Annotated in this window: 58 protein-coding genes and 1 pseudogene; 14 read left to right on the plus strand and 45 right to left on the minus strand. The window is 49.3% G+C overall.

Translation table 11 applies throughout. The annotated features are described in order from the left end of the window. Nucleotides 1-294: 294 nt before the first annotated feature. Entirely contained in the window at nt 295-768 is a 474-nt protein-coding gene (locus TW77_RS21580) for an RNA recognition motif domain-containing protein (protein WP_046007030.1), read from the plus strand. Nucleotides 769-908: 140 nt separating this feature from the next. Here TW77_RS21580 and murI read toward each other — a convergent pair whose 3' ends face one another. Further along, nucleotides 909-1712: a glutamate racemase gene (gene murI, locus TW77_RS21585; RefSeq protein WP_046007031.1), complete on the minus strand. Its 804-nt coding sequence runs from the start codon at nt 1710-1712 to the stop codon at nt 909-911. Between the two features lie 97 nt (nt 1713-1809). Further along, nucleotides 1810-2922 (minus strand): DUF5610 domain-containing protein, encoded by a 1113-nt coding sequence (locus tag TW77_RS21590; RefSeq protein ID WP_046007032.1) that lies wholly within the window; start codon nt 2920-2922, stop codon nt 1810-1812. A gap of 159 nt (nt 2923-3081) precedes the next feature. On the opposite strand from TW77_RS21590, the gene trmA reads away from it, so the two are divergent. Beyond that, nucleotides 3082-4179 (plus strand): tRNA (uridine(54)-C5)-methyltransferase TrmA, encoded by a 1098-nt coding sequence (gene trmA / locus TW77_RS21595; protein ID WP_046007033.1) that lies wholly within the window; start codon nt 3082-3084, stop codon nt 4177-4179. Nucleotides 4180-4240: 61 nt separating this feature from the next. Here trmA and TW77_RS21600 read toward each other — a convergent pair whose 3' ends face one another. From TW77_RS21600 to ccoG, 4 genes are all read right to left on the minus strand, one after another. After that, entirely contained in the window at nt 4241-4876 is a 636-nt protein-coding gene (locus tag TW77_RS21600) for a thiol:disulfide interchange protein DsbA/DsbL (RefSeq protein WP_046007034.1), read from the minus strand. A gap of 11 nt (nt 4877-4887) precedes the next feature. Beyond that, nucleotides 4888-5511 carry a thiol:disulfide interchange protein DsbA/DsbL gene (locus TW77_RS21605; RefSeq protein ID WP_046007035.1) on the minus strand — a complete coding sequence of 208 codons (624 nt, stop codon included), beginning with the start codon at nt 5509-5511 and terminating at the stop codon, nt 4888-4890. A gap of 19 nt (nt 5512-5530) precedes the next feature. After that, nucleotides 5531-6505, minus strand: coding sequence for a serine/threonine protein kinase (locus tag TW77_RS21610; RefSeq protein WP_046007036.1), 975 nt, complete (start codon nt 6503-6505; stop codon nt 5531-5533). Nucleotides 6506-6617: 112 nt separating this feature from the next. Continuing rightward, nucleotides 6618-8045 carry a cytochrome c oxidase accessory protein CcoG gene (ccoG, locus tag TW77_RS21615; protein WP_046007037.1) on the minus strand — a complete coding sequence of 476 codons (1428 nt, stop codon included), beginning with the start codon at nt 8043-8045 and terminating at the stop codon, nt 6618-6620. 233 nt (nt 8046-8278) lie between these two features. Here ccoG and TW77_RS21620 point away from each other — a divergent pair, with 233 nt between their 5' ends. Together TW77_RS21620 and TW77_RS21625 are read left to right on the plus strand one after the other, a co-directional pair. Then, entirely contained in the window at nt 8279-8635 is a 357-nt protein-coding gene (locus TW77_RS21620) for a hypothetical protein (RefSeq protein WP_046007038.1), read from the plus strand. Then, entirely contained in the window at nt 8635-8838 is a 204-nt protein-coding gene (locus TW77_RS21625; RefSeq protein WP_046007039.1) for a hypothetical protein, read from the plus strand. Before TW77_RS21620 ends, TW77_RS21625 begins: the two co-directional genes overlap by 1 nt. 9 nt (nt 8839-8847) lie before the next feature. On the opposite strand, the gene TW77_RS21630 is transcribed toward TW77_RS21625, so the two are convergent. The 13 genes from TW77_RS21630 to gspC form a co-directional block, all read right to left on the minus strand. After that, a complete protein-coding gene (locus TW77_RS21630; RefSeq protein ID WP_046007040.1) occupies nt 8848-9423 on the minus strand; it encodes a UPF0149 family protein in 576 nt (191 codons plus the stop codon). Nucleotides 9424-9426: 3 nt separating this feature from the next. Next, entirely contained in the window at nt 9427-10185 is a 759-nt protein-coding gene (locus tag TW77_RS21635) for a type II secretion system protein N (protein WP_046007041.1), read from the minus strand. A gap of 2 nt (nt 10186-10187) precedes the next feature. Further along, nucleotides 10188-10664, minus strand: coding sequence for a type II secretion system protein GspM (gene gspM / locus TW77_RS21640; protein ID WP_046007042.1), 477 nt, complete (start codon nt 10662-10664; stop codon nt 10188-10190). Continuing rightward, nucleotides 10661-11869, minus strand: a complete 1209-nt coding sequence (gspL, locus tag TW77_RS21645; protein ID WP_046007043.1) for a type II secretion system protein GspL — start codon at nt 11867-11869, stop codon at nt 10661-10663. The genes gspM and gspL overlap by 4 nt, the downstream gene beginning before the upstream one ends. Continuing rightward, complete coding sequence (gene gspK / locus TW77_RS21650) at nt 11869-12870, minus strand: type II secretion system minor pseudopilin GspK (protein WP_046007044.1); 1002 nt, start codon at nt 12868-12870, stop codon at nt 11869-11871. The genes gspL and gspK overlap by 1 nt, the downstream gene beginning before the upstream one ends. Further along, nucleotides 12851-13570: a type II secretion system minor pseudopilin GspJ gene (gene gspJ / locus TW77_RS21655; RefSeq protein WP_046007045.1), complete on the minus strand. Its 720-nt coding sequence runs from the start codon at nt 13568-13570 to the stop codon at nt 12851-12853. The genes gspK and gspJ overlap by 20 nt, the downstream gene beginning before the upstream one ends. Next, on the minus strand, nt 13570-13965 hold the full coding sequence (gene gspI, locus TW77_RS21660) for a type II secretion system minor pseudopilin GspI (protein WP_156158728.1): 396 nt from the start codon (nt 13963-13965) through the stop codon (nt 13570-13572). Before gspI ends, gspJ begins: the two co-directional genes overlap by 1 nt. After that, nucleotides 13962-14585: a prepilin-type N-terminal cleavage/methylation domain-containing protein gene (locus TW77_RS21665; RefSeq protein ID WP_275041940.1), complete on the minus strand. Its 624-nt coding sequence runs from the start codon at nt 14583-14585 to the stop codon at nt 13962-13964. The genes gspI and TW77_RS21665 overlap by 4 nt, the downstream gene beginning before the upstream one ends. A gap of 5 nt (nt 14586-14590) precedes the next feature. After that, complete coding sequence (gspG, locus tag TW77_RS21670; RefSeq protein ID WP_046007086.1) at nt 14591-15016, minus strand: type II secretion system major pseudopilin GspG; 426 nt, start codon at nt 15014-15016, stop codon at nt 14591-14593. A 72-nt stretch (nt 15017-15088) separates the two neighbouring features. Further along, nucleotides 15089-16315, minus strand: a complete 1227-nt coding sequence (gspF, locus tag TW77_RS21675) for a type II secretion system inner membrane protein GspF (protein WP_046007046.1) — start codon at nt 16313-16315, stop codon at nt 15089-15091. Continuing rightward, entirely contained in the window at nt 16315-17868 is a 1554-nt protein-coding gene (gene gspE, locus TW77_RS21680; RefSeq protein ID WP_046007047.1) for a type II secretion system ATPase GspE, read from the minus strand. The genes gspF and gspE overlap by 1 nt, the downstream gene beginning before the upstream one ends. Then, the gene (gene gspD / locus TW77_RS21685; RefSeq protein WP_046007048.1) at nt 17861-19921 is read right to left on the minus strand and encodes a type II secretion system secretin GspD; all 2061 of its coding nucleotides are present in this window, start codon (nt 19919-19921) and stop codon (nt 17861-17863) included. Before gspD ends, gspE begins: the two co-directional genes overlap by 8 nt. Nucleotides 19922-19949: 28 nt before the next feature. Beyond that, nucleotides 19950-20843, minus strand: a complete 894-nt coding sequence (gspC, locus tag TW77_RS21690; RefSeq protein WP_046007049.1) for a type II secretion system protein GspC — start codon at nt 20841-20843, stop codon at nt 19950-19952. Nucleotides 20844-21084: 241 nt separating this feature from the next. On the opposite strand from gspC, the gene hslR reads away from it, so the two are divergent. The 3 genes from hslR (at nt 21085) to TW77_RS21705 (ending at nt 24150) form a co-directional block, all read left to right on the plus strand. Then, on the plus strand, nt 21085-21495 hold the full coding sequence (gene hslR, locus TW77_RS21695) for a ribosome-associated heat shock protein Hsp15 (RefSeq protein WP_046007050.1): 411 nt from the start codon (nt 21085-21087) through the stop codon (nt 21493-21495). A gap of 11 nt (nt 21496-21506) precedes the next feature. Then, nucleotides 21507-22352, plus strand: a complete 846-nt coding sequence (gene hslO, locus TW77_RS21700) for an Hsp33 family molecular chaperone HslO (protein ID WP_046007051.1) — start codon at nt 21507-21509, stop codon at nt 22350-22352. A 259-nt stretch (nt 22353-22611) separates the two neighbouring features. Then, nucleotides 22612-24150: a phosphoenolpyruvate carboxykinase gene (locus TW77_RS21705; protein WP_046007052.1), complete on the plus strand. Its 1539-nt coding sequence runs from the start codon at nt 22612-22614 to the stop codon at nt 24148-24150. 84 nt (nt 24151-24234) lie between these two features. Here the strand turns inward: TW77_RS21705 and TW77_RS21710 are convergent, their stop codons facing one another. From TW77_RS21710 to ompR, 3 genes are read right to left on the minus strand one after another with little or no spacing between them, the layout of a single operon-like run. Further along, on the minus strand, nt 24235-24939 hold the full coding sequence (locus tag TW77_RS21710; RefSeq protein WP_046007053.1) for a hypothetical protein: 705 nt from the start codon (nt 24937-24939) through the stop codon (nt 24235-24237). Further along, nucleotides 24932-26278 (minus strand): two-component system sensor histidine kinase EnvZ, encoded by a 1347-nt coding sequence (envZ, locus tag TW77_RS21715; protein WP_046007054.1) that lies wholly within the window; start codon nt 26276-26278, stop codon nt 24932-24934. The genes TW77_RS21710 and envZ overlap by 8 nt, the downstream gene beginning before the upstream one ends. After that, nucleotides 26279-26998, minus strand: a complete 720-nt coding sequence (gene ompR / locus TW77_RS21720; protein WP_046007055.1) for a two-component system response regulator OmpR — start codon at nt 26996-26998, stop codon at nt 26279-26281. A 221-nt stretch (nt 26999-27219) separates the two neighbouring features. Between ompR and greB the strand changes: the two genes are divergently transcribed. Then, nucleotides 27220-27693, plus strand: a complete 474-nt coding sequence (gene greB, locus TW77_RS21725; protein ID WP_046007056.1) for a transcription elongation factor GreB — start codon at nt 27220-27222, stop codon at nt 27691-27693. A gap of 85 nt (nt 27694-27778) precedes the next feature. Continuing rightward, complete coding sequence (locus TW77_RS21730; RefSeq protein WP_046007057.1) at nt 27779-30115, plus strand: Tex family protein; 2337 nt, start codon at nt 27779-27781, stop codon at nt 30113-30115. A gap of 80 nt (nt 30116-30195) precedes the next feature. Here the strand turns inward: TW77_RS21730 and TW77_RS21735 are convergent, their stop codons facing one another. The 3 genes from TW77_RS21735 to bioH form a co-directional block, all read right to left on the minus strand. Further along, nucleotides 30196-31098, minus strand: a complete 903-nt coding sequence (locus TW77_RS21735) for a putative metalloprotease CJM1_0395 family protein (RefSeq protein WP_046007058.1) — start codon at nt 31096-31098, stop codon at nt 30196-30198. Further along, nucleotides 31098-31406 carry a hypothetical protein gene (locus TW77_RS21740; protein ID WP_046007059.1) on the minus strand — a complete coding sequence of 103 codons (309 nt, stop codon included), beginning with the start codon at nt 31404-31406 and terminating at the stop codon, nt 31098-31100. The genes TW77_RS21735 and TW77_RS21740 overlap by 1 nt, the downstream gene beginning before the upstream one ends. Before the next feature lie 102 nt (nt 31407-31508). After that, nucleotides 31509-32246, minus strand: coding sequence for a pimeloyl-ACP methyl ester esterase BioH (bioH, locus tag TW77_RS21745; protein ID WP_046007060.1), 738 nt, complete (start codon nt 32244-32246; stop codon nt 31509-31511). Nucleotides 32247-32303: 57 nt separating this feature from the next. Here bioH and TW77_RS21750 point away from each other — a divergent pair, with 57 nt between their 5' ends. Beyond that, complete coding sequence (locus tag TW77_RS21750) at nt 32304-32978, plus strand: ComF family protein (protein WP_046007061.1); 675 nt, start codon at nt 32304-32306, stop codon at nt 32976-32978. On the opposite strand, the gene TW77_RS21755 is transcribed toward TW77_RS21750, so the two are convergent. Beyond that, entirely contained in the window at nt 32975-35506 is a 2532-nt protein-coding gene (locus TW77_RS21755) for a M14 metallopeptidase family protein (protein ID WP_046007062.1), read from the minus strand. The genes TW77_RS21750 and TW77_RS21755 overlap by 4 nt on opposite strands. Before the next feature lie 155 nt (nt 35507-35661). Here TW77_RS21755 and nfuA point away from each other — a divergent pair, with 155 nt between their 5' ends. After that, nucleotides 35662-36237 carry a Fe-S biogenesis protein NfuA gene (gene nfuA, locus TW77_RS21760; RefSeq protein WP_046007063.1) on the plus strand — a complete coding sequence of 192 codons (576 nt, stop codon included), beginning with the start codon at nt 35662-35664 and terminating at the stop codon, nt 36235-36237. Between the two features lie 6 nt (nt 36238-36243). Beyond that, the gene (locus tag TW77_RS21765; RefSeq protein WP_046007064.1) at nt 36244-36522 is read left to right on the plus strand and encodes a hypothetical protein; all 279 of its coding nucleotides are present in this window, start codon (nt 36244-36246) and stop codon (nt 36520-36522) included. Nucleotides 36523-36558: 36 nt separating this feature from the next. Here TW77_RS21765 and dinF read toward each other — a convergent pair whose 3' ends face one another. Beyond that, a complete protein-coding gene (dinF, locus tag TW77_RS21770; protein ID WP_156158729.1) occupies nt 36559-37890 on the minus strand; it encodes an MATE family efflux transporter DinF in 1332 nt (443 codons plus the stop codon). On the opposite strand from dinF, the gene TW77_RS21775 reads away from it, so the two are divergent. Continuing rightward, nucleotides 37867-38913: a polysaccharide deacetylase family protein gene (locus tag TW77_RS21775; protein ID WP_156158730.1), complete on the plus strand. Its 1047-nt coding sequence runs from the start codon at nt 37867-37869 to the stop codon at nt 38911-38913. The two genes, dinF and TW77_RS21775, sit on opposite strands and share 24 nt — an antisense overlap. Here TW77_RS21775 and TW77_RS21780 read toward each other — a convergent pair. From TW77_RS21780 to TW77_RS21840, 13 genes are all read right to left on the minus strand, one after another. Continuing rightward, nucleotides 38891-39922, minus strand: coding sequence for a protein-glutamate methylesterase/protein-glutamine glutaminase (locus TW77_RS21780; RefSeq protein ID WP_046007066.1), 1032 nt, complete (start codon nt 39920-39922; stop codon nt 38891-38893). The genes TW77_RS21775 and TW77_RS21780 overlap by 23 nt on opposite strands. A gap of 9 nt (nt 39923-39931) precedes the next feature. Further along, nucleotides 39932-40546 carry a chemoreceptor glutamine deamidase CheD gene (gene cheD / locus TW77_RS21785; RefSeq protein ID WP_046007067.1) on the minus strand — a complete coding sequence of 205 codons (615 nt, stop codon included), beginning with the start codon at nt 40544-40546 and terminating at the stop codon, nt 39932-39934. After that, on the minus strand, nt 40543-41364 hold the full coding sequence (locus TW77_RS21790) for a CheR family methyltransferase (RefSeq protein ID WP_046007068.1): 822 nt from the start codon (nt 41362-41364) through the stop codon (nt 40543-40545). The genes cheD and TW77_RS21790 overlap by 4 nt, the downstream gene beginning before the upstream one ends. Before the next feature lie 161 nt (nt 41365-41525). Then, nucleotides 41526-44213 (minus strand): methyl-accepting chemotaxis protein, encoded by a 2688-nt coding sequence (locus TW77_RS21795; RefSeq protein ID WP_046007069.1) that lies wholly within the window; start codon nt 44211-44213, stop codon nt 41526-41528. Between the two features lies 1 nt (nt 44214). Continuing rightward, nucleotides 44215-44730 (minus strand): chemotaxis protein CheW, encoded by a 516-nt coding sequence (locus TW77_RS21800; RefSeq protein WP_046007070.1) that lies wholly within the window; start codon nt 44728-44730, stop codon nt 44215-44217. Then, nucleotides 44727-46850 (minus strand): chemotaxis protein CheA, encoded by a 2124-nt coding sequence (locus tag TW77_RS21805; RefSeq protein WP_046007071.1) that lies wholly within the window; start codon nt 46848-46850, stop codon nt 44727-44729. Before TW77_RS21805 ends, TW77_RS21800 begins: the two co-directional genes overlap by 4 nt. Before the next feature lie 18 nt (nt 46851-46868). Continuing rightward, entirely contained in the window at nt 46869-47231 is a 363-nt protein-coding gene (locus TW77_RS21810) for a response regulator (protein WP_046007072.1), read from the minus strand. Nucleotides 47232-47240: 9 nt separating this feature from the next. Continuing rightward, nucleotides 47241-47513: an STAS domain-containing protein gene (locus TW77_RS21815; protein ID WP_046007073.1), complete on the minus strand. Its 273-nt coding sequence runs from the start codon at nt 47511-47513 to the stop codon at nt 47241-47243. Nucleotides 47514-47637: 124 nt separating this feature from the next. Continuing rightward, on the minus strand, nt 47638-48240 hold the full coding sequence (locus TW77_RS21820) for an SCO family protein (protein WP_046007074.1): 603 nt from the start codon (nt 48238-48240) through the stop codon (nt 47638-47640). Next, the gene (cyoE, locus tag TW77_RS21825) at nt 48237-49142 is read right to left on the minus strand and encodes a heme o synthase (protein WP_046007075.1); all 906 of its coding nucleotides are present in this window, start codon (nt 49140-49142) and stop codon (nt 48237-48239) included. The genes TW77_RS21820 and cyoE overlap by 4 nt, the downstream gene beginning before the upstream one ends. Before the next feature lie 3 nt (nt 49143-49145). Next, entirely contained in the window at nt 49146-50138 is a 993-nt protein-coding gene (locus TW77_RS21830; protein WP_046007076.1) for a COX15/CtaA family protein, read from the minus strand. Beyond that, nucleotides 50135-50635 carry a hypothetical protein gene (locus tag TW77_RS21835; protein WP_046007077.1) on the minus strand — a complete coding sequence of 167 codons (501 nt, stop codon included), beginning with the start codon at nt 50633-50635 and terminating at the stop codon, nt 50135-50137. The genes TW77_RS21830 and TW77_RS21835 overlap by 4 nt, the downstream gene beginning before the upstream one ends. Next, nucleotides 50625-51299 carry an SURF1 family protein gene (locus TW77_RS21840; protein ID WP_046007078.1) on the minus strand — a complete coding sequence of 225 codons (675 nt, stop codon included), beginning with the start codon at nt 51297-51299 and terminating at the stop codon, nt 50625-50627. Before TW77_RS21840 ends, TW77_RS21835 begins: the two co-directional genes overlap by 11 nt. Before the next feature lie 62 nt (nt 51300-51361). Between TW77_RS21840 and TW77_RS24920 the strand changes: the two genes are divergently transcribed. Next, the gene (locus tag TW77_RS24920) at nt 51362-51670 is read left to right on the plus strand and encodes a DUF2909 domain-containing protein (RefSeq protein WP_082079009.1); all 309 of its coding nucleotides are present in this window, start codon (nt 51362-51364) and stop codon (nt 51668-51670) included. Here TW77_RS24920 and TW77_RS21845 read toward each other — a convergent pair. The 5 genes and pseudogenes from TW77_RS21845 to lexA all read right to left on the minus strand — a co-directional run bounded on the left by TW77_RS21845 (nt 51570) and on the right by lexA (nt 56712). After that, nucleotides 51570-52433, minus strand: coding sequence for a cytochrome c oxidase subunit 3 (locus TW77_RS21845; protein ID WP_046007079.1), 864 nt, complete (start codon nt 52431-52433; stop codon nt 51570-51572). The two genes, TW77_RS24920 and TW77_RS21845, sit on opposite strands and share 101 nt — an antisense overlap. A 124-nt stretch (nt 52434-52557) precedes the next feature. After that, a pseudogene (locus TW77_RS21850) lies at nt 52558-53073 on the minus strand (cytochrome c oxidase assembly protein); the annotation flags it as partial. Next, complete coding sequence (ctaD, locus tag TW77_RS21855; protein ID WP_046007081.1) at nt 53073-54665, minus strand: cytochrome c oxidase subunit I; 1593 nt, start codon at nt 54663-54665, stop codon at nt 53073-53075. The pseudogene TW77_RS21850 and the gene ctaD, both read right to left, overlap by 1 nt. Beyond that, nucleotides 54662-55774: a cytochrome c oxidase subunit II gene (gene coxB, locus TW77_RS21860; RefSeq protein ID WP_240479531.1), complete on the minus strand. Its 1113-nt coding sequence runs from the start codon at nt 55772-55774 to the stop codon at nt 54662-54664. Before coxB ends, ctaD begins: the two co-directional genes overlap by 4 nt. Nucleotides 55775-56103: 329 nt before the next feature. Further along, complete coding sequence (lexA, locus tag TW77_RS21865; RefSeq protein ID WP_046007083.1) at nt 56104-56712, minus strand: transcriptional repressor LexA; 609 nt, start codon at nt 56710-56712, stop codon at nt 56104-56106. Between the last annotated feature and the right edge of the window lie 160 nt (nt 56713-56872).

Raw genomic sequence — 56872 nt, forward strand, 5'->3', positions numbered from 1 at the left:
AGCTTTCCGTTTGGCTTTCCCGTCACTTGGTTCGTTGCTTTTCAGCGTTGTGCCCCGTGTCGGTGGATGCGCATTATAGGGAAATCGAAAAACGATGCAACCCCTTTTTTTCATTTTTTTGGATCTTTTTGATCTTTTATCTTTAAACCTTCAATACTGACGGGAAATCCAACGAGAAGGTGCAATCTTTTCAACAGGTTCTATATTTAATTATTGCGATATTTGATTAAGTCGTTAATATAGCAACCTTTCTTGTTAAATTAATGTGTATTCAACGTTTTTTGGTAGATCCTTATGAATATTCTCGATCGTAAGACACTGATTACTGTACTTCTCCTGGCCATATTGAGTTATGCGCTCGGCCACTTTGTGCTCGTAAACAGTCAAATTGATCCCGCCTTATTACTGGCACTGGGCATCGTAATCGGAGGCGTGGCATCTGCTTTTGCTTCCTCAACAGGAAATACAGGTAGTGACATCAGTACCTCAGTGGAAACAACCACACTGTATGTTGGCAATTTACCTTACAGAGCAAATGAACAAGTCGTCCGGGATTTGTTCGAAAAAAAGGGACGTGTTTTTTCAGTCCGTTTGCTGAAAGATAAGAACACAGGTAAACGCCGGGGATTTGGTTTTGTCGAAATGCCGGAGCCAGATGCCCTCAAGGCCATCAACGAACTCAATGAATCTGAATTTCAGCAACGTACGTTAAAAGTCAGAGAGGCGAAACAAAAACAAGAATCGCTGACTGCTAACGATCAGGACTGATCTTAAATTTTATAGCAGCTCGTTGTACACACAAACAGGGGTGGTGCCAATCTGGTTACCACCCCTTTTTTATTACCGCGTTTATTTGCTGATCTTGGATCAGAGTATGCGCAAATGCGTCCGCCAGCCAAATGCTATAGTTATTCATGATCAAGATTGATCAGTTTGATTTCAGGCCGTTCAACCGTATGTACCTGTTGTGCCGTTGCATACCAGTTCATTGTCCCTTGTTTTATCGCTAAGCAATGAGCCTGACCTTTATCTTCCTTAACAGCACTATCTTGTGCAAGTAAGGTGCACACTCGCCTCGCAATCGCTGTACCTGAATCAATCAGAGTTACCGACTCAGGGATAGACTCACTCAGAGGTTTCGCAATGATGGGAAAGTGCGTGCAACCCAGTACCAAATGATCTAACTCAGGTGAGAGTTTAAGCTGGTTGATCTCAGCAACAAGCTGTTTATGGTCAATGTCACCAGACCAGTAAAATTGCTCGGCCAGTTCGACCAATTTAGTCGACTGATAAAGATCAACCCGGCATTCATTGGCGAATTGCTGGATCAGTTGCTGCGTATAAATATTCCGGGAGGTGGCTGGTGTCGCCAGTAAGCCAATGTGCTTTGCGCGACTGGCTAATGCCGCGGGCTTAATTGCAGGGACTACTCCGACAATCGGAATTGAGGTTAACTGGCGAGTTGCCCCCAGCGCATAGGTTGAGGCGGTATTACATGCAATCACTATCATATCGACAGGACGCTGCTCACAGTCAATCCACTTGATCAGCCCAGCCAAACGCTGCTGGATCGTCTGCTGGGACTGCAAGCCATAAGGCAACAGCTGATTATCCATCACATAACTGTAATCGGCATGCGGCAAAGCGTTACGAATGTGCGTGAGTACACTGGTTCCGCCAATACCAGAATCAAAAACAAGAATGTGTGGCACATGCGCTCCTTATTTACAGTTCGCGCGCAGTGTGCCACGGTCAGGATATAAAATAAATACTTACCTGGGCCTGCAATTCATGCAGACCTTGTTATAACTAAGCCTGTTGATCTTGCTTATCTGCCTGACGTGATTCTAGTGCAGCAAAAAAACCTTCGGCATAGTCGAGAAACTCATTCAAGCGAGCCTGGCCTTGGTTGATCCACGCCATAATATCCGGCAATTGTGCCTCTATCCCTAGTCCCTTCGCTTCATCGTGGATCCCTTCCAGACGCTGATCCAGTGGCTGTAGTGCTTTTTCCAGATCTTTCATCGGATTGCTCTGCTGATACTGAGCAATTGCAGCCGACGTTTTGGTCTGACGTAGATCCATGGTGAAATTGACGATTTGCTCGCTGTCGATCCCCAGCTCCTGGACTTTGGCAAAGGCATCATCGTAATCACCGGCAAAAAAGGTGTCGCTCACATCGCGGATGTCTTTCATCATGTCATTAATAGCGGCCTGCTCATCTTCGTTGAGGTCGCCATTCACACTGATGGAAAAATTAAGCTCATGACTGCTTTGCTCGCCATACGCAAACCCTTCACCGTCGCCATTACGCGCATAGCTTGCCGCTTTCGACTGACTCATCGCATCACTGAAAGAAATCACCACTTCGTCGCCTTCAGCTGTGGTAAAGGCATACTCGGCTTGATTAGATAAACTGGCGAATTGCGCCGCACTCACTGATACTTGCTGCGGCTTAGGATCAAACAGCTCTTTTTCAAACTCATCCAATCCTTTAAAAATCCCTTCGCGGGATTTCTCTATGCCTTCCTCAATTTCATCATTAAACAGGCCTGTGCCTTTTAAGTCTTCAGATGCTTCATCAATTCCCATCTGCACGCCTTTGCGTGCTTGATCAAGCATACTTTTGAGTGTGTCATCGTCTTCTCCGGCGGCCTTGGCTTTTTTCACCGCCCCCTGAACAAACCCCAGGACATTTTTGACTATTTCTTCAAAATCAAACAGGGGCTTGTCTTTTTCTTCTTTTTTCTCGATCCCCAACGCCTGTGCCAGTTTGTCATCGAGGATCTTTGCCGCTGCCTGAGATTTGTTTCCGTGGTAACTATCCGTATTAATTGACATATTAGGGATAAGCGATTTGGCTTTACCCGCGTTATGCTGCATCGCCGGATTCAACAGCTGATTCAACTGTCCGATTTTCATGTCTGCTCTCCGCTTTACTTGATAGTTGGTTATCGGCCAAAACACCTTAAGCTTAAGTCTATTGTACAATAAAAGAGCAAAATATTTTGCTCTTTGCTGGACAAATCAAAAGTGCATCCTAAAATAGCGCCTCTTTGCATTAACTATGGTGGTTTTAATATGGCGGTGATCACGATTGACACTTCGACCTACGAGCAACAGTTGAAAGAAAAACAACAGCGGATCAGTGCGCAATTTGCCCGCTTCGATGCGCCACAACTGGAAGTGTACGACTCCCCCAAAAGCCACTATCGCCAGCGTTGCGAGTTCCGCGTCTGGCATGATGGGGACGATCTGTTCCACATCATGTTCGATCAACAAACCAAGGAGAAGATCCGCGTTGATCAATTCGATCCGGGCGCACCGCTGGTAAACGAGATGATGCAGGTCATGATGGATAAGCTGCGCCATAACGAGCTCCTGCGTCGTAAGCTATTCCAGATTGATTATCTCACCACCCTTAGCGGTGAAGTGCTGATCAGCCTGCTTTATCACAAAGCACTGGACGACGCCTGGCAAGAGGCTATGCAGGTTTTGCGTCAGGAGCTACAACAAAGTTATAAAGTTGACTTTATAGGTCGTGCCAGAAAACAAAAAGTGGTGTTTGGCGATGACTTTGTGACAGAGCAACTCAGCGTTAATGGTAAACAGTACACTTACCAGCAGGTTGAAAACAGTTTCACTCAGCCTAATGCGGCAGTAAATGAAAAGATGTTGGCCTGGGCACAAGACCTGTGCGCACCGCTGCAAAATGATTTGCTGGAGCTGTACTGTGGTAATGGTAACTTTTCTATTGCCCTGGCCGGGCAATTTAACCGAGTACTCGCCACTGAGATCTCTAAATCGTCTGTTCATTCGGCACAATATAATATTGCGGCCAATAAGGTGAATAACCTGGATATCATTCGTATGTCGAGTGAAGAATTCACGGCAGCCATGAAAGGCGAAAAGCAGTTCTCCCGCCTTAAAGGCATAGATCTGCAAAGTTACAACTGCCAGACCATTTTGGTCGATCCGCCCCGTGCTGGTATGGACGAGCTGACCTGTAAGCTGGTCAGTCAGTACGACAACATCATTTATATTTCCTGCAATCCGGATACGCTGGAGCGCGACTTAGACATGCTGTGCGACACACACCAGGTTTCACGTATCGCTATCTTCGATCAGTTCCCCTACACCCACCATGTGGAGTCAGGTGTCTTTCTGACCAGAAAATAATAGCTCGCTACAGGCATAAAAAAACCCGCGTTCATCGCGGGTTTTTTTATCATCTTACAAATTACGACTTTTTCGCAAGGTAGTTGATCAAAGCGGCAATATCGTCCGGTGAAGTCACACCAGATTCACGCGATAAGATCAGCTTGTATTTACCATTAACGATAAACGTAGGGACGCCAGTCAGGGCACCTTTATCTTGCATTTGCTCTTGTGAACGCTTCATTTTCTTCGCTTTAGTGCGTACAGAGAAGCTCTTGTATAGCTTATCAAATTTCTCTGCTGGTACGCCCTGCGCAACAAACAAGTCTTTGATGTCAGCCACTTCATTGAAGTTACCGCGCTTAGCATGCAAGTGAGCAAACATTGCCGCAACAAGCTTGTCTTTTTGCGGCAGTACCGACGCCGTAGCAAGCGCATTACTCATCATCTGCTGAATTTCCGGGTTGCGCACGCCAACAAAGTCAACGTGGCTTTTTTTGAATTTCACGCCCTGATCCAGCTTAGGCTTAAACTCACCGATCAACGACTCAAAGTTGTTACAAGCCGGGCAGTAAAAAGAGAAATACTCTGTGACTTCTGGTTTTTTAGTACCGCGCTCTGCGACTACCTCGTAGTGCTTGCCTTCCTGAAAGTTGGCAGCCTCGGCCATCACAGGCAGTAACAGCACCAACGCGGCGGCATAAATTGATTTGAACATAGACTGCTCCCTTATTTTTCTAGTAAGTGTTTAACCAGCTCATCCAGCTCAGCCTGGCTGCTCAGCTCTCTCAGGTTAATTTTGTATTTGTCGTTCACAATAAAAGTCGGCACGCCAGTCAGTGCACCCGCTTTACTGAACGTATCTTGCTTTTCAACCATCGCTTTCTCAGCGCTGATCACTGGCATGCTGGCCATGGCAGCATCAAACTGTTCACCACTGATCCCATTGGCTTCTAGCAGCTTTTTGATGTCTTTGAGGTCTTTAAGCTGTACTTGCTGGACATGAATGGTGTTGAAGATCTGATCGCTCACCTGTTGCGCTTTGCCATGGTGCTTAGCAATGATGTAGGCATAACTCAGATAGCTCTGTACTTGCGGTGACAAGCCACCCAGGAAGTTAACGTGGCTTTTTTCAAACACAGCACCCGCTGGCAGGTTTTTTTCTAGCGCTTTGGCCACAGGTTCAAACTGGAAGCAATGCGGGCAGTAATAGGAAAAAAACTCAGTGACTTTGGCCGAGTCGCTCTTTGCAGTCGTTAATGTCTGATAGTGTTTACCATCCGTGAAGTCGGCTGCCATCGCTAACACAGGCATACACAACGCAATTAGCGCAACCTTAATCGATTTTAACATTACTATTCTCTCTAAATTTTTATGGATAAAGACTGATCGCCGCTTCATCCAGTGCGGCAAGTTGTTCTTTTAATGCCAGGATCTGCTGTTCCCAGTATTTGTCTGTTGCAAACCACGAAAAGTTCCGGGGAAACGCCGGATCATGCCAACGCTTGGCCAGCCATCCCATGTAATGCACCATACGCATGGCCCTGAGTGGCTCTATCAGAGCAAGCTCTCGGGTATCAAATGCTGCAAACTCTTCATAGCCGGATAACAGGGTATCAAGTTGCATCACCTGATTTTGCCTGTCTCCACTTAGCATCATCCAGAGATCCTGAACAGCGGGGCCCCGACGACAATCATCAAGGTCCACAATCATTAACTGTTCCTGAGACCATAGAATATTGCCAGCATGGCAATCACCATGCAAACGGATCTGCTGGAATGGTGTAAATTTTTCTTCTGCCTTGTTAATTACCTGATCAAGCACGGTACTAAACGCCAACCGCAATGTATCCGGCAGACAGTCACAGGCAAGAATATCCGTACGCGGCTGATGCAAATAGCTGGCTGTATCAATGGCCGGACGATGCGCAAACTCCTCCTGCATGGCAACACTGTGCAAGCGCCCAATATAACGCCCGAGCATTTCCAGATGATCCAGGTTGTCCATTTCAAACTGGCGACCACCAACGCTTGGAAACAAGCAGAAGCGATAGCCCTGATGCTCGAACAAGCTTTGCCCGTCAACACGTAAAGGCGCGACAACGGGCACTTCGGCTTGCTGCAAGGCGAGAGTGAAATCATGCTCTTCCTGGATCTGCTCAGAGTGCCAGCGCTCCGGACGATAAAACTTAGCCACGTAGCGGCGATTATCGTCGGCACGAAACTGGTAAACCCGGTTCTCATAGCTATTGAGCGGGAGTAACCCGGACTCAGGATAAACCCCTACGCTTTCAATGGCATCGAGGATCAGATCCGGGGTTAAATTCTGAAAGCTGAAATCAGTCATAGTTTTTACCTTTCACAGCCCGGCACCTCAATGGCGGTGGGCCAAGTAACAAAAAAGCGGGCTAACCCGCTTTTGTGATGTATATGAGTTGCCTCATTGTACCCTATCTCTGCTAACGACCTTTAAAAAAGTTCGTCGGCTGTGCAATAAACTCCGAGGGCTCATCTTTCACAGTGATGACAAACTCAAACTCGGTCACGGGCAGTGTCAGATCATATGGGTCAATGACCACAGACAGTGGCTGATCGACCGTCGAACCAGCCGCTAGCTCAATTTCCTGTTTACCGATAATGGTAAAGTCAGATAAACCTCGGATACTGATCATAAAGGTCTGAGACACCTGTGCCTTGTTGATCATCTTCAGCGTATAGGTGTTTTCGACCAGTCCTTCTACATTCACCCGGTAAAGCTGGTTTCTGTCTCGAATAATATCCAGATCCAAAGTCTTGCGCATCGCAACATTAGCAATCAGCGCACCACTGAGCACGATCAGGATCAGTAAGTAACCAATGAGCTTACCGCGCACCGCTTTGGTTTTTTCGCTGCCACTTTCCAGGTTGCGCTCAGTTGTATAGGAAATTAAGCCTCTGGGGTAATTCATTTTATCCATCACGCCATCGCAGGCATCAATACAGGCGCCACAATTAATACACTCGTATTGCAGGCCGTTACGGATATCGATGCCGGTCGGGCAAACCTGCACACACAACTTACAGTCGATACAATCCCCCAGTCCCAGGGCTTTTGGATCTTCCTTACGTCCGCGTGGTCCGCGGCTCTCACCGCGCTCGTTATCATAGCTCACCGTAAAGGTATCTTTGTCGAACATCGCTGACTGGAAACGTGAGTAAGGACAAATATGCAGACACATGATCTCCCGCATCCAGCCGGCATTTCCATAAGTACATAAGGTGAAGACCAGCACACTCAACGCCGCATAACCAGACGCCGAGAACATCAGCAGATCAGGGAGTAACTCGCGGATGGGCGTAAAATAGCCCACAAACGAAATGGCCGTGTACAGAGAAAACAGTATCCAGCTGAGGTGCTTGGCGGATTTGCGCCAGAACTTATCAAAGTCCATTGGCCGCTGGTCAAGCTTTTTACGCTGATTGGCTGTGCCCTCTAACTTTTCTTCAAACCAGATAAAAATAAAAGTCCAGACCGTTTGCGGGCAGGTATAACCGCACCACACCCGGCCATAGAAGGTGGTCACCAAAAACAGCGCGAAGGCCGCAATCATCAATATAAAGGCCAGAATGGTGAGATCCTGTGGCCACAAGGTGAGACCAAAAATATTGAATTTTTGCTCAAAGATATCGAACAGCACCGCCTGTTCGCCATTGAAGTTAATCCAGGGCAACAGCATGAATGCCAGCATACCGATAAAGCCAATCTGCTTTCGGAGTTTCTGATGCAACCCGGTGACGGCCCTGACATAGATGCGGTTGCGGGGATTAAACCTGTCAGGTTGTAAATCGTCGGGTTTGTGGATTTTGACATCGACGGGGATGTTCTTGACCTTAATTTGTTTGTCCATCACAGCTCCTTACGCGCCTGGGACAGGTACTTGCTACAGTGACCTCTATTTCATATGTCTAGTATATCAATCTGGATTAGATCTTGCTCATTTTAAAGGGAAAAGCCGACATAAAACAGCATTGAGATAAAACCAGGTAATAAAAAATTCTGAGCGCTAAACTTGCTTTTAATTCCGTCATTTTATTACACTGGCGACATCTTTTGGCTGTTTAGATCAAAGTAGTTGCAGTTATGAAAAAGTATCTGATTTTAGTGGTGGTGATCCTCGCGTTGTTCACCATAGATCATCCGAAGATCAAAGAACCACGCGAGCAAATGATCCAGTACGGCGTTGACCTGCTTGGCGACACCAGTAAAGCCCAGTACAGCCTGGCGGCCAAACTGGCACGCCAGCAGATCAATAAGGAGCTGACGCTGACCGAGTCGGAGCAGGATTACATTATGTCGGCTCTGTCGACCAATGAAAAAATGAAGGTGTTTCATCTGAAGTTTTGTGAAGGTAACGAGCTCAATATGTATTTCTATGGCCCAAAACTACTCACGGTGTGTGAAATTGCGGCCGGCTCGCTGCGTGAGGCGGGACTGTAATGGACTTTTCACACCTGAACAAAGCCAGTGCAAAATCTTTTAATGAACAAAAGGCACTGCTCAAGAAACTGAGTAAAGGCCAGACGGTGTTATGTAAGCACTGTAACCAGCCTGTTCAGCTTGATCTGAAGGTTGCCGAAGGTACCAAGGGCAGTGCACATTGTGCAAAAGGCTGCACCCACATCGAACTGGATCTGATGTAACTAACTACGTTACTCGTTATACAGGCCGCTCGCCAGGGCGACCTGCTCTATCAAGGCGGCATACCCTTGCGCAAAGTCATTGGCTAACGCCAGCTGCTCAGCACAAAATGCCGCCATATCCTGACCTGACTGCTGACAAAACTGCGCAACCTGCTGCTCCTGCAGACTGAAAAACGCCAACTGCTCTGTGGCCATTTGCAGCGCTTGATGTAATTCTTGCGATACACTGGCAGCGCTCATCAGGCGCTCATAGTAATGCTGGCTGGCCAGCAAAAAGCCCTGACTCCACTGCTGCTTTTCAGCCCAGACAGAGTCCGCCTGCACAGGCAAAGAGAATTGACCAGAGAACACCTGCTCGCTGATGTGATGATGCAGCGCCAAAAAGGCAAACACAGTGTGCTCTTCAAGCGCCTCATCGTTAACAGTGAGCTCACTCAGCCATTGCTCTGGCTCGATGCCATCCGGGCTGCAAATAAGTGCAAACAGGTAGCCTTCTACACCACGCAAGCTCAATGTCCCCGGCCGTTGTGCCAGGTAATCAGTCAGCGCCTGTTGGTGCTGCGTTTCGTAATTGAAGTTCATCATAGCTTATAAATTGACCGGGTAACGCCCTTCACTGTCCGGACGTCCTAAGAACTTAACCGCATCGTGTACTTCTTTTGGCAAAGAAGCCTCTGGCTTAATATTACCTGCAACGCGGAATTGCATATTGGCCGCCAAAGTCGCATCGGCCCGCAGCCCGAGTCGGTTTTCCGGGTCGACGGTCACGGCAATATCGCCGGATTTACAGCTCAAGGTGCCACTCATGTCCCCGATACTAAACCAGCCTGTCAGGCCTTTAATATCAATATTAGGGCTGCTTATCTCACCACTCAGCGCATCGCAATAAGGCAGTCCGGTATGGTACTTATCAATGTTCAGGATGACCCGACCTTTGGCATCTACAGGCAGAGGCAGGGTCACCTGCTGCATTGCCTGTTCAACGCTAAAACGTAGCACCGCGTCGTCCAGCTTTGCCGCTTGATCCAGCAAAGACACTGAGAAATTGCTGTTGCCAGAGATTTCGTCAAGCGCTCTGGGAGAGCCAAACCGTACTTTACCCTGTAACTGTCCGGTCAGCAGTCCCCAGCCATTCAGCTGCCAGGTGACATCATTAAGCTGGACATTTTCGTAACGAACTTCACTGATCCGTCCTTCCCAAACAGAACCCGACACAGCACCAATGGCCAGCGCTCTGGGCAGGGAGCCCTGTGATAGCTGCAAAACGATGCTCGCTGGCATACTAATGGCTGTAAATACGCCAAAGGCCAGCAAAAAAACCAGCGTTAAACTGATGATCTTCTTCATACTTAATTCTCTAATACCAGGCGGCTAACGCGAACATATCCGGGGGCATCTTCCTTCCCCAGATCCAGATTAGCCACTTTAACACCATGCTGATTGGTCAGCTCGTCCAGCCAGGCAATCAACTGGTTAAACTCCACATTGTCGATATTTACACGCAGTGAATTATCGCTTGGCTGCATTTTGCTGATGGCAATTTTATATTTACCACGCGTGCGGTTGACCAGTTGCGTCAGGTTCACATTAGCCGCGGCAGCACGGCCTGCCCCCTGGCTCTTTAATTGCGTCACACTTTTGCCCACCCAGGACACCAGCGCCTGTTGTTTATCGACTTCGTTGGCGGCTTTTTCCACCGCGCTGTTAAGCGGTCGGATCACGCCCATCACCAGCACAAAAATACAGAAGACAACGCCCGCAACGATCAGCAGCTTTTGCTCCTGCTCTTTCAGAGATTGCCAATAGTTAATCACTTGCTGTTTCATGCTGCACCTCGAATGCGGATCTCACCGATCACGTAGTCGCCGTCATTGTTGAGTGCGCCTTGCTGCACCGTCATACCGCGTTGTTCCAGAATACTCTTCACCTGACCAAAGACCTGGAAGCCATTGGCTTTGGCTCGGATCCGCAGCTCATTACGGCGTTGATCATAACGCAGTGTCTCCGGCTCGAAGTCCTTTACCTCATCGAACACAGTGACAAAATGGTTGGTCAGCTCCAAAAACCCGCCTTGCTGATCGCCCGACAAACTGTTCAGTTCGTTCTGGATCTGTTTTTTCAGCAAGTGAGGACGTACCACCTTGTTCGGAAACGCTTGCTTGTAGCTGGCAATTGCCTGAGCACTGAGTTCGTCTGCCTGATTTTGCAGCAACAACAGCTGTGTGGACTTGACCGCAATAAAGCATACCAGTGCCACTGATGCGGCAATCAAGCCACTTTGCCAGTCGCGCCACCACTGAGGCTGCTTTTTCTTGGCGGCAAATTTACCCTGACGCAGGTTAAAGCTCTGCTGCTCCAGCTGCTTTGCGAACAGTGCCAGTGGTAAGTCGTACTCACTTTCCATCGCTTCCAGTGATTTAGCCGATCCCAAGGTCTCGCCCGGGCTGTAATGCTGAATACGCTCAGCTGGCAACAAGCTCAGATAACCTGCCAACCAGTCCGGTTCGACACCACTCACCTGCCAGTCAGCCGTACGGAACAACCACTGGGTGCCCAGCTCGATGGCACTGATGGCATTTTGTGCAGGTTCGGGTAGCAATAAGGCATCCGGCAACAAGCGCTGAACGCTGATATCAAAATCATCGAATAACGCCATCCAGCCGGTGAGCCAGGCTTTATCACACAGCGCAACATCTATGGTGTGCTGCTCATCACGCTGTCCTGCTTTGCCAACCGCGATAAACGCCTTATCAATGTCGCAGGCAATCTGCTCTTCCAACATAAATGGCAAAGCCTGTTCCAGCTTGCGGTTCCACTTTGCCGGCAAATCAATCGTTTTTAACTGCACACTAGAGGCAGGCAGCAACACGGCTACCGAGCGGCTTTGTGCTTTTTCACTAAGCTCACCGAGTAGTCCGGCATGCTCCAGCTCACCACTGGCAATGATCTGCGCGTCTTGCGCCGACCAGACTAACCAGTGCACCGGCTCTTGTTGTGAGTGACCCACACGGATCATCAATTTTTCTGACACTAAACGCCTCCAAATTTACGCGCTAGGATGCTCGCCCGACCATCTTTTATTTCGATTATTGAGGTCAGGCGAAACAAACGCTCATCGAACTGAGCCTTTGCTCGTAACTTAAAATAATTGCTTGAAATAGTAAAAATTTTATCGTTTTTTTGCTTATCAGAGGCGCCCTGATTTGCTGCCTCTGCGTAAAAATCCTGCACTGAGTCGAAACCCTTTTCCGGTCTGGCCGAAATAATCGCTTCAGCACCCGACTGGCTCAACCCCTCCATTAATGCGCTCAGTAGCAACGCCTGCTCGGGTTGAATGGTATTAACATTGATAGCCAGCTCAGTGCTGCCCGGGATAACACACACGTAAGGCAAAAGTTTTTCCATTACCAGTGGGTTAAACCCCTTGATGATCCTCAGCTCACTCACCGAGGCAAACAAGTTGTTTGCCGTCAGGTATGGGGTTCTGAGCGACATATATTCGTCTTCTTCTGCACCAGAGCGAAAAGTGATGCTGTCGTCATCCAGCCAGTCATAGACGCTGTCTGCCATGGCCTCTTCGCTTTCCTCACTGGGCAAGTCTTCGATGTTCTTTAACAGCTCAAGCAGCGCTTTGTGTGCCGGGTTTGTATTATTTCGGCCACCGCTATTTTGTTGCGGTTTATTGCGTAGCGCATTGAGGTTTAAACATGCCTGCAAATCGGTGATCTGGCCGCTCAGTGTGCCATGATCAACCGGGTAAGGCACTTCTTCCAGCGCCCAGGGCTGGCCAAGGTGAACTTTATCTGGCTCGTCTTTACGGCTATCGAGCAGCACCTTTTTAACCAATTCCTCCGCCCCATAGCTGTACCACTTGGCCTGCTGATGAGTCTGCAGATTGGTGGCCTTTTGTACCTGTACCATCAGACTCATGGTCATTTCAGTTGCGATAGTCGCAGCCAGGGCCACAATAAACAAAACGATGACTAACGCAGCACCACGTTGAGATTTCACGCTAGCCCCTCCTTTGTCCATCATTGTTACCCTGACCTGTGTTGTTGTTATTGTTGTTATTGTTGTTATTGTTGCTATTGCCATTGCTGCTGGCCTGTTTCACTTTGCCATCGCCCGGAGTCAAAAATATCCGACGGATGGGGTCAGCCTCTTTTTGCTGGATCGTGACCGCAACCGCCAGAGGCAATGCTTTAATATCCCAGCTATTTTGCCATTTCTGTTTGTCGTCCAGGAACTCAAATTTGAGCTCTTCAACGTTTTCCAGGATCACCTGGCTGCGGGGTTCCGTGCCATCCAGCTGATCAACATAAATTCGGTATATACGCTCCAGATTGTCATCTATTACCCGGTATCCGACTGCCTGCAACTCAGAGCGCGGCAGCAAGCTGATCGGGTTGGTCCAGCCGTCGCGCACAAACGCAATGCCGTCGTACTGGCTGCTGAGGTTATAGCGACCGTGGATGATATAAGTCGGGCTGAAGTCTCCCGCCTCATTACGCACTTCCCGCTTGGTCATCTGGTTGAAATCCTGATCCATCAGACGAAACATGGTTTGCAATGATTCCAGCTCTGCCACCGTTTCTTCAGATGCCTCCTTGGCTCTGAGGGTGGTATCCAGGATCTGGTGGGTTGCAGTCACCACCATGGCCAGAATAGCCAGTGCCAGCAATACTTCAATCAGGGTAAAACCACCCTGGCGGGAGGAAATATGCGTACGCATTATCGCTTCCCTTTCTTGTAGATAAAGGTGGTCAGGTCATACACTGAGTGTTCACGTTTCTCATCGGAAAACACTTCTATTGTCACCTTCACAAAAGTGGGGTCGGCCGTTGCCAGGGTCGACTGGGACCAATACCAGGTTACCCCGCCCATTTCCTCATCGCCCTTCAGACCATTTTTTACGGCACCTTCTTTGGCGCCCGCACGCATCATAACAAGGCGATTTTCGGCCACCCAGGAGGCATAAGCTTGCTGCTCCAAAGTACTGATGTGATTGATGTGCTCGCCGGTTGCCTGCATCGCGGCTATACCTGCCACGGCACAGATACTGAGCGCTACCATGACTTCAAGGAGCGTAAAACCAGCTTGTTTTGTCCGTGCAATCAGGCCACTCATGAATCTTCCGGCTCCTTGCGCAAATTCACCGGCGCCATAAACTCGCCTTCAATAAAATACACAGGCTCGCTTTGCTCTTCGAGTTCCAGGCTGAGTTGAAAAGCGCTCACTTCACCCGATGACAGCAACAAAACCTGGGGAATTTTCAGCTTTTTCAGTTCCAGCAAGCTCTCTTCATCACCGCTGCCCATCAACTCACGCCAATTTGCCTGCTCCAGCATATTGTCCTGTGCCCAAGCCAAATCCTCTGTGCTGAGTTCAATTTTATACTCATCAGAGTACTCTACCGCCTGGTAGAGCTCTTCTGCATCGAAGGTCGTCCATTTCTCACCATCAAAGACCAGGAATTCCAGCTTCTTTTTATCCAGATGAAAACCCAATTCGATTTGATTGAGAATGGCGAACTCAGAGGCCATGTTGATCACACTGTGCAGTCGGAGCGCCTCACGCTCCAGCTCTTCTTCCATATCGTCAGACAGCGTATAAGTGACCAGGTTGACAGAAAAGCCAATGATCACCAGCACCATCAGGATTTCGATAAGGCTAAAGCCGCTCTGGCGAGTGGATTTAGGCAGGCGTGCCTGATGCACGCCCGGCTGAACATTGACTGCTGTATGCATAAGGATTAACGGTCTTGTTCGCTGTCCCAGTTGCCCAGGTCATCTTCGGTGCCTACTTCGCCATCAGGACCCATAGAAAAGATGTCGATTTTACCCATTTCACCCGGGCTCACCAGCTGGTAAGGGTTACCCCAAGGATCTTCCGGAAGCTTTGAAATGAAGCCGCCATCAGGGAAGCGCTTAGGTACTGGATCTATGGTGGTTTGTGTTACCAAAGCTTCCAGACCTTGCTCTGTGGTTGGGTACTTTTTGTTTTTAAGCTTATACATTTTCATTGCGTCTTCAATCTGACGAATGTCCAGCATCGCTTTTTCTTTTGCTGCTTCTTCTTGTTGACCCATAATGTTGGGTGCCACGATAGACATGATCATACCGATGATCACCAGAACGACCATTACTTCTAATAATGAAAAGCCGGATTGTTTTTTCACGTTGATTACCTCAATGCTATTAGCGTGCGGCGTCAGACCGACACGCTGATGTTGTACATGCAATTAATTTGACTACAGACCAATTGCTTTGTTCATCGCCATGATTGGCTGTAGGATAGCCATTACGATAAACAGCACGATCACGGCCATGCTTGCAATCATGGCAGGTTCGAGCAGTTTTAACGAAACGCTGACCATACTTTCGAATTCCCTGTCCTGGTTGTTGGCAGCACGCTCAAGCATCTGTTCCAGCTCACCGGACTTTTCACCACTTGCAATCATATGAAGCATCATGGGCGGAAATAACTTTGTTTGTGCCAGTGCAGCACGCAGGCTTGCACCTTCACTGACACGGGTTGCCGCTTCTGTCACGGCCGCTTTTATCTTCTCATTTTCCAGTACCTGACCGGAAATTTTCATTCCTTCCAGCAAAGGAACTGAACTGGAGGACAAAATACTCAAAGTACGAGCAAAGCGCGCGGTATTAATCCCCCGGCTGATTTTACCTATCCCCGGAAGCTGCAATAGCTTCCCATCGTACCAAAAACGGACTTTAGGCCGTTTCAGCGCTTGTTTGATCAAAAAAACACCACCGAATATCACAACCAACGAAATCATCCAGTATGCCTGCACAAAATTACTGGCCGCCATAACCCATTCCGTTGTCCAGGGCAGAACCTGTTTAGATTTCTCAAACGTTTTTAATATTTTAGGCACCACGGTACCGAGCAGAACCGACACAATCGCGATGGCAAATATCACCAATATGGTCGGATACACCATCGCCTGGGTGATCTGACTGCGCATGTGCTGTCGTTGTTCGGTGTAATCCGCCAGACGATTTAATACTTGATCCAAATGACCCGACTTTTCACCAGCTGCCACCATGGCTCGATACAAGTTATCGAACACGTGCGGAAACTCTGACATACCATCGGCCAGGGTGTAGCCTTCCACCACTTTCGAGCGCACCGCCATCAGCATGCGCTTAAGGCGCGGCTTTTCGCACTGCTCTGCAACGGCCATCACCGCTGCCTCTACCGGTAAAGAAGATTGGATCAAGGTCGCAAGCTGACGCGTGATCAGGGCAATATCAGAGACTGAGGGCTTATAACCTCGCGTCAGACTGAAACCACCCGAGCTGGCGGATTTTTCTTTTTCCGCAGCGGGCGAGACTTCCAGCGGCATCATGGCTTTTTCGCGCAGCATCTGGCGAACCTGTTTGGCGGTATCCGCCTCCAGTATGCCTTTTTTCTCTTTTCCCTTGCCGTCTAAAGCACGATACTCAAACGCAGCCATTAGCCTTCCTCACGGGTGACCCGCATCACCTCTTCCAGCGTTGTCAGGCCTTTCAGCACCCGGGCACAACCGTCCTGGCGAATACTGGGGCTAAAGGTACGAATGTACTTTTCAACCGACTGCTCACCTTTACCATTGTGGATCAGTTCACGAATGTGCTCGTCTACAATCAGTAATTCATGAATACCGGTTCGACCCTTATAGCCATTGAAGTTACATTCTTCACAGCCAACGGCGCGATAAATCGTCGTTTGCGAACCTTTTTCAACACCCAGCAACTCGCATTCTCGATCGTCCGCCAGGTGGGCTTCTTTACAGTTCGGGCATAAGGTTCGTACCAGTCGCTGTGACAATACACCTAGCAAAGAAGATGACAATAAGAAAGGCTCAACCCCCATGTCTTCCATCCGGGTGATCGCACCGGAAGCCGTATTGGTGTGCAGCGTTGACATCACCAAGTGACCGGTCAATGACGCCTGTACGCCAATCTGTGCGGTTTCGAGATCCCGGATCTCACCGACCATCACCACATCCGGATCCTGACGCAAGATTGCGCGCAGGCCACGGGCGAAGGTCATATCCACTTTCGGGTTAACCTGAGTCTGACCAATGCCCGGAATTTCATATTCAATCGGGTCTTCAACCGTCAGTATGTTGCGGTCTCTGGAGTTTATCTGCGTCATACCTGCATATAAGGTGGTACTTTTACCAGAACCCGTTGGGCCGGTGACCAGAATAATACCGTGAGGTTTGGCAATGATCTCGGCAAACAGCTCGCGGTTGCGCTCTGTCATACCCAAATCTTCGAGGTTCAGTCGCGCGTTGTTCTTATCCAACAGACGCAGTACGACTCGCTCACCAAAGCTTGATGGCATGGTCGATACCCGCACATCAACGGCGCGACCGGCGATCCGCAAACTGATGCGGCCATCCTGTGGCACCCGCTTTTCTGCGATGTCCAGTTTAGCCATAACCTTGATCCGCGACACCAGCAGCGAGGCTAATTTACGATTTGGCTTAAGTACTTCTTTTAGCACGCCGTCGACCCGGAACCGGATCACCAGCTCCTGCTCGAAGGTCTCGATGTGAATATCCGAGGCCCCTTCTTTGATTGCTTCACTGAGCATGGCATTGATCAGTTTAATGATCGGTGCATCGTCATCGGCAGCAAGCAAGTCTTCGGTTTGCGGCATTTCTTCGGCCAGCGAGAATAGGTCGACCTCGTTGCCGATGTCTTCCATCATTTGCTGTGTTTCTGAGCTGTCACGCTGATACGAGGCTTCCAGCAGCAACTCAAACTTGTCGTCGTCCAGTTGCTCCAGGGTAAAGCCATCCTGAGCAATGCGCCGCACTTCAAGCAAGGCATCCAGAGAAGGCTGACCTTTGTAGTACACCTTAAGCCCGTCCGGCTGCTGACTTAACAACAAGCTCTGACGTCTGGCATAAGCAAAGGGCAGACGCACATGGGGTGCGGGCTCTGCTTCCATTTGCTCGTCCAGCGCTAGCGCCGTCTCGTCATGACCGTCAATCAGTTCCTGTATTGCTTCAGTCATCTTTCTTCTCGTTTTGCTCGCTCAGAAACTCTTCGTACGTTGGTGGCAACACCATCGCATCATCCCACTGAGGCAGAATAGGTGCATCTTCCAGTGGCATCAGATCAATACCATCTTCACGCTGCTTGGACTGCTCACCACGGATAAACTTGTATTTAGCATGGCTCAGTTCGTTCATACTGCGGCTGTCACGAACAATCGTCGGGCGAATGAAGACAAGCAGGTTACGCTTACGCTTAGTCGTGTTCGTTGACTTAAACAAGTGCCCTAAGATTGGAATATCACCCAGCAGAGGCACTCTAGACACACTTTCCTGCACGTCTTCGTCAATCAGACCACCCAGGATCACCATGCCGCCATCGTCGGCAATGACGGTTGTGTTAATCGCACGCTTGTTCACTGAGATATCGACCGCGGTTGCACCACTGACGCTGGACACTTCCTGCTCTATGGTCAGCTGTACCGCAGTGCCATCATTAATTTGAGGCGTGACTTTTAATTTCACACCCACTTCCTGACGATCGACCGTCTGGAACGGGTTCGAGTTATTTTCACTGGCCGTGGAGCCTGTGATAATAGGGACTTCCTGACCGACAATCATGGACGCTTCTTCGTTATCCATGGTGGTGATCGACGGTGTCGCCAGAATGTTTGAATTGGTATCGGTCGAAACTGCCTGAATGATCGCGCCCCAGTCGTTTTTCACAACCCCCATCGCCAGACCATTGATGCCACCCAGCAAGGATCCCAGTGCACCTAAATCACCTTCAACGGTTTCGTTGTATTCTGTTATCTTGGTCGGATCTTCAGTACCTGCCTGAGTTCGAACCACGGTTTTATCACGGGCCTGTTCGGCTGCCACAGCCAATGCACCCACAGGTACGGTTGTCCCATTATTAAACTGCAACATGCCGCCTTTTTCGGTGATCCATTGCAAGCCAAAGTTGATGCCGTCACCTTCCTGTACTTCTACCACAATGGCCTCAACCAGTACCTGAGCACGACGAACATCGAGCTTTTCGATGACGCTGGCCAGTGAACGCATGGTATCTGGCTGTGCGGTGATAACCAAAGAGTTCGAGTCTTCGTGTGCTTCAATGCTGGTTTCATTCTTGTTGCTGCGGGTACGTGTCTTGCTACCGCCCTGCGCTTCTTCTTGCAGCGACTTGCTCACACCTTGTAATACTTTAACCAGCTCCTCGGCCTTAGCATAATTCAGGTAGAACACCTGAGTATTGCCCTGATTTTCGAGCTCTTCATCCAAACGCTTGATCAATTCAATAGCGCGGGTACGCGCTTGTACTTCACCGCTGACCACAACGCTGTTGGTACGATTATCCGAGACAATTTTGGGGATTAAAAACTCCGGGACCTGGTTCTTACCGCCGTCTTTATAGATTTTCTCAACCACCTGGACGACATCATCGGCCGTCGCATGTTTCAGACGCACGATATCAACGCGCTGGTCACCCGCCTGGTCCACTGACTGAATAATATTCACCAAACGGTTTACCGACGCAGCATGACCTGTCAGCATCATCACGTTGGCTGAGTTGAAGTTGGTTACGTGGCCACCGTCTTTTTGGTCACTGAACTGGCGGATCAACGGGCCCAGTTCCTGTACGCTGACGTTTTTAACTTCCACAACGCGGGTGATCATCACATCCCCGTTGTTGTCGCTTCCATCTCCGACCAAAGGTACATTGGCTTTTTTACCATCCGAGCTGCGAACAACCTTCAAAACCCCGGTTTCCATTTCAACGACCGCGTAGCCGTAGACTTCGAGGACATTGAGGAAAAACTGATAATAGAGCGCCTCATCCATTAACTCATAGCTGCGGACGTTGATGTTACCGCGCACATTCGGGTCAATGATGATGGTTTTGTTGAGGTTTTTACTGATGATATTAATGAACTCGTTAATATCAGTGCCTTTAAAGTTGGCCGCATACTCAACCGCAGAAACAGACAAGGACAATCCAGCCGCTATTAACAGAGCTGCATACTTAGCTAACCCTTTTTTGATTTTTGTGAGGTGTAGCTTTCTACCCATGATTTTTATAACTCCAAAATTATTGTCTTTACAGGCTAAATTGCACATCGACAGTTTGGCCGTCACGTTCAATCGTGATACTGGCGTCAGTGCTATTTCTCAGCTCGTTCATCGCTGACATAGCCTGTTTCATATCCGTGAGTTGGAAGCCATTAATAGCAATGGCGAGATCGTTATTTTTAAGACCCATTTTTTTAAACAGCTCAGGGTCTTTGCCCGGACGCAAACGATAGCCAACCAGCTGACCGTTGCGCCTTTCAGGCGAAATACGAATGTAATCGAACAGTTTACCCGGCTCAGCCAGCAACTCATCACGGCGTTGCTTAAGTTCTTCACGGGCTTTATCACTCATTCTGTTTGGTTTAGCGGCTGTGGTACGGCGCGACTGCACAGGCGTAGCAACCTGGCGGCTAAATTCAATACCGTCGAGCATCAAGGTTTCAAAGCGGCCACTGACATCGAGGATCACCCGATCTGGCAGTACCTGAGCCAATTTAGCGCGTGTACCCTTAATGGCATCCTGGACCAGATAGGTTTCCTGACGGCCCTGAGATTCGATAATTGCCAGTCCGGCAGCATCATCTTGGCTGACCGCGACAATGCCCGTCAGGCGCACATTTAACTGGGTTTCAGGCGCATCGGAAATAACCGGCTTAGGGGCTTCAACCACAGGCTTTTCATTGGCTTTGCCAAAGACATTATGACCTAAGATAGAGCGGCTACTGACGGCTGCTGAATTCTGTGCATAAACTTGAGATTGGGTTGGCAAAGGCTGGGTCTGAGGTACTGGCCAAAGCAGCCAAAATAACTTAGCAAAAAGAAACGCGATATACACAACAGCCAAATACACCACCAGGCGGCTAAGCTTCGCATGGGGTAAGTTATGTAATAATTTTTGCAACTGTTGTAGCTGTAATTCCATATGTCATATTCTTATTCTGTTGAGCGCCTCAGTGTACCGCCTCGAATTCGATTCAACAAGCACGCGTATATGAAACTTTAAAGTAAATAGGTACAACTTAGAATACCTAACTGAACACAGTATTAACAAGACCTGTGGCTGAGATATAACCACAGCAGCGCGTGTTCAGATGCTTTTTTTGCCTCATCAAATGTGTTAAATTTCACCGATTAAATTAGCTTTGGGCATTAGTTAACGAATTGTGACAAAAGTCAATCAAGAAAACAACCTAAGCGAAGTGAAAGTACGCCTGGACAAATGGCTCTGGGCGGCACGCTTTTATAAAACCCGTACCATTGCCCGTGAGATGATCCAAGGTGGCAAGGTACACTACAACGGCCAGCGCTGTAAACCCAGCCGAATGGTTGAGGTAGGCGCAACCATCAAACTGGCACAAGGCTTTGATGAAAAGGAAGTCACCGTGCTGCAAATTATGGAAAAGCGTCAAAGTGCCCCCATTGCTCAGACTCTCTACGAGGAGTCCGCTGCCAGCCTTGAAAAACGGGCGCAAAATGCCATTGCGCGCAAAAACAACAGCTTTTTTGCCCCGCGGCCGGAGCATAAACCAGATAAGAAGCAGCGTCGCGAACTGCTTAAATTGAAATCTAGCTAGGATCTGAATTGATGCAACAAGATTTACTTCATCGATATATTTTCGATCAACTTGATGTACGTGGTGAGCTCGTACAAATTGAACACACTTTTAATGACATTATCAGCGGCCATGACTATCCGAAGGAAGTACAAACTTTATTGGGTGAGCTGCTACTTGCGTCCAGCCTGCTGACTGCCACATTAAAGTTTGAAGGCGACATCACGGTACAATTACAAGGTGATGGGCCGGTTAAATACGCCGCCATCAATGGCGATCATAAGCAGAATATGCGCGGCATCGCTCGAGTGCAAGGTGAAGTCACGGGCAGCAGTGTTCAGGATCTGATGGGCAAAGGCTATATGGTTATCACCATTACCCCAGATAAGGGAGAACGCTATCAGGGCGTTGTACCACTCAGTGGCGAAACCCTGGCAGCCTGCCTGGAAGACTATTTTGTTCAGTCTGAACAATTAAAAACTCGCCTGTGGTTTGCCACGGATGTCAGTGGCGAGCGTGCTAAGGCAGCCGGCCTGTTTTTGCAGGTACTGCCAGTAGACAAGGCCAAATCGGAAGAAGACTTTGCGCATTTAGAAGCACTCAGCAACACCATTAAAGATGAAGAGCTGCTCGAACTTGACGCACAAACCGTTCTGACACGCTTATATCACGAAGATAACCCACAATTATTCGAGCCACAGGAAATTAATTTTGTCTGTGGCTGCAGCCGCGATAAAACTATCAGCGCTTTGGTCAATATCGGCCGTGAAGCCCTGTTGGAAGATGTCCAAAAGCAGGGTGAGATCAACATCAGCTGTCACTACTGCCTAAAAAATTACCGATTTGAAGAACAGGATATTAAGGCAATCTTTAATTAGCCGAGCTGTTTTTATCAAATTGAACACTAGCCGCCATTTTGGCGGCTTTTTTGTCGCTAAAAATTGATACCGGTGTCATTAAAAGGTCACATTTTATGACACCGGTATCATTGAAATTATTCAGTTTTTTTGACAAATTTATGGCGTTTTACCCGCTTTCAGGGCTCGAATATCTGAATTTCATCTGTTACTATAATTTCAGCTTTTGGTGAAACTTCTCCAGAGCTATCCCGTTCAATTCTCACATTTAGGTATAAACATGACTTCAAGCGCTACTCGTTTTGTCGATTTAACTGCAGCTGAACTTGTCGAACACGCCATCCGCCGTGGTGAAGGGACTTTGGCCGCAAATGGAGCTTTTGTAGCAAAAACTGGCCGCCGCACCGGGCGTTCGCCTAACGACCGTTTTATCGTTAAAGAGCCAAGCACAGAAAATGACATCCAATGGGGTAACGTTAACCGCCCATTCGATGCAGACAAATTTAACGCGCTGTGGGCCCGTGTAGAAGCACACGTGAACAGCAACGACCACTTCGTCTCTCACCTTGAAGTGGGTTCAGATCCTGAGCACTATTTACCCGTTGTTGTAACAACAGAAACAGCCTGGCACCATATTTTTGCCAAGAACATGTTTATCGAGCCTGAAAAATACAATGCAGCTGATTTACCCCAATGGCAGGTAATGAATGTACCTTCTTTCGTTTGCGACCCTGAGCGCGACGGAACAAACAGTGACGGTACAGTCATCATCAACTTTGCAGATCGCAAAGTGCTTATCGCAGGTATGCATTACGCCGGTGAAATGAAAAAGTCTATGTTCTCTGTACAAAACTTCCTGTTACCAGCGAAGGGCGTACTGCCAATGCACTGTAGTGCAAACGTAGGCGAAGCAGGCGACACGACATTATTCTTCGGTTTGTCTGGCACAGGTAAAACAACCTTGTCGGCAGATCCTAAACGCTTCCTGATCGGTGATGACGAGCACGGCTGGGCACCAGGCAGTGTTTTCAACATCGAAGGCGGTTGTTACGCTAAATGTATCGACCTGTCGCAAAAGAACGAGCCAGTTATCTGGAACGCAATCAAGTTCGGCACCATCCTTGAAAACGTGGTACTAGACGAAGCACGCGTACCTGATTTCAATGACACCAGCCTGACGCAAAACACCCGTGCAGCTTACCCGCTTGAGCACGTTGAAAAGCGTAAAGTAGAAAACCGTGCTGGTGAGCCTCGTGCAGTCGTCTTCCTGACGTGTGACGTGAGCGGTGTACTGCCTCCAGTGTCTATTCTGTCTGAAGAAGCAGCAGCTTATCACTTCCTGAGCGGTTATACGGCCAAAGTAGGCTCAACAGAAATTGGTTCTACGTCAGACATCGAGTCAACCTTCTCGACTTGTTTCGGCGCACCTTTCTTCCCACGTCCTGCTGGCGTTTACGCTGAGCTTCTGATGAAGCGTGTACGTGAGTTCAATTCAAAAGTTTACCTGGTTAACACTGGCTGGACTGGCGGTCCTTACGGCATTGGTAAGCGTTTCGATATCCCGACCACACGTGCTGTGATTGATGCTATCGTTAACGACACACTGGAAGGCGTAGAAACACAACACATTGACGCGCTAAACTTGGACGTACCGGTTGCTGTACCAGGCGTAGACAGCAAGTTGCTTAACCCAATCAACACCTGGGAAGACAAAGCAAAATATGCTGAGTATGCGTCTAAGCTGGCTGCAGACTTCGAAGCGAACTTCGCTAAATACGATGTCTCTGAAGCCATCAAATCAGCAGGTCCTCGCGGCTAAGCTGATTTAGATTCAGATTCCTTTATCAAAAGCGCCCCTCGTTGGGCGTTTTTTTGTGCCTGAGATTTAGTATTGATCGGAAAGCTAAAGTTTATTTTTGAGCTGTTTCCAGGCTGTGGCGAGGAGTTGCCTTAAAGTCACGGGGATCACGGCAAGTAATGCCACTCCGTTATCGAAATTGGGGTTCAGGGCACAATAATGGGCAATTTCAGGTTTGCTGCTGGCCTTAAACTGAGCCACTTCCTCGGCTGAATAACGCGTTTTTCGTCCCACCGTTTTGAGACACAGCAGACCATTTGCATCACACACAAGCCCGGTGGGATTTAATGTCAGATAAAGCTGTGATTCAGTATCAGAGCCAGACGCCGTTGGATAAACAGTGGCGATATTCTTCGCCATGGCCCGAAACATCGCGGGGCTCAGCATGGTATCGGCATATAATAAAGTACGCCAGGGACGGCGCAGATACGCTTTGGTGACCTCAGCAATGGAAAAAGAAAAGGTGTTGTTCTTGCCGCGAAACTGCGGCAAAAAGCCGGCCGATGCGCCGATCACACAAAATGCCTGATGGCTGTCGTCAAAGGTGAGCAGACAGTAACCGGCCAGCTCACCCGCCTGCGTGTAATACAAGCGCAGCCGCCGAATAATGGGCCCGTCTTGCTCAAAGTAGTAAGCAAAATAGGCCTCGGGCTCTATTCCCTCAAAGCACTGTCCAATAATAGACAACAGCTGCGCTCTGGCAGCGCTGCTGAGACAACCACTGTGATAGGTTAAGTCGCGCTTATTCACTGGACTTGGGCTCAGATGAGGTGGTCACGGGGGTAAACTTTTTCGCCACCGGCAGCATGACCTCAGCACTGAGCCCCCCCTCGCTGCGATTACGCAAACGGACTTTGCCCCCATGCGTAGAGACAATGCGTTTGATGATCGCAAGGCCCAACCCACTGCCCTCGCTGCCCCGTGCAAGGTCGCCCTGCTTAAAAGGCTCAAACAGCGTTTCCAGCTCCTCTTCAGGGATCCCCGGCCCTCGGTCTTTGACCTTAATAAACACCGCCTTATGGCGAGCACTAAATTCTGTCATAACGTCTATCCGCTCGTCTGAATAGCGAATAGCATTTTCAATCATATTGGTCACCACGCGCTTCAGTGCCACATGGTTCATCATCACGGCGGGAACATTGGCGGCTGTCGTCAGTACAATTTCGCGCTGATGCTGCTGCTCTGCATGGACCACTTCCTCGACAACAGCATTCACATCATCCAGCACCATTTCACCACTATTGTGATGCCTGAGGTATTCAATAAACTGATCTATGATGGCATTCATGTCTTCAATATCGTCGATGATGCCGTCTTTGAGGTAGGCCTCTTCATCCGACATCATTTCCGTGGCCAGACGGATCCGAGTAAGTGGCGTTCTTAAATCATGGGATACGCCCGCCATCAATAAACGTCTGTCATTCTCCAGCTCGGCGATCCCCTTAGACATTTTATTAAATGCCCGGGTCACCTCAATGACTTCGGTAGAGCCATGTTCAACCAGACGAGTAGAAAAGTCGCCAACCCCTACCCGGCTGGCCGCAATTTGCAATGCCTTGAGTGGCCGGTTCAGGTGTCGGGCAAACAGCCAGCCGCCGAGCACACTTAAAAAACCGATACTGGAGAGGTAAAACACCAAAAATTCCATTTTGGTTTCTGAAAAACCGGTGAGCGGCACCCGTACCCAATAGCCCGGTGCCTGAGGCGCTTCGACCCAGTACACCACAGGGTCACCCTGGCTGATCCGCACCCGGGCTGAGCCATTAAGCTGCTCCGACATACTGCGCGACAGCAAGGTATACTCTTTCGCATCTCCCAGCCCGTTGCGATAGGCCTCCCGCTGACTCATCACCTCAATCCCGGTGATCTCAAAAAACTTTTCCGACAGGCTGGAGTCAATCTCCACCCCTTCTTCCCAATCGATGAAAACCGTCTTCACCTGCTTGGCCAGCATCAGGTTAACCTGTTCAAAAGTCGGCTTGAACACATACAGGGTGACGGTAATGTAGGAGACTATCTGATTGATCAATAGCAGCGCACCGACAAAAAAAACCGTTTGCCCGAATGCGCTGCGCGGCAGAATACTCATTTATTTTTCGCCATCTGGCACAAACACATAACCCAGACCCCACACGGTCTGGATATAACGCGGGTTAGACGCATCTTCTTCTATCATTCTGCGTAACCGCGATACCTGCACATCGATGCTGCGCTCCAGTGCACTGTAATCTCTGCCGCGAGCCAGATTCATCAACTTATCCCGACTCAGCGGTTCACGAGGGTGACTCACGAGCGCCTTCAGTACTGCAAATTCGCCACTGGTCAGGGCAATGGTTTCATCGCCTTTTTGCATTTCCCGGGTTGCCAGGTTAAGTTTGAAGGCGCCAAACTCGACCTCGTTTTCTTCCGCGGCAGGTGCACCCGGCACTTCTTTGGCGCGGCGGCGTAACACCGCCTTGATCCGTGCTAATAGCTCGCGCGGATTAAACGGCTTAGGCAGGTAATCATCCGCGCCCAGCTCCAGTCCGATGATCCGATCCACTTCATCCCCTTTGGCCGTTAACATCACAATGGGAATTTCATTTTCTTTCTGTCGGAGACGGCGACAAATAGACAAACCATCTTCACCGGGTAACATCAGATCCAAGACCATAAGATGAAAGTTTTCACGCTCCAGTAACCTGTCCATTTGCTCTGAATTGGCTGCACTGCGAACGATAAACCCCTGCTCGACCAGATATCGCTCCAGCAGGCTGCGCAAACGCATATCATCGTCGACGACTAACACTTTGGTGGTTTCATTCCCCATGGGCATTCTTCTTATTTTTTCTTTAGTTGACCCTAAATATAATTGAAATTAAAACGCTTAGACACCATAAACAGTGAATAAGATTGTTACCGAACGTTACAAGTGCGGGCGTGATATGCCATGACGTGATCCGGCTACTCTCAGGCACAGTGAGATTGGTATCGACCGGGATCCACATTACACTAGACACATGTAGTTGTTCCGAGATAGTAAGCAACCAGATGAAAACCAACCTAATTACCCCAGAGGGCTATCGCAAGCTGCAACAGGAACACGACCACCTGTGGTTTGAAAAGCGCCCGGAAGTGACCAAAATCGTAAACTGGGCGGCAAGTTTGGGCGATCGCTCAGAAAACGCCGACTATACTTTTAACAAGCGCCTGTTACGACAAATAGACCGCCGTGTACGCTACCTGCGAAAGCGCCTGCCAGATTTAAAAATTGTTGAGTACTCACCGCAGCAGCAGGGCAAGGTGTATTTTGGTGCCTGGGTCGAAATCGAAAATGATGATGGCGAGGTAAAGCGTTTTCGGATCGTCGGACCCGATGAAATCTACGAGCGAAACGATTATATCTCCATTGATTCCCCCATGGCCCGGGCATTACTTGGAAAATCTGTCGATGAAGAATACAGTGTCAAAACCCCGCAAGGTGAGATGCTCTGGTACGTCAATAAGATCGACTACACGGCCTGAACACAACCGTTACAGATATGATATGATGAGCGCAAACGCAGGCTCAGAAAATGGCCTAGCCAATTGAACTATATAAGGATTTTGCATGAGCAATATCTCAGCCCGTTTAGCTGCTGAGCTAAACGCATCACAACAGCAAGTGAATGCTGCCACCGCACTACTGGATGAAGGTGCAACCGTTCCGTTTATTGCCCGTTACCGTAAAGAAGTAACCGGCGGCCTGGATGATACGCAGCTACGCTTACTCGAGCAGCGCCTCGGCTACCTGCGGGAACTGGAAGAACGCCGCGCTTTTATCATTAAAACCATTGATGAGCAGGGCAAGCTTACTGAGCAGTTAGCATCAGAGCTAAATCAGGTGCAAAGCAAAACCGAGCTGGAAGATTTATACCTGCCCTACAAACCCAAACGCCGTACTAAAGGCCAGATAGCCATAGAAGCCGGACTTGAGCCACTGGCCGATCTGCTATTCTCAGATCCGAATCAGACACCCGAGCTGGCGGCAGAAGCGTTTATTAATGCAGACAAAGGCATTGAAGATTGCAAAGCGGCACTTGATGGCGCCAAGTTCATCCTGATGGAACGCTTTTCAGAGGATGCAAAACTACTGGGCAAATTCAGAAACCAGTTAAAACAACATGGTTATTTACAAAGCCGCGTGGTACCGGGACAAGAAGAAGCGGGCAGCAAATACCGTGACTATTTCGAACACGACGAAAAGCTGGCGGGTGTGCCCTCTCACCGTGCACTGGCCATGCTCAGAGCACGTAACGAAGGGATTTTACAGCTGTCAATTAATCCCGAGCCACAGGCTGAAGACCCACAGCAGTACTGTGCACAAATGATAGCGGATCATTACGGTCTGGATGTATCGGGGAGCGCGGCAAGCGGCTGGTTAATGACGGTGGTGCAGTGGGCCTGGAAAATTAAGCTGGCCACCCACCTTGAAAACGAAATGCTGGGTGCGACGCGTGAGAATGCCGAACAGGGCGCGATTGATGTCTTTGCCAAAAACCTCAAAGATCTACTGATGGCGGCTCCTGCGGGTCCGCGCGTAACTATGGGCATTGATCCTGGCCTCAGAACCGGTTGTAAAATCGCAGTTGTCGATAAAACCGGTAAACTACTGGCGACCAGCACCATCTATCCGCATGCGCCGCAGAATCACTGGGATAAATCACTGCGCACACTGGAGCAACAATGTCGTCAGCACAAAGTTGAACTGATTGCTATCGGTAATGGGACCGCGTCTCGCGAAACCGACAAGCTGGCCGCCGAGCTGCTTAAAGCCGCCTGCGAGCTGAAGCTGACGAAAGTCATGGTCAGTGAAGCCGGTGCGTCGGTGTACTCTGCTTCTGAGTTTGCCGCCAACGAATTCCCGGACCTGGACGTATCGCTGCGTGGCGCGGTGTCAATCGCACGTCGACTACAGGATCCGCTGGCAGAGCTTGTGAAAATTGAGCCTAAGTCTATTGGTGTGGGCCAGTATCAGCACGATGTATCACAAAGCCAGCTGGGTCAGACGCTGACCACTGTCGTAGAAGACTGTGTAAACTCAGTGGGTGTTGACGTCAATACCGCTTCCGTCCCTCTGTTAACACGCGTATCCGGGCTGAATAAAACCCTGGCTTCCAACATCGTTAAATTCCGCGATACCAATGGTTCGTTCAGCAATCGTAAACAGCTCAAGCAGGTGGAGCGTCTGGGACCAAAAGCCTTCGAGCAGGCAGCCGGATTCCTGCGTATTGCCAATGGCGATGATCCCCTGGATGCCTCTGCGGTTCACCCGGAAGCCTATCCTGCTGTGAAGAAAATCTGCACCAGCAAGTCGCTTGATGTCACCGCGTTGATTGGCAACAGCGATGTGCTGAGCAAATTGGATCCCGCCGAGTATGTTGACGATAAGTTTGGCGTACCGACTATCACAGATATCCTGGGAGAGCTCGACAAACCGGGTCGTGACCCGCGCCCTGAATTTAAAACAGCACAGTTTAAAGCCGGCGTAGAAGCCATTGCGGATCTGAAAGTTGGTATGACTCTGGAAGGCGTGGTGTCAAACGTGGCAAACTTTGGTGCCTTTGTCGATGTTGGTGTGCATCAGGATGGCCTGGTCCATATCTCAGCATTGACTGATAAATTCATTTCAGATCCACGTGAAGTGGTCAAGGCGGGTGACATAGTGAAAGTCAAAGTCATTGAAGTGGACGTTGCCCGCAAACGGATCAGCTTTACCATGCGCCTGAACGACGAGATCCCGGCAAATACAGGGCAAAAGCAAAATAAGCCGGCCGCGCAAAAGCCAGGCGGCAAACCTCAGCGACCCGCACAACGCAAAGATAGTCGTCGAGACAACCGACGCGACAATGGCAACGCCGCAATGGGCAATGCCTTTGCCGAAGCCTTTGCCAAGCTGAAAAAGTAATTGCTATATAGGTAAAGAAATAGAAACAGGCCCGCAAATGCGGGCCTGTGTCGTTTAACTGCTTTGTGAGAATACCAATGCTATATCACTACGGATAACTGAGAGGCTTCTTTGGGCTGAGTCACATGGCTATAAAAGCCCTCTATTCGCAGCGCTCGAGAGGCAATTTCAGGATCCCGATCGATAGGCAATGCCACTGCAAAGGGATCCACTTCTTCTTCCAACCGGGCGGACTCAGGTTGTTGCTCGCTGAGTTCATCCTCATTCAGGCGCCGAGTTTGATAGCCAACAACACGGTTGTTGCTTTCCTCTGCCTCATCACCACTGATAGATTGCTTGGCCAAGTCTGCCTGCGCCTGGGCAATTTTAGCCGTGGCATCCGCAGCAATGGCCCTGTCGGCGCCCGATGGCTCTGCCGGTGCTAACGCTGCCGCTCGGACCGTTTGCATTTTATCTATGGTTTCGCGCGGATCTCCGGTCGGTGCGACATCAATCATCACCTCGCCACCGACGGCGTAATTATTACCGTCCGGACCACGCTGGTATTCATAGCTTGGTGAGCCCGCATACTGACCACCCACTCTGGCATGGGCTTCTTCGTGCAGACGCACTTCCCGGTCGCGGTCTTTTAACTCCTGCAGCTGAGCTTGTTCAGCTTCCAGCTCAGCTTGTTCGCGCTCACTTAATTCCTGCGGATCTTGCTGGTCCTTTTGTTCCCCTTGCTCGCTTTGTGCGCCTTCCTGACGCTCCTCGATGGTTTTACCTTCTTTGAGCTGACCCGTGCTGTCGTACAGGCCAGAATCGTCCGCCGAGAATGACTTTTGCTTTTCGCCATCAGACAGTGGTTTGTTTTCGGTAAACGCAGGGGAGACTGGCGCGGGTTTTGGAATAACCTCGCGAAGCTGATTGTCACGTTGCGCCGTCTCAGTGTAGACGTTCGCCGTGTTTAAGTTCATCGCCGGGGGTGGCGTTACTATGTTCATTACACTTTAATATCAATCAAAGTACCCAATACTTCGTCTGCTGTGCGAATGGTTTGCGCATTCGCCTTGGCGTTAAATTCTGCTACTTTCAGGTCAACCACAGCTTCATCTAACCTGGGAGGTTGTCCTACAGGTGCGGTGACGCCTTCATTACTGGACGCGCCCTGAAGCTGACGTTGCTGTGCAACCTGTTGCTCACTTTGCTGGTCCAGCGTTGCCTTGTTGATATCGGCTGCGGCTTGCTCGGCACTTTGGCGGGCAAACTCAAAACCCTGAACACCAGCATTGAGGATATCATTGACTGCCATATCTCGCCCTAAAGTTAAAAATTCTCCACCTAATTATTGCTTAATTTATAAACAAAATAAAGTAAGAGCGGCAAAAAATTGCCGCTTTTTCGTTGCACAAAACTAAAGAATTGATTTTAAATGAGTAACAAACTCATCTTTGTGGGAGATAAACGGCGCATGGGATGCTTTGGCAAAGGTGAATGCCTTGAATTGTGGGTTGAGTGCCGCCATTCGCTCTATTACCTCGCTCGGGACCAGCGCATCAAGACGGCCAAAAAGACCGAATACAGGCTGGCTGAGCGCGCCAAAATAAGCGCGGTAGTCACAGCTTTGTAATGCATCCAGCCCCAGACTCAGCGCCTTAGGGTGCGCAGCGGGTAGCTGACCTAATAGTTTGCGCAGCTGTTTAATGTCGTCGCGGGCATGTTCACTGCCCATGGCCTGGATCGCAAGAAATCGCTCTATGGTTTTGGCGCTGTCATCAGCCAGTGCTTGTTTAAACCCCGCCAGTACTTTTGGCTTGATCCCCGGCCACTCTGGCGACTCAACAAAGCACGGGTTCGATGCCACCAGCACCAGTTTGGCAACTTTATCCGGGTAGCGATGCGCCAGGTTAATAGCCACAAGTCCACCCAAAGACCAGCCAACTAATACAGAGTGCTCACTGAGCTCGCGTGCAATCTCATCCGCAAGGTCATCTAACGTGGAAATATGCTCCGCAAATGCAGCCCCGCCAAAGCCGGGTAAATTGACTGAGCGAACCGCCAAAGGCTGTGCCTGCTGAAGCTGCTCAATGCTCAGCTGCCATACCTGTTTATTCATCCCCCAGCCGTGCAATAGGACTATTTCGCTTTGCATTAATTCACTTCTCCTACCAAACTTGTCGCTATGATAGCGATTCAAGGATGGAAAGCAATGTCATTGTCCCACGTACTCGCACAGGCGCTTTTTCCTCGCTACTGTGCGTGTTGCCAGAGCCCAGTTGCTCATGAAGGCTTATGCACGCCCTGCCTGGAGGCGCTGCCATTGTTTCTCCCTGAAGAGGGAAACCTGTTGTTACGTGCTGATATCCAAACCCAGTTTAGCTTGCCTGATTGCGACGGGCTGATAGCCTGCGGCTGGTATCATGGGGTACTAAAACGCTGGTTATGTGAGTTAAAGCTGCATCAGCGACGCCACGCGGCTCGTTTACTGCGCCAGGTTATCGCCTATCAGTGGCAGCGCTATTGCTTCGAGCAAGTGCCACAAGTGGATACCGCCGTCGTCATACCATTGCCCAGACACAGGTTGATCAATCGAGGTTTTAATCAGGTGATGCAAACCTGGGGCTGCGTGCTCAACGGACAGCTGCCTATCCTGCCGGTTTTGTCGAAACGCATGACGCGTGCACAGCAAACCTTAAATCGTCGGGCGCGGTTACACAATCAGAATCAGGCGTTTAGCCTGGCAGGCTCCCTTAAAGGCCAGCGTATCTTATTGGTTGATGACGTGATCACCACAGGCGCGACTATGAATGCCGCAGCCCAGCTCTGTCGACGCGCGGGCGCGACTCAGATCTGGGCCTGTGCAACCTGCCTGACGCCCGCTTAATGAATGGCCTGCGAGAAAAACAGTGCATTATTAAACAAGCGGCTGCTGCCATACCAGAAACCGCGAAATAGCGGGTTATCCGGCATGGCAATGACCACCCCTTTACCATAGGTATCAGCCATCAGTGCTGAGGATTTCGCTATCTGCGAGACATTTCTTTCGTCTGCATACCCCGCTAGCAAAGGCTGCGTCTGATATACCGCCACATCCCGAAAAGGGGCCTCGCTCGCCTGCAACACCCAGGCGCTGTTTTTAAATACGGGTAACATGGCGTTGTCAAAACCAAATGCCAGTGGATGAGAAAGGTCCAGCTGAGTGCCAAAAATGGCACCTGCAATACGCTGCTGAGCAGCCAGTTGCTCTTTGTCCTTGAAACGCAGTCCCTGAGTGTCGAAGGTCGCGCGCAGCTCTTTCGTGCTAATGATCTCAGCCTTGAGCAGCTGATGTTCAATCAGCCATTGGGCACCGCGTTTATGTCCCCAGATCACGCCCCCTTTTTGGACCCAGCTGATAATGGCTGCCTGCGCTTTTTTACTCAGCGCCGAATAGCGCCCATCGGCCAAAACCAGGTGGCTGTAACGGCTCAAGTCAACCCGCTCCAGACGGTCCAGCTCTATGATGCTGGGTGCGATTCCTACATATCTGTCAAGGTGATACCAGATCTCACCGACTTCATACTGACTGGTGCCCAGCCCGCCAACCAGTAACACCTGTGGCTTGTGCAGGGGCATCATCCGGCGTGAGCCCAAATCAATTCCCTCAGGCGTCAGACCTGAGCTAATCGCCTTAAGCTCTATCCCCTGTTTCACAGCCTGTTTGGCCAGTACAGTTCGCCAGTTGTCCAGGCCTTGTAAACCAGCTGGGATCACCACAGTGCCCGCCTCAAACTGTTGCTCTCCCTGGGTGAGCTTGGCCGTGAACGGCTGCAATGCAACGCGCGCTTCAATGCCGCCTGTCAGTAGGCGGTTGAGTAACTTAGGTGCCAGATAGTGCTGCCATGAAAAGGCGTAGGCATAGGCCGCATCATCAGGCGTTTGCGCCGCAAGGCTGCGCGCTTGCCAGCCTGACTCGCTCACCTTAAGTCCCCAGCTGCTGGTGACCCGGGCAAAGTCCAGATCGTAGGCATAGGGCAGTGTCCAGCCCGATACATCATAAAAGGTATTGTCTTTAAAATGTGTTTGCTCGCTGAACATGGCTTTGATCAGGCGTACTTGCGGTTGTGACAGCGGTATATAAAGGTCGCCCTTTTTAAACTGCTGATCTTTTATTTTCAGCGCTTTTTCCAGCTGCTTTACTGTGATCTGATGCTGACGAAGCAGTTCCACAAATTGCTTCAGACGATAGGGATCCTGCCCTGCCGATACCACATACCCCTGATAGTCCTGCTGCTTGGCTTCCTTTTCCGCACTGAGATAAAAGTGCTGCTGATAGTCAAGCAGTGCCTGACGGTTAGCCGCTGCACCTTGCAAAGTAGATAACGAGGTGATCAACTGGTTCTTAATGGTCTGCGGGAAAGTCAGCAAGCCATTGATGGTTTGCTGCATATGACCACGACTGCTGGCCTGTTCAAACAAAATACCGACTGAACCATTGATGTCCGGATAGGTCGAGCCTTTGCCGTAGTAAAAATCGTCAAAGCTCTCCTGGGTAAAATACAGCTGACCTGCCTGATCCAGCGCATCAGCATGAAACTGGCCAATCGCCGCCGTTAAACTCTGGTTGCGCGCTGGCGTCAGCGGGTGCGTACGTGACGGGATCCCCGGCTGGAAGAAGTAACTGGAGTTAGGCCCCATCTCGTGGAAATCGGCCAGTACATTTGGTTTCCAGTCATGGAAGGCGGCGATCCGGGCGCGTGATTCTGGGTGCTGCAACAGTAGCCAGTCGCGGTTTAAGTCAAACCAGTAGTGATTCGTTCTGCCAGACGGCCACCTTTCTACATGCTCTCTGTGCTCTGGATCGCTGGATAACACTGCTCCCCGGTGGCTGTTCGCCCAGCTGGCAAAGCGGGCCAACCCGTCTGGATTGAGTGACGGGTCAAGCAGGATCACGGTATCGCGTAACAGGGCGTCAATCTTCTCGCCCTGTGCCGCGGCCAGATAGTATGCCACCAGCATAGCGGTGTTGCTGCCCGAGGGTTCATTGCCATGCACACTGTAACCAAGCCAGACAACCGCCGGCGCATCTTTGCGCGGCTGCGGCTGCTCAAGCGCAGCTAAATGGGCGTTTTTGACGGCATCAATATTGCCCTGTCGTGCCTGCTCAGTGATCGTCAGTAACACCAAAGGACGCCGCTCATGACTGTACCCTATCGTTTTTATCGATACTCTGGGGCTGGCCTCTGCCAGCACGTTTAAATACTGAACCAACTGCTCGGGGCGTACATGCCACTCGCCCACGTCATAGCCTATCACCTCATGTGGTTTTGGGATGCTAGGGTCGAACTGGCTGGTGTCATCAAAATAAAAACTCAGGGGCCTGGCGCTGAGCTGTAAACTCAACACACACAGCACGATTAACAGGCGATGCATAAATACTCCGTTTATTCTGGCAATTTTTAACCAGCCAGTACGCTAGCAACCCGATTCCAGTTGCTGCAAATTTTTACGCCCAACACTAGCTACAACAAGATGAGGGGAGTATCATAGGGATTAACCGAGTAATTTAGTCAAGTATAGCGTAGATTATGATCACAATTTCAGAGACAGCTCAGTCACATTTTGCCAAGTTATTGGCCGATCAGGCCGATGGAACTAACATTCGCGTATTCGTCGTCAACCCAGGTACCGCTCAGGCGGAGTGCGGTGTATCGTATTGCCCAGCCGATGCCGTTGAAGACAGCGATATTCGCCTGCCCTTTAATGGTTTTGATGCCGTCGTTGACGCAGAAAGCGCGCCATTCCTGGAAGAAGCTGAAATTGACTTTGTCACCGACAAAATGGGCAGCCAGCTCACCCTGAAAGCACCGAATGCGAAAGCCAAAAAGCTCAGCAACAATGCTTCTTTGGAAGAGCGCGTTGAACACATGCTGGTTACCGAAGTGAACCCGCAGCTAGCCAACCACGGTGGTCAGGTTAGCCTGGTTGAAATCACAGCTGAAGGTATTGCGGTACTACAATTCGGTGGTGGCTGTAACGGCTGCTCAATGATTGATGTCACGCTTAAAGAAGGCATCGAAAAAGAAATGATTGCCAAGTTCGAAGAGATCACTGGGGTGCGTGATATCACCGAGCACTCACGAGGCGATCACTCATACTATTAATTGGGTATGCGACGTTTGATTTACCGCTTAGGGTCTCACCCTAAGCGGAGTCTGCGGTTTTTCCTCTGCGGGCTCGCGTTGTTTGCACTCAGCGCGGCGCTGATTGCGCTGGGTTATTTCTATCAAGCCTGGCTCCAGCTGCCTGGCTTAGTCATGCTAGTGCTCGCACTGGGTGTGGCCGGCTATGGCTATCTGGGGATCTTCGCCAATCGCTTTTCTCAGGTGCTGTCGGCACGTGACGCCGCTAAAGCCGAGGCCAAAAAGGCCTTTGATGAATGGAAATAAGCCATCAGCGCCTTTTGGCGCATACCGCTGGTTGATTTAATCCAGTAACTGCTGCCTGGCACTCAGCTGCTGATATTTCACAATCAGTGTCAGCCCTCTTAATCCCATAAAGCAACTCATAGCAAACCATAATCCGTGATTACCCCATTGCTGAGCCAGCAAAAACGGCACAAAGAACCCAAGCACAGCAGACAGTAACATACTGTTGCGCATTTCCTTCGCCCGGGTCAGGCCGACGAATACGCCATCAAACAAAAAGCAGCTGGTTGCTATCACAGGTAACACCACCAGCCAGGGCAAATACACCAGTGCAGTATCAATGACCACCGGAATGTCGGTGAGTAAGCCAATCACCGCCGGACCAAACAAAGCAAACACCAGGGTATACACGAGGGCGAAGCAACCAGCCCAGAAGCAGCTCAGCCGCACCCAACGCCTTAACATAGCTAAGTCGCGTGCACCTTTGGCCTGCCCGACTTTGGCTTCCACAGCATACGCGATGCCATCCATCGCAAAGCTCACCAGCATCAGAAAGTTCAGCAGCACCGCGTTGGCAGCCAGAATATCTTCGCCCAGTCTGGCACCATAAAAAGTCATAAAGCTAAAACACAGCTGCAGCATGAGAGAACGAATAAAAATATCGCGGTTGAGATGCAGCAAACGTTGCATCTCCTCTTTGTGTGGTACTTTAAACTGCCACTGCCAGCCTTCCCGCTCAAGCACCCCGCGCAGCAAATAACAAGACAACACCAGCGCGGAATAATCGGCGATCACAGATGCCCAGGCCGCCCCTGCAACGGCAAAGTCCAGCACCACCACAAACAGGACATCCAGTACTATATTAACGATGTTAGTAAACAACACCACGTAGAAAGGACCACGTCCGTATTGCATCCCCAGCATAAATCCGAGCATCACCAGGTTCAGCATGGCAGCAGGCGCACTGAAAATACGAATGGAAAAGTATATCGCCGCTTGTTCAAAAACTTCTGGCGTGGCCGCGGATAGCGCCGCGATCAGGTCAAGTAACCAGGGCGTACTCACTATCAACAACAGAGCAAATAATGCAGCAAAGCTCATACTGGCCGACAACGACTGGAGCGCCCGCCCAGCGTCTTGCTGACCATTTGCCTGGGCGATTTCCCCGGTGGTGCTCATGCGTAAAAAACTGGCCAGCCAGAACAACAAGGCAATGCTGCCGGAACCCAGCGCAATACCGGCAAGGTAATAGGCTTCACTCAGATGGCCGATGACTGCGGTGTCAACTAATCCTAACAGGGGCACCGAGATATTTGATAAAATCATCGGAGCAGCAATAGCAAGCAACTGAAAATGGTGGGAAGTATGCGCGCGATTAAGTGGTTTCATGTTTTAGTTCTTATACTCGTTTTGTTCAACACCCGGGCAGGTCTGGCCGCGGTCATTCTACAGTATCATCATGTCAGTGAAAAACTGCCGGCCGTCACCAGCGTCAGTGAAGCCACTTTTCTTGAGCACCTGAACTTTCTCAAATCAGAGCAGTTTAACGTGATTGCGCTGGATACGCTGATCACGCAACTGCAGGCAGGTAACGCACTGCCTGCAAAAACCGTCGCCATTACCTTTGACGATGGTTACCTGAACAATATGGAAGCCGCAGCCCCACTGCTTGAGCAATTTGGTTACCCCTATACGATTTTTGTTAACCCTAAACTGATTGATGAGAAAAAAGGCTATGTAATGAGCTGGGAGCAGCTGCGCCAGCTGGCAAAACGCGGTGCATTAATTGCCAACCACAGCGCTCAGCACGACTACCTGCATCATAAGCTAGCCGGAGAAAGCCAGACTCAGTGGCGTAACCGGGTTCGTGAGGATCTGCTTTGGTCACAAGCGCGGATCAAAGCCGAGGTGGGCCATGATTTACCTTATATCGCTTATCCCTATGGCGAGTTTAACCGCCCTTTACAGGCGTTAGTCACCGAGCTGAACCTGGTAGGGATTGGACAACATTCTGGCGCCGCTGGACCAGACTCAGACTTTACCCGTCTGCCACGTTTTCCCGCCTCAGGCATCTATGCCAGCCTGAAAACCTTAAAAACCAAGCTTTATTCACTGCCGTTTTCACTGGCTCAGGCTAAATATCAGGATTCGGTCACGGATAACCGCACACCCTCGATTACCCTGACCTTTAAAGAGATGGATTTTTACCAGAGCCAGTTCGCCTGTTTTGTATCTGGTGCAGGCAAAGCAGAGCTGACCTGGCAGGGTGATAAAGCCGTGACGATTACAACACCAAAACCCTTATCGAATGGGCGTTCTCGCTATAACTGTACGGCACCTTCTAAAAAACAAAGTGGACAATTTTACTGGTACTCGCAACCTTGGGTGATCACGGACGCTTCACAGCACTAAGCAGCTCCATCGTTACCTTGGACAGAGGCACCACTTTCTCGGCCGCCTTCATTTCAACGGCGGCCCGGGGCATGCCCCACACCACAGAGGTTGCCTCATCCTGCGCCAGCGTTTTTGCTCCGGCCTCTCTGAGACGCAGCAGCGCTGCAGCGCCATCACTGCCCATACCAGTCAATAAACCCGCGCTGACCTGTTTTGCCCATGGCAATAGAGAGTCGAACAACACATCCACTGAGGGTCGATGGCGGTTAACTTTCTCACTCTGGCACAGCTGACACAGCAGGCGGCCTCCTTTTTGAACCACTTTAAGGTGCCTGTCTCCTGGTGCAATAAACACCTCCCCGGGCATAAGCACATCCCAATCTTCGGCTTCTTTAACCGATACATCGCAAATACGGTCCATACGCTGCGCAAACGACGTGCTAAATACCGGAGGGATATGCTGCGCGATTACCACGGGCGGGCAGTGCTGGGGTAACCGGACCAAGACCTCACGTAATGCCTCGGTACCGCCTGTAGATGCTCCCAGCGCCAACACAGCGCTGGTTTTGAACTGGGTATGCTGTGAAACAGGTGCCTGCTGCACATCTTTTTCAGTACGGAGGGCATACAGGTTGGCCTGGCGGGCAATACGGATCTTCTGATGTAATGTCTCTGCGTAAGCATGTAGCTGGGCAGCCACGTTTGAGGTTGGCTTGGCGATGAAGTCAATGGCACCCAGTTCCAGCGCCTCAAGCGTTGCAGGCGACCCCTGCTGCGTTAAGGTTGATAGCATGATCACAGGCATCGGGCGCAGGCGCATGAGGTTTTTGAGAAAGCTCAGTCCGTTCATCCTCGGCATTTCGATATCCAGGGTTAACACGTCGGGGTTGAGTTTCTTAATCATCTCTCGCGCTTCATAGGGGTCTTCGGCCGCCCCGACCACCTGGATATCCTGGGCAAGCTCCAGAACCTTGGTCAGTATCGCTCTGAGCGAAGGAGAATCATCAACTATCAGTACCTTAATCATGCGCTCTCTCTAAAACAACTCAATATCAGTTTGCTTGCCTTGCTCTTCAATATCATGCAGATACTTAACCTCGCGTTTTTCAATGGTGTCGTTGTGCATCTGACGCAGCTTCTTCACCTGAGCTTTACCCGTTTGAGGGTGAAATACCACTTTGCGTGGCCAGGGTCCACCGACATCGTGGGAGATAAGAGTGAGATTTTCTTCCTCTACGTAGGCTTCTGCAAAGCGAATGTTGCCAATACCTATGTCTGTCATCGAGCTGATGATTTTCCCGCCGCCAAACAGCTTTATTTTTAGATTCTCTCGTCTGGCCCCGTTTTTAATCACTTCATTGATCAGGTATTCCATAGCCCAGTTACCATAGCGACAATTAAGATCGTCGGCATGAATCGCGGTCGTCCCTTTTACACCTGGCAGCATAAAGTGGTTCATACCACCCACCCTGTGGTGTTCGTCATAAATGCAAGCCGCAATACAGGAGCCTAATACCGTGGAGATCAGCTCATCATTCTTTGATACATAAAACTCTCCGGGTAACACTTTTGCGACAACAGCACCACGACCCGAATCCCAGAATCGTTTTACATGTTCAAAGCCATGTAACACAGGCTTAAACTGGTTCATATCTGCGCCGCCTTTTGATACATAGTTCTCCCCAGGTTTTTAAACTCCAAATGCTCTTTGCCCATCGTCTCCGAGTGACCGATAAATAAATAACCTTGTTCGGCCAGCAGTTGATAAAAGTTTTCAAACAACCGGTCTTTGGTTGCCTTGTCAAAATAAATCAGCACATTACGACAAAAAATCACATCAAAAGGCCCTTTCATTGGCCACGGCTCCAGCAAATTAAGGCGCTTAAAATACACGCTCGAGCGCAACGTTTCTTTTACTTTGTACTGAGTGCCATCTGGGCTGCCCATAAACCATTTTTTCAGATGCTCGCTATTCAACCCTGTCACCGATGCACTGTTATAAATACCTTCCTGTCCTTTGTGCAATACGTTCGAGTCCAGATCCGTGGCCAGTACCTTTACGTCCCAGTCAGCTGGAAATGCGTTGCCTATGGTCATCGCAATACTATAAGCCTCTTCACCAGTCGAGCAGCCTGCGGACCAGATCCGCACCCGTTTATCTGTTTTATGTTTGAGCTTTAGCTCAGGGAGCACCTTCTGGTGTAAAAAGTCAAAATGATGCACTTCGCGAAAGAAGGAGGTAAGGTTCGTTGTGATGGCATTAATAAAGTGGCTAAACTCTGCATCGGGTTCTTCATTGAGAAACGCCAGATAATCTGCAAATGAGCTTAATCCGTTGGCCCTCACTCTGCGCGCCAGCCGCGAGTACACCATGTCGCGTTTATGAGGACCGAGTACGATACCGCAGGTCTCGTAAACTCGCCGAGATATACTGCTGAAGTCCTCATCCGTCATCAAAAACTCTTTCATATCCCTCCTCACCCAAGCGCCATGAGTCCGAGCGCCCGTATCATGCATTGTTACGTGCACTCGGTATGTGATAATTCCGGTGGGTTAAGACGTGTCACTGTCACGAAGCTGATGCGAAGTGCGCGGCACCGCTGTAAAGCAGTGCAAACAAACCAGAACTGTTAAAACTCTTCCCACTCCTCAGAGTCGTCCGCAAAACGGTTAGCTTTGGTTTCCAAAGGTGCTCGCGTAGTGCGACTTTCAGGCGCCGACAAACCCATGGCAGACGAGCGAGCCTGACCATTTGTCGCCTGAGGTTTATTCGCAATAGCCTGGCGGGCAACTGGCGCCTCTCCAACTTTAAAGAAGTTGAGCATATTGCGCATATCATTTGCCTGTTCAGCCATTGACTCACCCGCAGCGGATGCTTGTTCCACCAGCGCTGCATTTTGCTGGGTCATTTCATCCATCTGAGTAACGGCTTTATTTACCTGTTCAATCCCGGAGCTTTGCTCGACCGAGGCATCCGCAATATCAGAGATCATATTGGTGACACGTCTGACGGATGCCACAATTTCCTTGAGTGTTTCACCTGACTCATTAACCAACAGCGTACCATCTTCAACTTTGCTAACACTGTCGCGGATCAAATCTTTGATCTCTTTTGCCGCTCCCGCGGAGCGCTGAGCCAGGTTTCGTACTTCGCCTGCTACCACGGCAAAACCCCGCCCTTGTTCACCAGCCCGGGCTGCCTCTACCGCGGCATTCAACGCCAGTAAATTGGTTTGGAAAGCAATTTCATCTATTACGCTGATGATATCGGCGATTTTTTTACTCGAATCGTTGATTGCAGACATACTTTCGACCGCACGATTAACCACCTCACCGCCGCGCGTTGCTTTTTCGCTGGTTTCTTCAGCCAGCTCATTGGCGACCTTGGCATTGTCTGCATTCTGACGCACCGTGCTGGTCATTTGTTCCATACTCGACGCCGTTTCTTCCAACGAAGAGGCCTGTTCTTCAGTACGCTGGCTTAAGTCTGCGTTACCTTGCGATATTTCCTCTGCACCACTGGCAACCAAAGTGGCTGACGCACTGATCCGCTCAAGCACATTGGTCAGTTTGTCGGCTGTGCTGTTCGCATCTTGTTTCAGCTTGTCGAACGCCCCCTGATAGTCGGCTTCAATGCGCTGTGTAAGATCGCCCCGGGCTAGCGCATCTAACATATTCCCAGTGTCGGTCACGGCACCATCGACGCTTTCAAGCAACCCATTGAGCCCCTGAGTGAGGCGTAAATAAAACCCTTGCTTATCGCCTTCCTCCAGTCGCGCTGACAAATTCCCCGCACGAGCCGACTCCACCACCGCATTCACTTCCTGCTCAATTGCGACTTCACCAGTTCTGTCTTCCCACTCAACCACAGTACCGGCGCGCTCGCCAGCATCCGTGATAATGGGATTGGCAACCAGGCCAAAGGTACGCCCGCCAACTTTAATTTCGGTTTGATAAGGTTTAGACAGTGTCTCTAACAGGCGTCTCTGGTGCGCAGGGTTACGATGAAATACATCAATGTTCTGCCCAACCAGTTGGTTACTGTCGAAATTAGGTAGGTCTTTGCGGATATCAGACTCGGCATTTCTCATCATCTCGAGTACCGCCTGATTCATATACACTATGGTATTGTTGGCGTCAGCAATCATGGTATTGGTTTGCACATTGTCGAGTGCACGGCGTACCCGCAGGTTTTCACCCGCAGCCTGCAACGCTTTTTGCTCGACAGCCAAGCGCTCCGTTTTGTCTTCCCACTCAACCACAGTGCCAATGCGCAGACCTTTTTGATCAAAGACCGGCGTGGCAATCAAACCAAAATTAAATCCAGCAACCACAATATCGGTGCTATACACATCTGACAGCTTGTTCAGTAAACCGCGCTGATGCTGCGGATTCTCATGAAACACATCGATATTAGTACCAATTAAAGAGTCAGCATCAAAGTGAGGTAATGCCGTACGAAGCTGGGCCTGATTACCTTTGAGCATGGCCAGTACCGACTCATTAACATAGACGATATTGAGGTGCTCGTCGGCCAACATCACATTCGCCTGACACACATCCAGGGCACGGGAAATTCGCGCATTTTTCTCAGCCAGGCTGCGGTGTTTTTCTTCAGCCGCAAGCCACTGCGTCTGATCTTTCCATTCAACCAGTGTCGCAATCCGATGCCCATCATCAAAGACGGGTGTGGCAATGAGATCAAATGACAGCCCAGCAACCTGGATTCTGGTTTGATAAGTGTCGCGCAAATTGGCCAGAATATTACGCTGATGACTTGGATTTTTATGGAAGGAATCAATATTAGTGCCTATCAGACCGGCAACACTAAAACCTGGTAAATCCTGCTGTAATTGCTGCTCATTCACTTTGAGCATAGATTTTACGGAGTCATTCAAATAAACAATATTCAGATCGGCGTCTGCCACCATAATATTGGCCTGACAACCTTGCAGTGCCAGCAGCAAGCTCTGTGTATAGTCGTTTTGCTCCTGCTCATCGTCTGAGGCTTTTAACGCTTTGAACAAGTCAGGAAAGTCACTTAGATCTATGCCCTGCAGCACATCCTGATCTGCCACCGAAACATGCGGCAACACGCGATACACGCAACCCAACTGGTCACTAAACGCTGATAGCGCCATCCTCAGGTATCCTAAAGCCACGACAACCCCAAACAGAGGCAAGGCCACTGCCACCAGCTTCATGTTTTCAGAAGCTGTGCCCCCAAGCTGCAGTCCCAGTACGATGCTGACAACCAGTATCACACCGGCAATTATGATTTTATTGTTTAAACTACTTTGGATACTCTGACTACTCATTTCAGCCCCCGTTACTCTTAACACAACTTTTGTCGTGTAAATCGAGCACTTTCTTCAAATTTAATAACACCACCATTTTTTCCCCTACATTGACCAGACCATGAACAAACTGTGCATTTTCTGAGTCCTGAAAGTCGGGCACATCCTTCGCGGTCTCTTCTGAGATGCTATACACATCGGACACCGCATCTACGACAATGCCCATCAGTTTTTTCTGCTCTTTGAGGGTTACCGACACCACTATCACCACAGTGAGCGGGCCATAGTCGATGTGAGTAATACCAAATCTCTGCCGCAGGTCGATAATGGGTACTATCGTCCCGCGTAGATTCATCGCACCTTTAACAAATGATGGGGAATTGGGGATCACAGTTACAGGCTCCCAGCCTCGAATTTCCTGAACCGTTAAAATATCAATCCCGTACTCTTCTTCATCCATCATAAACGTCAGAAACTGCTTCTCGTCTGCATTGACATCCAGCACCAGTTGCTGATTCAAGTTCATGCGCTCTGTCATGCCGGGATACCCTCATCCGTCTTCAGGTCAACGAGCAGCTCAGACGAGCCAGGCCGCCTTAAACCACTCAGTTTTATCAGGCCGCTGATGTCAATGATCAAAGACACCGTGCCATCTCCTAAAATGGTTGCCCCTGAAATGCCATCAACACGTTGATAGTTGGCTTCCAGGCTTTTTATCACAACCTGCTGTTGTGCCAGTAAATCATCCACCAGGATACCCACTTTGTAATTGTCGTTTTCAACCACCACCAGCAAGGTCTTGTCCAGTTCTTCGCGCGCACCTTTGTGGTTAAAAATGTCATACAAACGAAGGATAGGAATGTACTCATCACGCAAACGTAGCACCTGTAAGCCCTTACCAACGTTACTGACTTTGGTAATATCAATTTGCAGCGATTCAACAATCGAGATCAGTGGAATGATATAAGTATGTTCAGCAACCTGTACCAGTTGCCCATCCAAAATAGCTAACGTCAGTGGCAAGCGAATGGTAAAAGTTGACCCAACGCCAGCTTCAGAACTCACTTCCACTGAGCCGTTCAAGGCCTGAATGTTTTTACGCACCACATCCATGCCGACACCGCGGCCGGATATTTCACTGACATTGTCTGCGGTTGAAAAGCCGGGCATAAAAATCAGTTCATTGATCTCGTCAACAGAGAGTTCATCCTGCGCCTGAATGAGCCCATTCTGAATGGCTTTTTTGCGAATTTTATCGGTATCCAGTCCTTTGCCATCGTCCATAATCTCAATCACAATATTGCCGCCCTGGTGAAATGCATTCAGCGTGACTGTTCCAACCGGATCCTTACCCTGGGCAATGCGCTGCTCGGGTGTCTCCAGGCCATGATCCAGCGAGTTGCGTACCAGGTGCACCATAGGATCAGAGAGCTTTTCCATGACGGTTTTATCCAGCTCGGTTTGTTCACCAATCAACTTAAGCTCTACCTGCTTATTTAATTTTTGTGAAATGTCGCGCACGAGTCGTGGAAAGCGGCTGAAAACAAAGCTGATCGGCAGCATACGAATACGCATCACGTTTTCCTGCAGATCGCGGGTATTATGCGCCAGTTGCGCAAGACCCTCTTGCAGCGCCGCGATACTGGACTCGGTAATTTCCTGCTCACCTATCTGACTGAGCATAGCCTGTGTAATAACCAGCTCTCCTACCATATTGATGAGTGAATCCACCTTATCTATGCCAACCCGAATGGAAGTGGTGCTGGGATCTGCATTTTTACGCGCATCTTTACCCGCCGATGGCTCCTTTTTAACTTCGTGCAGCGGTTTTTGAGGGACATTTATCTCTAGTGGTAGTTCGGGCTCAGCCTGCTCGTCAGGCAGCATATCGACTTGTGCTGTGGGTTCAGCAGGCGCATCGAATAGACCGCCGCATTGCACTATGGTGATTTCGGCATCATCTTCTACCCATTCGAAGATCTCACGAATTGCCGCCTCGCCACGTGTGGTGGTCAGGAAAAACCGCCAATAAAGGTAGCAATCATCGGGTGTCAGCTGTTTGAACTTAGGCAACTCATCGTGCAGAGCTTGGGTTTCCAGCTCTCCGAGTTCAGACAACTCAGCAATCATGTACAAGGGCTCATTGCCCGTTTTAAACAGGTAGGGCAAAGGCTTGAAATCGATCTGAAAGGTGATAGGAAGGTGTGCCTGCTCTTCGGATGTATCGTCGCTTGTACTGGTAGCCTGCCCTTGCTCGTCAGTGCGACTGTCACCATTAAGAATGGCTTCAAAGCGTTGTTTTAATTCGTTTGCTTCTTGTTGCTCGGGCTCCTGTTGCGCCTGCAAAGCCGTCAGCATCGCCCGCAAACAATCAACGGCCTTGAGCAACAGATTGACATGCTCCGCAGTAAGCTGTCGTTGCCCGTTGCGAATTTGGTCTAACAAAGTTTCAAGCACATGAGTAAAGTCAGAAACTGCTGTAAAGCCAAAGGTACCACTTCCACCTTTTATCGAATGTGCAGCACGAAAAATGGTATTGATGGTCTCCTGATCTTCTTTACCTGGTTCAAGGTTCAGTAACTCAGACTCCATCGCATCGAGCCCTTCGAAGCTTTCTTCAAAAAACACATCGAAAAACTGACTTAAGTCGATACTCATGGCAGCACCTCGTGAGGATTAACGAATGACTTTTTTCAGTACAGCCAGCAATTGTTCAGGGTTAAATGGTTTCACAATCCAGCCCGTAGCGCCTGCCGCTTTACCTTCGCTTTTCTTATCCAGGCCCGACTCGGTGGTGAGCATCAGCAACGGAGTAAACTTGTAATCAGGTAAGTTTCTCAGCTCCCGAATTAGGGTAATGCCATCCATAACGGGCATATTCACATCCGAGATCACAGCATCAAACCCTTGTTGTTTAGCCAGATTGAGCGCTTCACTGCCATCCTTTGCCTCGACCACGTCAAAGCCCGCTTTTTTTAAAGTAAAGCCAACCATCTGACGCATTGAAGCAGAATCATCCACAGCTAAAATCTTTTTCATAATGACCTCTTAATTCGTACTACTGATAGATAAAAGTTCGGTTAACCCTAGTTTCTCAACAGATGAAGACAACGCGGCACTTTCGCCTACCCAGGAAATGTGCTGTCCAATATCCAGCAAATATTTTTGCAACGCACACAGCAGTTGGATTGAAGCGGTGTCTGCACGCACAATCTCACTGATGTCTAAAGAAATAGCATGGCCTGCATCAAGCTCAAGCACCAGCTGCTGATGCAATTCTTCAACCTGGTTTATGACCAGCTCCGGGGGAAGTTTAATCATGTGCCTTGCACATTCCTTGCAAATCTTATTGATATGAATAGATTAGACCGTGACCGTGAAATTGCCATATTTATAACTTAAAAGAAATAATTAATTATTAAATTCAGTCACTTTACGCAGCCTACTACTGACCTGGGACTATCACCTTAAAGTCTTCAATTAGCTGAGACTCATTAATAACGGGCACCTCCCCGGCCTTGAACTCGGGCTTGAATATGGCCGCCAATTGCGCTTGCGGGTTAACTAATGCAATCGATGCACTATGGTCGACATAATACTCTGGTTGATCGCTGTTATTAATGGCATAGATCAAGCCAATGTCCCGAACAAATGGGAACAAGACGTTATGAGGCGCTGATGCTGCGACAAAATCAGGATTAAAGTAATCAATATATTGTTTTCGTTTTTCTTGCGTATCGCGCTGTGGGTCTACCGCGACAAACCAGACGCTGACATTTTGGTAAGGCTTTAACTGCTCGGCAATATTGGTGAGTTTGGCCAAAGTCATTGGACAGATATCAGGGCAGTGTGTGTAACCGAGAAACAACAAACTCCATTGCCCTTTTAATTGCTCGGTTGTAACCGGCGCGCCATGTTGATCTTCCAGCGTAAAGGGCTTAAGCGTCCTTGGCTGTTCATAATGTACGGCAAACTCCGACACTTTGGGGGCAGGCTGGCACCCAAGGAGCAGTGCAGTCGTACATAAGAGAACAAAAAATTTTTTCATATCAGAGCTCTGTCAACGAATAGTGAGACAAAGAGTAACAGCAAATACCAGATAGAAAAACGAAAAACCCCCATCGCCTGTTGACCTGTATGATGAATATACAAACGTACAACCAAAAAGATAAACAATCCATTGAGTACACTGGCCGTGGCCAAATACACATACCCCACCATACCTATCAGATAAGGAAGCACGCAGGTCACTGACAACAACAGTGTATATACGACGATACACAATTTAGTGAACTGGATCCCGTGAGTCACAGGCAACATAGGTGTGCCAGCTCTGGCATAATCAGCTTCGCGCGCTATCGCCAGCGCCCAAAAATGCGGAGGCGTCCAGGCAAAAATGATCATCACCAATAACCAGGGCTCGGCCGCCATGCTGCCCGTTTCGCTTACCCAGCCCAGTAATGGGGGTAAGGCACCTGCCAGTCCACCAATCACGATATTTTGCGGCGTCATATGTTTGAGGAACATAGTGTAAACAACCGCATATCCGAGCAAGGCCAATAGGGTTAACACGGTGCATAACCAATTACTGAACACCAACAAGCCTGTGGTTCCGATAATAGCCAGACAAGCGGCAAACAACAGCGCCTTTGATACACAGAGTTGTTGCCTCGCCAGGGGGCGATGGCGCGTTCGTGCCATCTTACTGTCTCTGTTTCGATCAACGACATGATTAACCGCCGCAGCCGCCGCAGAGATAAGACCAATTGACAGCAAACTCATTAGTTGTTGTACCAGAGTGCGCCCTGTATCCGGTGCAAGCGCAAGGCCTACCCAGGCAGTAAGCACCAGCATCATGACCACCTTAGCTTTGGTGATCGCCAGGTAGGGCTTGATACCTGCGTAGAAATCGGGCAGTGCTGATCCGAGTTGATGTACGCTCATAGCCATAACTTACTCCTTAGATTGATAAAACAGCAGATAACACACCCGAACCATGCTCAGCAGTAAAAGCGCCGCCATCACATTGTGAAATAGCGTCAGCAACAGCGGGAACTGCCAATGTACAATCGCCCCGCCCAATAGCACCTGGCACAATACAAGGATAGCCGGCAACATAATGACAGCTCGCACACGCTTGTCGGGAATAGCCCGGTACAAACGCCAACTTAACAGCAAGATGGCACACAACGTCACCATAGCCCAGATCCGATGAACCAGGTGTATGGAAAGCCGGGTTTCAAACGGCAGTACACCGAACTCATAACTGGCGGAAGAATGTGGCAACTGAAACAGACTACTCAGTGAGAACAGCTCGCCATTTTCACATAACGGCAAACCACGACAATGAGGCGCAGCATAGTTAGCAGCAAGCCATCCGCCCAGCGCAATTTGCAGTATCAGTATCAACAACACAGCCAGAGTCAAAAACCTCAAACCGGCAACATGAGCAATGGGGACAGCAGCTGGCTGACGAGCTTTGAGCCATAATAACGTCAACAGGCTAAGTATGGTAAACCCACCCAGCAGATGCCCCATTACCACCAAAGGCTGTAAGTTCATCGTCACGGTCCACATACCCAGCATTGCCTGAAATATGATTAATACGACCAGTAACCCCGACAACCCTTTTATATTTTTGTTGGCGCTGGAGTAGCGCAGTGCCATAAAAAAAATCGCTGCGACTATCAAGCCTAAACTGCCAGCAAAATACCTGTGTATCATTTCGATCCACGCTTTTTTTTGGTGTACTTCTGCACCGGGAAACTTCTGCTGCGCCGACATTAATTCATGAGATTCGTTAGGCACCGTCAAAAAGCCATAACAACCCGGCCAGTCCGGGCAGCCAAGACCGGCATTACTCAACCGGGTATAGGCCCCCAATGTGACCACCAGAGCTGCCAGCAAGGCTGACATAAATACTAATCTTCTAAACCCTTGCGTCATTGCTTACCTCCCGCACTGCTTCGCTCGTAAGACAGTAGCTTTTTTAAATCCTTCAGCAGGCCTTTCATCAGCACCCTGTTTGCGGTTTGGTCTGGCTGCGGTAAATACTCCAGTACCACCAGACCGTGCTTGTCGACCAGATAAAAAGCCCCCGGCGATAAACTTGCAACCTCTGGCAGTACGCTCGCCTCTTCGCTTTGTCCCTCACCCAACAAAAGCAAGCCCACTTGCTGACGATGCTTACCCAGTGCAACAGTAAGTTGCTCCATCAAAGCAATCTGGCTCTGACATAACTGAGCACAACTAGCTGGCTGATTCAAAGCAATAAACCAGGCTTTGTGGCTTTGTTCTGGCACATCCAGGATGACCTCCTGACTCAGAAAGTTACCTTGATTAGTCGTGCTATCCGGTTGCCAACCCGACCAGAGCACCACCCATGCAGCGATCAGAGGTAACATACAACAGGCTAAAAATAATCCGGCTACCTTATTCATCATTCTTCCTTTTATAAGCAAAATAGGGAACAACCACTGCAGCAACTGCCAACAACAACCATTGCAGTGCATAGGCCCGATGTTTCTCTGGCCCCATAACAACCGCTTCATAGTGGGGCTGTATGTTGCTCATAACTGGGCGTGAAGCATACGCTAAGGCAGGTGCTACCGGACGCCGTGTCTGCGCAACAAAAAAGGCATGATCAAGGTACTGGAGCAGCTCGGGCTGGGTCACATTCAGGTCAGGCTGCGCAGCTAACGTAAAACCTGCCCACTTACCGATTTTGAACTCTACGTCAACGGTTTGTAATTCGCTGGGGAGTGTAATCTCAGGTAAAACGGCGCGGCTGTGTGTTGCCGGGATGAAGCCAAGATTGACAACCAACCACGTTTCGCCATAAACGGGGCGAAATAAGGTAACTACATCATAGCCAGGTGCACCATTTAATATCTGATTGTCGAGCAGCCAAAAACGTGACGTATCAAAATACCCCCTCACCCTAAACAGCTTTCCCTCCAGGGCACTTGGGTTTTGCAGGTCAGCAAGCGCATTTAACTCGAGCGGTGACTGATCGCTTTGTCGCTTCTCAATCAGGTGGGTCTTTTGCGCCGCTCTTTGCCACTGCCATAGAGAAAGAGCCAGGCAAGTGCACACCACAACACCCACTGCCAAAACTGAGCAATATGCGCTAACCTTTGATCTACTTATGTTTACCTGCGTCATATGTCATGCTACTCAAATTAATTATTATTGTTTTGCTTTTCAGCATCATCTATAACCTGTTTCGAGCTTTGTTCATCATGCTCAAAGGGACTCAATCAGGAGAGTCAATGTCTCGGCTGTTGGGTAAAAGGGTGTTTTTCTCAGCAAGCGTTTTGCTGCTTATTCTCATTGCGAAAGGGCTGGGCTGGCTCAACTTCAACCCAGCCCCGGGCGCTACAACACATAAACAAACACAAACAAGCACAGCCAGACCACATCAACAAAGTGCCAGTACCAGGCACCTGCCTGAAATGCAAAATGATGATGTGCACTAAAATGCCCCTTCATTACCCGTAGCCAAACCACTGCTAAAATAATAGCGCCAAGCGTGACATGCATACCGTGAAATCCAGTGAGCATAAAGAAGGTATTACCATAAATGCCTGACTCTAAAGTAAGCCCCAAATCCTGATAGGCATACACATATTCCTCAACTTGCAGGGCCAAAAAGGCAAACCCCAGCAAAATAGTTAACCCTAAAAACACCTTTACTTTGTTTCTTTGGTCCTGCTCCATGGCAGCGTGCGCAAAATGCAGTGTGACAGATGAAATCAAAAGAATAATGGTGTTTATCAGCGGCAGACCTTGCCATCCCATGGCTTGTGTTGTGTCACCACTTGGTGTGTTCAGTAAAGGCCATACCGCTTCAAAGCTAGGCCACAGTAACTCGTGTGTCATAGCGTTATTGCTTGCACCACCCAGCCAGGGCACCGCAAACATACGCGCATAGAATAAAGCACCAAAAAATGCAGCAAAAAACATCACTTCCGAAAAAATAAACCAGGCCATCCCCTGTCGAAATGAACGATCCATCTGCTGTGAATATAAACCACCTTGCGACTCCCGAATAACATGCCGAAACCACCCGGCTAACATAAACAACAGTAAGCCAATCCCGGCATATAAAATAAACTGGCCAGCAGGGCTTTTCATTACGGTTAACCCACCCCCTACAGCAACTCCAAACAGGGCTACGGCCCCCACTATGGGCCAAGGGCTTTGCTCAGGTACATAATATTTTTCGTTACCACTAGCCATGACTTAATCCTCGTATTTGTTGATACACTGCGGCTTGTATACTGTAAACGTAACCTTTACCAACCGCGTCACGCTCGAAATCACCAAACTGCTTTATTGCTGGGTACTGAGGCATAACATAAACAGCCGCGTTTCTGTCTGTAATGTCATACAACGTATATGCGAGCGTCAGCTCTGCGATGTCAGTAGGCAGCTCTGTGTCGACATAGAACCGTAAGGTGAAAGACATTTTCTGCCTTGCCTGCATACTTTGTTGATCAAAGCAAAAGCAAGCGAGCTTATGCAGATACTTTGCCGCCATACCAGGAGAGACAGATGGAATAGCCTGCATTATGCGAGCATCAACGCTCAGATTTTCGGCCGTAAAACTGACTTCTGTTAACGTGCCAGGTGTAACAGTCACTTGATAGGTCTCGGCCTGCACCTTAAAGGGTGCCTGTCCTTGCGTATGCGTTGTGAAACTCACATCTACTTTGCGCGCTAGGTCTTGCTCTTTGCTTGCCTCAGCGGCTGTCAGCTCCACTTTGCCATTGAGCCCTGTGATGTCGCAGAACACGTCGTAAAGCGGCACCAGGGCAAACGCAAATGCAAACATGCCCAGCACCAATAACAAAAGCTTTCTCAGTAACGGAGCATGCATTACTTCACCTCAGGAGGTGTACTAAAAGTATGATAAGGTGCAGGTGACGCAACATCCCACTCCAACCCTTCTGCACCATCCCACACCTTGGCTGGCGCACGCTGCCCGCCTGCTATGCACTTGAATACCACAGCCACAAACAGCAACTGAGATAAACCAAAGGCAAAACCGCCAATACTTATCAAAGCATTGAAGTCTGCAAATTGCAGTGCGTAATCGGGGATCCGTCGTGGCATTCCTGCGAGCCCAACAAAATGCATCGGAAAGAATAAGATATTCACACTGACCAATGACAACCAAAAGTGCCATTTAGCCAAGGTCTCGCTGTACATATAGCCCGTCCACTTAGGCAGCCAGTAATAAGCTGCTGCCATAATCGAAAAGACAGCCCCTGTGACCAGCACGTAATGGAAATGAGCAACCACAAAGTAAGTATCGTGATACTGAAAATCGGCGGGCGTAATCGCCAGCATTAAGCCCGAAAAGCCTCCGAGCGTAAACAGCACAATAAACGCGATAGCAAATAACATCGGCACTTCAAAACTGATTGAACCACGCCACATTGTAGCTACCCAGTTAAAAACTTTGACGCCGGTTGGTACAGAGATAAGCATAGTCGCATACATAAAAAAGAGCTCACCGGCCAACGGCATACCGGTAGTAAACATATGATGTGCCCACACAATAAAAGACAACAAGGCGATGGATGAGGTTGCGTATACCATGGATGCATATCCAAACAGTTTTTTCCTTGAGAAAGTCGGCACTATCGTAGAGATCACCCCAAAAGCCGGTAATATCATGATGTATACTTCTGGATGACCAAAGAACCAGAAAATATGCTGGAACATCACGGGATCCCCCCCGCCGGCAGCATCAAAGAAGCTCGTTCCAAAATACTTATCCGTCAACACCATAGTTACCGCTCCAGCCAGCACAGGCATTACAGCGATCAGCAGAAATGCGGTGATCAGCCAGGTCCATACAAACAAAGGTAACTTCATCCATGTCATACCGGGCGCGCGCATGTTGACTATGGTCACGATGACATTAATTGCCCCCATTATTGAGCTGACACCCATGATATGAACTGCAAAGACGAATAAAGCGGTATTGTCGTTACTGTAAGTGGTGGACAAAGGCGCATAGAAGGTCCAGCCAAACGCTGGGCCACCGCCTTCCATAAAGAGCGAGGCCAGTAATATCAGAAAAGCAAATGGTAAGATCCAAAAGCTCCAGTTGTTCATCCGTGGAAGCGCCATATCGGGCGCGCCAATCATCATGGGTACCATCCAATTAGCCAGTCCGGTAAAGGCTGGCATTACGGCACCAAACACCATGATCAAACCATGGACTGTAGTCATTTGATTGAAAAAGTGAGGGTCTACAAGCTGAAGCCCTGGTTGGAACAGTTCAGCCCGGATCACCATAGCCATCCCACCGCCGATCAGAAACATCAACAAAGAGAACAACAAATATAATGACCCTATATCTTTATGATTCGTTGTGAAAAGCCAACGCTTGATACCGGTTGCCGGACCGTGGTGCGCATGATCGTGCTCGTGTTCAGCCTGCTGTGTGCTCGAAGTCATTTGGCTTCCTCCTGTTTTCCGTCAAGGTAAGCTTGTATTTGACTGGGTTGGATAACTTCCCCGGTATCATTCCCCCAGCTGTTTCTTTTGTAGGTGATAACTCCGGCTACTTCTTTTAATGAGAGTTGCTTGGCAAAAGCCTGCATCGCGGTACCTGGACGCCCATCCATAATAATTGCTATGTGTGCTTGCAAGTCTCCAGTGACCATAGCGCTGCCTTTCAAGGCAGGAAATACCCCCTGCAAACCTAAGCCCGTAGGCTGATGGCAAGCAGCACAATAAGCCATATAGACGCGCTCACCAGTTGCCATCAGCTCTTCTTTGCTAAGCGTCTGATCTAGTAAAGCGGCCTCTTGCTGCGCAGCAAGCGCTCTTTGCGCCTTCTCGTTAGCAAGCCACGCCTGAAACTCAGCTTCCGGCTTTGCTTCCACTACAACAGGCATAAAGCCATGGTCTTTGCCACACAATTCCGCGCATTGACCTCGATATGTTCCCGGTTCATTCACATTCGTCCATGCTTCGTTAATAAATCCAGGATTCGCATCCTTTTTAACTGCGAAATCGGGCACCCACCAGGAGTGAATCACGTCGTCAGATGTAAGCAAAAACCGCACTTTCTTGCCAGTTGGGATGACCAGTGGCTTGTCGACTTCGAGCAGATAGTTCTCTGTTTTACTCTCCATATTGTCTATCTGCGCTCTTGGTGTAGACATTAAGGAATAAAAGTCGACATCATGGCCAAGATATTCGTAATGCCATTTCCACTGTGACCCCGTTACTTTGATTGTCAGGTCTGCCTTGTCAGTGTCTTCCATCGCAATCAACGTTTTTGTTGCAGGCACTGCCATGGCCACCAAAATTAAAAACGGAATGGCTGTCCAAAGGATCTCGACCTTAGTACTTTCATGAAATTGCGCAGGCTCTGCACCTTTAGAGCGCCGGTGGTGGATCAATGCCCAAAACATGACTGAAAAGACTATCAGCCCAATTACGCAACAGATCCAGAATATGGTCATGTGTAACTGATAAACTTGGTTACTGATGTCTGTAACCCCCGTACGCATATTGTAGTCGCTTGCGAACACGAGCGTACTGACGAGTAAACACATCGCAACTGTGATGAGTTTCGCTATTTTCATTAGACGTCTCCCTCGATTGCCTCAGGAGTGAGAAGCAACGGTTCTTATTATCGGATGACTGTCATTTCACTTGGGTTAACCCATGCGTACTGCACGACCATTTAACAACTAGTCAAAATTTAACCGTTTAGCAAGTTTTTATCTGACGCTGATTTTGTTTTCTAGGGTAGGGAAATAATTGAAAAATAGCTGTTTGTTAGGAGTCACTCATACGCTGAACCACTTGGTGTGGCTGCATATAAGTGTTTACAAGAAGTAAAATTCGCCCGGCATGTATCACGCCGGGCGGTAGGAAAGAATTAAATATCGCTGCGTATCACGCCGACAGCCAAACCTTCGACGGAGAAATTCTGTTGCTCTAGGTCAACCTCGATAGGAGAGAAGTCTTCATTTTCAGCGTGCAAGTATACTTTCTTACCAAGCTTTTCAAAGCGTTTAACTGTTACATCTTCCTCAACTCGTGCAACGACGACCTGCCCGTTATTCACAACCTGAGTACGGTGTACTGCAAGTAGATCACCGTCCATGATCCCTATATTCTTCATGCTCATTCCATTAACCCGCAACAAGTAATCTGCGGCAGGATGAAACATTGCAGGGTCGACCGAACAATGGCTTTCAATATGCTCTTGTGCGAGTATCGGCTCACCAGCTGCAACTCGGCCAATTAAAGGTAACCCTAGTTGCTCTGGCTCGTCGTCAACCAAACGGATCCCTCGACTTGCACCAGGTACCATTTCAATTACGCCTTTCTTAGCCAATGCTTTCAAGTGCTCTTCTGCAGCATTCGCACTGCGGAACCCAAGTGACTCGGCAATCTCTGCTCGAGTCGGCGGCATGCCAGTATCCTTAATGAAAACTTTTATAAGTTCAAAAACTTGTTCTTGTCGTTTAGTAAGTGGTCGCATTTAACTGGTTTTCCATACAGTGCATTTACTGTGAGTATATACAGTTATCATTTTTTCGCAATGGTTAATCGCCTTTAACCAGCAAAGGTAACGTGCAACGTGCAATGACAGAGCTGGACCCCATTGGTTAGACACGCTCAGCCATTTTTTAGATGAACAA

The sequence above is a fragment of the Pseudoalteromonas rubra genome (assembly GCF_000967655.1).
GTDB lineage: Bacteria > Pseudomonadota > Gammaproteobacteria > Enterobacterales > Alteromonadaceae > Pseudoalteromonas > Pseudoalteromonas rubra_A.

Coding starts and splice junctions, on each gene's coding strand:
- TW77_RS21580 (WP_046007030.1), top strand. CDS start 295: ATGAATATTCTCGATCGTAAGACACTGATTACTGTACTTCTCCTGGCC.
- TW77_RS21590 (WP_046007032.1), bottom strand. CDS start 2,922: ATGAAAATCGGACAGTTGAATCAGCTGTTGAATCCGGCGATGCAGCAT.
- trmA (WP_046007033.1), top strand. CDS start 3,082: ATGGCGGTGATCACGATTGACACTTCGACCTACGAGCAACAGTTGAAA.
- TW77_RS21600 (WP_046007034.1), bottom strand. CDS start 4,876: ATGTTCAAATCAATTTATGCCGCCGCGTTGGTGCTGTTACTGCCTGTG.
- TW77_RS21605 (WP_046007035.1), bottom strand. CDS start 5,511: ATGTTAAAATCGATTAAGGTTGCGCTAATTGCGTTGTGTATGCCTGTG.
- TW77_RS21610 (WP_046007036.1), bottom strand. CDS start 6,505: ATGACTGATTTCAGCTTTCAGAATTTAACCCCGGATCTGATCCTCGAT.
- ccoG (WP_046007037.1), bottom strand. CDS start 8,045: ATGGACAAACAAATTAAGGTCAAGAACATCCCCGTCGATGTCAAAATC.
- TW77_RS21620 (WP_046007038.1), top strand. CDS start 8,279: ATGAAAAAGTATCTGATTTTAGTGGTGGTGATCCTCGCGTTGTTCACC.
- TW77_RS21625 (WP_046007039.1), top strand. CDS start 8,635: ATGGACTTTTCACACCTGAACAAAGCCAGTGCAAAATCTTTTAATGAA.
- TW77_RS21630 (WP_046007040.1), bottom strand. CDS start 9,423: ATGATGAACTTCAATTACGAAACGCAGCACCAACAGGCGCTGACTGAT.
- TW77_RS21635 (WP_046007041.1), bottom strand. CDS start 10,185: ATGAAGAAGATCATCAGTTTAACGCTGGTTTTTTTGCTGGCCTTTGGC.
- gspM (WP_046007042.1), bottom strand. CDS start 10,664: ATGAAACAGCAAGTGATTAACTATTGGCAATCTCTGAAAGAGCAGGAG.
- gspK (WP_046007044.1), bottom strand. CDS start 12,870: ATGGACAAAGGAGGGGCTAGCGTGAAATCTCAACGTGGTGCTGCGTTA.
- gspJ (WP_046007045.1), bottom strand. CDS start 13,570: ATGCGTACGCATATTTCCTCCCGCCAGGGTGGTTTTACCCTGATTGAA.
- gspI (WP_156158728.1), bottom strand. CDS start 13,965: ATGAGTGGCCTGATTGCACGGACAAAACAAGCTGGTTTTACGCTCCTT.
- TW77_RS21665 (WP_275041940.1), bottom strand. CDS start 14,585: ATGCATACAGCAGTCAATGTTCAGCCGGGCGTGCATCAGGCACGCCTG.
- gspF (WP_046007046.1), bottom strand. CDS start 16,315: ATGGCTGCGTTTGAGTATCGTGCTTTAGACGGCAAGGGAAAAGAGAAA.
- gspE (WP_046007047.1), bottom strand. CDS start 17,868: ATGACTGAAGCAATACAGGAACTGATTGACGGTCATGACGAGACGGCG.
- gspD (WP_046007048.1), bottom strand. CDS start 19,921: ATGGGTAGAAAGCTACACCTCACAAAAATCAAAAAAGGGTTAGCTAAG.
- gspC (WP_046007049.1), bottom strand. CDS start 20,843: ATGGAATTACAGCTACAACAGTTGCAAAAATTATTACATAACTTACCC.
- hslO (WP_046007051.1), top strand. CDS start 21,507: ATGCAACAAGATTTACTTCATCGATATATTTTCGATCAACTTGATGTA.
- TW77_RS21705 (WP_046007052.1), top strand. CDS start 22,612: ATGACTTCAAGCGCTACTCGTTTTGTCGATTTAACTGCAGCTGAACTT.
- envZ (WP_046007054.1), bottom strand. CDS start 26,278: ATGAGTATTCTGCCGCGCAGCGCATTCGGGCAAACGGTTTTTTTTGTC.
- ompR (WP_046007055.1), bottom strand. CDS start 26,998: ATGGGGAATGAAACCACCAAAGTGTTAGTCGTCGACGATGATATGCGT.
- greB (WP_046007056.1), top strand. CDS start 27,220: ATGAAAACCAACCTAATTACCCCAGAGGGCTATCGCAAGCTGCAACAG.
- TW77_RS21730 (WP_046007057.1), top strand. CDS start 27,779: ATGAGCAATATCTCAGCCCGTTTAGCTGCTGAGCTAAACGCATCACAA.
- TW77_RS21735 (WP_046007058.1), bottom strand. CDS start 31,098: ATGAACATAGTAACGCCACCCCCGGCGATGAACTTAAACACGGCGAAC.
- TW77_RS21740 (WP_046007059.1), bottom strand. CDS start 31,406: ATGGCAGTCAATGATATCCTCAATGCTGGTGTTCAGGGTTTTGAGTTT.
- bioH (WP_046007060.1), bottom strand. CDS start 32,246: ATGCAAAGCGAAATAGTCCTATTGCACGGCTGGGGGATGAATAAACAG.
- TW77_RS21750 (WP_046007061.1), top strand. CDS start 32,304: ATGTCATTGTCCCACGTACTCGCACAGGCGCTTTTTCCTCGCTACTGT.
- TW77_RS21755 (WP_046007062.1), bottom strand. CDS start 35,506: ATGCATCGCCTGTTAATCGTGCTGTGTGTGTTGAGTTTACAGCTCAGC.
- nfuA (WP_046007063.1), top strand. CDS start 35,662: ATGATCACAATTTCAGAGACAGCTCAGTCACATTTTGCCAAGTTATTG.
- TW77_RS21765 (WP_046007064.1), top strand. CDS start 36,244: ATGCGACGTTTGATTTACCGCTTAGGGTCTCACCCTAAGCGGAGTCTG.
- TW77_RS21775 (WP_156158730.1), top strand. CDS start 37,867: ATGCGCGCGATTAAGTGGTTTCATGTTTTAGTTCTTATACTCGTTTTG.
- dinF (WP_156158729.1), bottom strand. CDS start 37,890: ATGAAACCACTTAATCGCGCGCATACTTCCCACCATTTTCAGTTGCTT.
- TW77_RS21780 (WP_046007066.1), bottom strand. CDS start 39,922: ATGATTAAGGTACTGATAGTTGATGATTCTCCTTCGCTCAGAGCGATA.
- cheD (WP_046007067.1), bottom strand. CDS start 40,546: ATGAACCAGTTTAAGCCTGTGTTACATGGCTTTGAACATGTAAAACGA.
- TW77_RS21790 (WP_046007068.1), bottom strand. CDS start 41,364: ATGAAAGAGTTTTTGATGACGGATGAGGACTTCAGCAGTATATCTCGG.
- TW77_RS21795 (WP_046007069.1), bottom strand. CDS start 44,213: ATGAGTAGTCAGAGTATCCAAAGTAGTTTAAACAATAAAATCATAATT.
- TW77_RS21800 (WP_046007070.1), bottom strand. CDS start 44,730: ATGACAGAGCGCATGAACTTGAATCAGCAACTGGTGCTGGATGTCAAT.
- TW77_RS21805 (WP_046007071.1), bottom strand. CDS start 46,850: ATGAGTATCGACTTAAGTCAGTTTTTCGATGTGTTTTTTGAAGAAAGC.
- TW77_RS21810 (WP_046007072.1), bottom strand. CDS start 47,231: ATGAAAAAGATTTTAGCTGTGGATGATTCTGCTTCAATGCGTCAGATG.
- TW77_RS21815 (WP_046007073.1), bottom strand. CDS start 47,513: ATGATTAAACTTCCCCCGGAGCTGGTCATAAACCAGGTTGAAGAATTG.
- TW77_RS21820 (WP_046007074.1), bottom strand. CDS start 48,240: ATGAAAAAATTTTTTGTTCTCTTATGTACGACTGCACTGCTCCTTGGG.
- cyoE (WP_046007075.1), bottom strand. CDS start 49,142: ATGGCTATGAGCGTACATCAACTCGGATCAGCACTGCCCGATTTCTAC.
- TW77_RS21830 (WP_046007076.1), bottom strand. CDS start 50,138: ATGACGCAAGGGTTTAGAAGATTAGTATTTATGTCAGCCTTGCTGGCA.
- TW77_RS21835 (WP_046007077.1), bottom strand. CDS start 50,635: ATGATGAATAAGGTAGCCGGATTATTTTTAGCCTGTTGTATGTTACCT.
- TW77_RS24920 (WP_082079009.1), top strand. CDS start 51,362: ATGCTACTCAAATTAATTATTATTGTTTTGCTTTTCAGCATCATCTAT.
- TW77_RS21845 (WP_046007079.1), bottom strand. CDS start 52,433: ATGGCTAGTGGTAACGAAAAATATTATGTACCTGAGCAAAGCCCTTGG.
- ctaD (WP_046007081.1), bottom strand. CDS start 54,665: ATGACTTCGAGCACACAGCAGGCTGAACACGAGCACGATCATGCGCAC.
- coxB (WP_240479531.1), bottom strand. CDS start 55,774: ATGTGTTTACTCGTCAGTACGCTCGTGTTCGCAAGCGACTACAATATG.
- lexA (WP_046007083.1), bottom strand. CDS start 56,712: ATGCGACCACTTACTAAACGACAAGAACAAGTTTTTGAACTTATAAAA.